The 57671-nt window shown below is 58.4% G+C and carries 43 protein-coding genes (2 of these 43 running past the window's edge); 29 read left to right on the plus strand and 14 right to left on the minus strand.

From position 1 onward, the window contains the following. The 4 genes from QWJ34_RS00990 to QWJ34_RS01005 form a co-directional block, all read right to left on the minus strand. Positions 1-160: the beginning of a hypothetical protein gene (locus QWJ34_RS00990; RefSeq protein ID WP_302725182.1), read on the minus strand. The gene continues 413 nt to the left of window position 1, outside the view; the window shows 160 of its 573 coding nt (coding positions 1-160); it begins with the start codon at positions 158-160; the stop codon falls past the left edge of the window. Positions 161-233: 73 nt separating this feature from the next. Then, positions 234-1100: a WYL domain-containing protein gene (locus QWJ34_RS00995; protein ID WP_302725183.1), complete on the minus strand. Its 867-nt coding sequence runs from the start codon at positions 1098-1100 to the stop codon at positions 234-236. Then, positions 1084-2382 (minus strand): helix-turn-helix transcriptional regulator, encoded by a 1299-nt coding sequence (locus QWJ34_RS01000; RefSeq protein WP_302725184.1) that lies wholly within the window; start codon positions 2380-2382, stop codon positions 1084-1086. The genes QWJ34_RS00995 and QWJ34_RS01000 overlap by 17 nt, the downstream gene beginning before the upstream one ends. Positions 2383-3370: 988 nt before the next feature. After that, positions 3371-3979: a hypothetical protein gene (locus QWJ34_RS01005; RefSeq protein ID WP_302725185.1), complete on the minus strand. Its 609-nt coding sequence runs from the start codon at positions 3977-3979 to the stop codon at positions 3371-3373. A gap of 607 nt (positions 3980-4586) precedes the next feature. Here QWJ34_RS01005 and QWJ34_RS01010 point away from each other — a divergent pair. From QWJ34_RS01010 to QWJ34_RS01025, 4 genes are all read left to right on the plus strand, one after another. Beyond that, a complete protein-coding gene (locus QWJ34_RS01010) occupies positions 4587-6116 on the plus strand; it encodes a TROVE domain-containing protein (RefSeq protein ID WP_302725186.1) in 1530 nt (509 codons plus the stop codon). Between the two features lie 81 nt (positions 6117-6197). Then, positions 6198-7424, plus strand: coding sequence for an RtcB family protein (locus QWJ34_RS01015; protein ID WP_302725187.1), 1227 nt, complete (start codon positions 6198-6200; stop codon positions 7422-7424). Positions 7425-7813: 389 nt separating this feature from the next. Continuing rightward, on the plus strand, positions 7814-7942 hold the full coding sequence (locus QWJ34_RS01020; RefSeq protein WP_302725188.1) for a hypothetical protein: 129 nt from the start codon (positions 7814-7816) through the stop codon (positions 7940-7942). Positions 7943-8052: 110 nt separating this feature from the next. Beyond that, complete coding sequence (locus tag QWJ34_RS01025; protein WP_302725189.1) at positions 8053-8763, plus strand: RNA 2'-phosphotransferase; 711 nt, start codon at positions 8053-8055, stop codon at positions 8761-8763. Between the two features lie 202 nt (positions 8764-8965). Here the strand turns inward: QWJ34_RS01025 and QWJ34_RS01030 are convergent, their stop codons facing one another. After that, positions 8966-9127 (minus strand): hypothetical protein, encoded by a 162-nt coding sequence (locus QWJ34_RS01030; RefSeq protein ID WP_302725190.1) that lies wholly within the window; start codon positions 9125-9127, stop codon positions 8966-8968. On the opposite strand from QWJ34_RS01030, the gene QWJ34_RS01035 reads away from it, so the two are divergent. The 3 genes from QWJ34_RS01035 to QWJ34_RS01045 all read left to right on the plus strand — a co-directional run bounded on the left by QWJ34_RS01035 (position 9126) and on the right by QWJ34_RS01045 (position 13863). Further along, a complete protein-coding gene (locus tag QWJ34_RS01035) occupies positions 9126-9977 on the plus strand; it encodes a TatD family hydrolase (RefSeq protein ID WP_302725191.1) in 852 nt (283 codons plus the stop codon). The two genes, QWJ34_RS01030 and QWJ34_RS01035, sit on opposite strands and share 2 nt — an antisense overlap. A 382-nt stretch (positions 9978-10359) precedes the next feature. Next, a complete protein-coding gene (locus QWJ34_RS01040; protein ID WP_302725816.1) occupies positions 10360-13098 on the plus strand; it encodes an Ig-like domain-containing protein in 2739 nt (912 codons plus the stop codon). A gap of 177 nt (positions 13099-13275) precedes the next feature. Continuing rightward, entirely contained in the window at positions 13276-13863 is a 588-nt protein-coding gene (locus QWJ34_RS01045; protein WP_302725192.1) for a P-loop nucleotide/nucleoside kinase family protein, read from the plus strand. A 545-nt stretch (positions 13864-14408) separates the two neighbouring features. Here the strand turns inward: QWJ34_RS01045 and QWJ34_RS01050 are convergent. From QWJ34_RS01050 to QWJ34_RS01060, 3 genes are all read right to left on the minus strand, one after another. After that, entirely contained in the window at positions 14409-14651 is a 243-nt protein-coding gene (locus QWJ34_RS01050; protein WP_302725193.1) for a hypothetical protein, read from the minus strand. A gap of 6 nt (positions 14652-14657) precedes the next feature. Then, the gene (locus QWJ34_RS01055) at positions 14658-15725 is read right to left on the minus strand and encodes a 3'-5' exonuclease (RefSeq protein WP_302725194.1); all 1068 of its coding nucleotides are present in this window, start codon (positions 15723-15725) and stop codon (positions 14658-14660) included. Between the two features lie 491 nt (positions 15726-16216). Beyond that, the gene (locus QWJ34_RS01060) at positions 16217-16861 is read right to left on the minus strand and encodes an NAD(P)-dependent oxidoreductase (protein WP_302725195.1); all 645 of its coding nucleotides are present in this window, start codon (positions 16859-16861) and stop codon (positions 16217-16219) included. A 313-nt stretch (positions 16862-17174) separates the two neighbouring features. Here QWJ34_RS01060 and QWJ34_RS01065 point away from each other — a divergent pair, with 313 nt between their 5' ends. The 3 genes from QWJ34_RS01065 to QWJ34_RS01075 are packed head-to-tail and all read left to right on the plus strand — an operon-like array spanning position 17175 to position 20267. Continuing rightward, positions 17175-18152, plus strand: a complete 978-nt coding sequence (locus QWJ34_RS01065; RefSeq protein WP_302725196.1) for an ABC transporter ATP-binding protein — start codon at positions 17175-17177, stop codon at positions 18150-18152. Then, a complete protein-coding gene (locus QWJ34_RS01070) occupies positions 18149-19672 on the plus strand; it encodes an ABC transporter permease/substrate-binding protein (protein ID WP_302725197.1) in 1524 nt (507 codons plus the stop codon). Before QWJ34_RS01065 ends, QWJ34_RS01070 begins: the two co-directional genes overlap by 4 nt. 58 nt (positions 19673-19730) lie before the next feature. Continuing rightward, the gene (locus QWJ34_RS01075; protein WP_302725198.1) at positions 19731-20267 is read left to right on the plus strand and encodes an STM3941 family protein; all 537 of its coding nucleotides are present in this window, start codon (positions 19731-19733) and stop codon (positions 20265-20267) included. Positions 20268-20444: 177 nt separating this feature from the next. Here the strand turns inward: QWJ34_RS01075 and QWJ34_RS01080 are convergent, their stop codons facing one another. After that, complete coding sequence (locus QWJ34_RS01080) at positions 20445-21194, minus strand: superoxide dismutase family protein (RefSeq protein WP_302725199.1); 750 nt, start codon at positions 21192-21194, stop codon at positions 20445-20447. A 235-nt stretch (positions 21195-21429) separates the two neighbouring features. On the opposite strand from QWJ34_RS01080, the gene QWJ34_RS01085 reads away from it, so the two are divergent. From QWJ34_RS01085 to QWJ34_RS01125, 9 genes are all read left to right on the plus strand, one after another. Further along, positions 21430-22407, plus strand: a complete 978-nt coding sequence (locus QWJ34_RS01085; RefSeq protein ID WP_302725200.1) for a sugar ABC transporter substrate-binding protein — start codon at positions 21430-21432, stop codon at positions 22405-22407. Beyond that, positions 22404-23852 carry a sensor histidine kinase gene (locus tag QWJ34_RS01090; protein ID WP_302725201.1) on the plus strand — a complete coding sequence of 483 codons (1449 nt, stop codon included), beginning with the start codon at positions 22404-22406 and terminating at the stop codon, positions 23850-23852. Before QWJ34_RS01085 ends, QWJ34_RS01090 begins: the two co-directional genes overlap by 4 nt. Then, positions 23849-25396, plus strand: coding sequence for a response regulator (locus tag QWJ34_RS01095; protein WP_302725202.1), 1548 nt, complete (start codon positions 23849-23851; stop codon positions 25394-25396). Before QWJ34_RS01090 ends, QWJ34_RS01095 begins: the two co-directional genes overlap by 4 nt. A gap of 38 nt (positions 25397-25434) precedes the next feature. After that, positions 25435-26724 carry a D-xylose ABC transporter substrate-binding protein gene (gene xylF, locus QWJ34_RS01100; protein WP_302725203.1) on the plus strand — a complete coding sequence of 430 codons (1290 nt, stop codon included), beginning with the start codon at positions 25435-25437 and terminating at the stop codon, positions 26722-26724. 1248 nt (positions 26725-27972) lie between these two features. Next, positions 27973-29088, plus strand: a complete 1116-nt coding sequence (locus QWJ34_RS01105) for a sugar ABC transporter substrate-binding protein (RefSeq protein ID WP_302725204.1) — start codon at positions 27973-27975, stop codon at positions 29086-29088. Between the two features lie 127 nt (positions 29089-29215). Then, positions 29216-30784 (plus strand): sugar ABC transporter ATP-binding protein, encoded by a 1569-nt coding sequence (locus QWJ34_RS01110; RefSeq protein ID WP_302725205.1) that lies wholly within the window; start codon positions 29216-29218, stop codon positions 30782-30784. 12 nt (positions 30785-30796) lie between these two features. After that, positions 30797-31972, plus strand: a complete 1176-nt coding sequence (locus QWJ34_RS01115; protein WP_302725206.1) for a sugar ABC transporter permease — start codon at positions 30797-30799, stop codon at positions 31970-31972. A 371-nt stretch (positions 31973-32343) separates the two neighbouring features. After that, complete coding sequence (locus tag QWJ34_RS01120; protein WP_302725207.1) at positions 32344-33348, plus strand: Gfo/Idh/MocA family protein; 1005 nt, start codon at positions 32344-32346, stop codon at positions 33346-33348. Positions 33349-33612: 264 nt separating this feature from the next. Then, entirely contained in the window at positions 33613-35679 is a 2067-nt protein-coding gene (locus QWJ34_RS01125) for a methyl-accepting chemotaxis protein (protein WP_302725208.1), read from the plus strand. Positions 35680-35893: 214 nt separating this feature from the next. On the opposite strand, the gene QWJ34_RS01130 is transcribed toward QWJ34_RS01125, so the two are convergent. Both QWJ34_RS01130 and QWJ34_RS01135 read right to left on the minus strand, forming a co-directional pair. Next, on the minus strand, positions 35894-36655 hold the full coding sequence (locus QWJ34_RS01130; protein WP_302725209.1) for a class I SAM-dependent methyltransferase: 762 nt from the start codon (positions 36653-36655) through the stop codon (positions 35894-35896). Between the two features lie 187 nt (positions 36656-36842). After that, positions 36843-37724 carry a 3'-5' exonuclease gene (locus QWJ34_RS01135; RefSeq protein WP_302725210.1) on the minus strand — a complete coding sequence of 294 codons (882 nt, stop codon included), beginning with the start codon at positions 37722-37724 and terminating at the stop codon, positions 36843-36845. Between the two features lie 255 nt (positions 37725-37979). On the opposite strand from QWJ34_RS01135, the gene QWJ34_RS01140 reads away from it, so the two are divergent. The 3 genes from QWJ34_RS01140 (at position 37980) to QWJ34_RS01150 (ending at position 42138) form a co-directional block, all read left to right on the plus strand. Next, a complete protein-coding gene (locus QWJ34_RS01140) occupies positions 37980-40061 on the plus strand; it encodes a methyl-accepting chemotaxis protein (protein ID WP_302725211.1) in 2082 nt (693 codons plus the stop codon). A gap of 139 nt (positions 40062-40200) precedes the next feature. Further along, the gene (locus QWJ34_RS01145) at positions 40201-40602 is read left to right on the plus strand and encodes a hypothetical protein (protein ID WP_302725212.1); all 402 of its coding nucleotides are present in this window, start codon (positions 40201-40203) and stop codon (positions 40600-40602) included. A gap of 318 nt (positions 40603-40920) precedes the next feature. Further along, positions 40921-42138, plus strand: a complete 1218-nt coding sequence (locus QWJ34_RS01150) for a threonine synthase (protein WP_302725213.1) — start codon at positions 40921-40923, stop codon at positions 42136-42138. A gap of 762 nt (positions 42139-42900) precedes the next feature. Here QWJ34_RS01150 and QWJ34_RS01155 read toward each other — a convergent pair. Both QWJ34_RS01155 and QWJ34_RS01160 read right to left on the minus strand, forming a co-directional pair. Further along, positions 42901-43569, minus strand: coding sequence for a DUF559 domain-containing protein (locus QWJ34_RS01155; RefSeq protein WP_302725214.1), 669 nt, complete (start codon positions 43567-43569; stop codon positions 42901-42903). A gap of 269 nt (positions 43570-43838) precedes the next feature. Then, positions 43839-44762, minus strand: coding sequence for an AraC family transcriptional regulator (locus QWJ34_RS01160; RefSeq protein WP_302725215.1), 924 nt, complete (start codon positions 44760-44762; stop codon positions 43839-43841). A gap of 243 nt (positions 44763-45005) precedes the next feature. Here QWJ34_RS01160 and QWJ34_RS01165 point away from each other — a divergent pair, with 243 nt between their 5' ends. The 3 genes from QWJ34_RS01165 (at position 45006) to QWJ34_RS01175 (ending at position 53146) form a co-directional block, all read left to right on the plus strand. Continuing rightward, a complete protein-coding gene (locus tag QWJ34_RS01165) occupies positions 45006-46994 on the plus strand; it encodes a glycoside hydrolase family 31 protein (protein WP_302725216.1) in 1989 nt (662 codons plus the stop codon). Positions 46995-47202: 208 nt separating this feature from the next. Beyond that, positions 47203-48732, plus strand: a complete 1530-nt coding sequence (locus QWJ34_RS01170; protein ID WP_302725217.1) for a methyl-accepting chemotaxis protein — start codon at positions 47203-47205, stop codon at positions 48730-48732. Positions 48733-48931: 199 nt separating this feature from the next. Beyond that, positions 48932-53146, plus strand: a complete 4215-nt coding sequence (locus QWJ34_RS01175) for an invasin domain 3-containing protein (RefSeq protein ID WP_302725218.1) — start codon at positions 48932-48934, stop codon at positions 53144-53146. Between the two features lie 152 nt (positions 53147-53298). Here the strand turns inward: QWJ34_RS01175 and QWJ34_RS01180 are convergent, their stop codons facing one another. Beyond that, entirely contained in the window at positions 53299-53712 is a 414-nt protein-coding gene (locus QWJ34_RS01180) for a hypothetical protein (protein WP_302725219.1), read from the minus strand. 510 nt (positions 53713-54222) lie between these two features. On the opposite strand from QWJ34_RS01180, the gene QWJ34_RS01185 reads away from it, so the two are divergent. The 4 genes from QWJ34_RS01185 to QWJ34_RS01200 form a co-directional block, all read left to right on the plus strand. Further along, positions 54223-54711: a hypothetical protein gene (locus QWJ34_RS01185; protein ID WP_302725220.1), complete on the plus strand. Its 489-nt coding sequence runs from the start codon at positions 54223-54225 to the stop codon at positions 54709-54711. A gap of 24 nt (positions 54712-54735) precedes the next feature. Next, complete coding sequence (locus QWJ34_RS01190; protein WP_302725221.1) at positions 54736-54933, plus strand: hypothetical protein; 198 nt, start codon at positions 54736-54738, stop codon at positions 54931-54933. A 142-nt stretch (positions 54934-55075) separates the two neighbouring features. Then, entirely contained in the window at positions 55076-55534 is a 459-nt protein-coding gene (locus QWJ34_RS01195; protein WP_302725222.1) for a hypothetical protein, read from the plus strand. A gap of 385 nt (positions 55535-55919) precedes the next feature. After that, positions 55920-57671 carry the 5' portion of a 3'-5' exonuclease gene (locus tag QWJ34_RS01200; protein WP_302725223.1) on the plus strand. It continues 168 nt past the right edge of the window, so the window shows 1752 of its 1920 coding nt (coding positions 1-1752); the start codon lies at positions 55920-55922; its stop codon lies off the right edge, out of view.

Consider the following 57671-nt stretch of genomic DNA (forward strand, 5'->3'; position numbering starts at 1 on the left):
CCAGCCGGTGCAGCAGCACTTTCTCCGTTCCCGAGAACTGGGACTTCTCCGCCCGGGTCCGCAGCGAATCGGCGGCCTGCGCGCCCGACGTGTCGAAAGCGGTTAACGCAGGCGTTAGCAGAGCGCCCGCCAGAAGTATTTTACCGATTGAAATTCGCATCGAAACAATCTCCTTTCCAAAGTCCGGTAGTCTTATCTGGATGAACGAAAGTCCGGCCGGAAAAGTTACGGGTTCAGCTGGAAATCTTCGCCGCCGTCTGTTCGCCGGAGCCGTCGTCTGCCGGTTCCTTCGCCTCCGCTTCGACCCCGTACAGCGCCAGCGCTTTCCGCGTCGTTTCCCGCATCCGCCATTTCAAATACTCGCCTTCGACGACGCGGACCCTTTTGCCCAGAAAACGCAGCTTGGTCAGCACAAACTGGCTTTCGCTGCCCGAGAAGTTCAGGTGAATCCGGTAGGTCTGGTCGTTCTCGTCGAACTCGACCCGTTTGTCGAAGCAGGAAAAAGCATGCAGAATCCGCGTCAGCTCGGCGTTGTAGATACGGAGCACTTCGACGGTCGCTTCGTAGCGCGGAGGCTCGGACAGCTTCTGCGCGCGCGCCGACATCTCTTCGTAGCGCGAACGCGACATGCGCGTCTCCTCGACGGACACGATATGCGCAAGGCGCGTATGCATCGGCGAACGGGTGCGCGAATTGTACCAGTGCAGATACCATTCCCGCTTGACCATCGAATACTCCAATTTGCACGGCAGGCCCGGCTGCGGATCGTTCAGTTTGCCTTTCTTGGTCGTGCACCGGATCGTCATGCCCTGCCGATGGCGCAAAATGCGGCGGATCGGGTCGAGCAGCGGATGGACGGTCTGGACTTCGCGGCTGCCCGCTTTTTCGATCAATCCGCCCGTCAGGTCCGGCAGTTCGTCGTCCAGCGTGCATTCCCGCAGCTTCGCGATCGTGCGCGGTTCCAGCGCTTCGAGCGCGGCGGGATGCTCCAGCATCGATTTGAGCCAGGAGCGTTCCTGCGACGTGAGCGTATATACGCCCGTTTCTTCAAGCTGCGAAGACAGCTGGTAGCTGAAAATTTTTTCAAATGGATGCGTCATAATAGTCCCCGATCTCCTTCCATTCGTCGATAAACGATTGTCTCAGCGCCGCCGGCTCCAGTACTTCGCAGCTCGAACCGAAGCCGCGCAGCCACGGCCGGATTTCCGTTACGCCGTTCACCCGGATTTCGTACACGAACGATTCTTCATCCGCCTCGACGATCTCGCCCCACTGGCCCTGGAGCCGCACTCTTTCCTCGATAAAGTCGGCCTGTTCGCGTCCCGGACGGTAGAATCTGGCCCGTACCGTCACCGTTTCGCCGGTATCGATCAGCCAGCTGCAGCGCATGCGTTCGTCGAGTTCGGCTGTTTTTTGCGTAAAATACGGCTCCGGCACTTCCTGTTCCTCCGCGATGTCGATCATGCCTTCCATGCGGAACTTGACGATTCGCCCTTTCGAAGCCGAGCCGATCATATACCATCTGCCGTACTGATGGTCGTAAACGACTTTGAGCGGAAGCGTGCTTTCGCGCCGGATTTCGTTTTCTCGTCCGAACAGCGGATTGGTGTCTTTGGCGGCGTAGCTTTTCCGGTTCTTGGGCGAAAAATATTGAAACGAAATACGCTTGCGCAGCCGGATCATTTGCAGCACGGTATACAGATGCGCTTCGTCCAGAATGCGCGCGTCGTAGTGATATTTATACGAAAAAGGTTCCAGCAGCCCGTCGTTCCAATCGTCCTCGGGTACGGCGGATTTGAGCGCTTTCTTGAGATTGTCGCGCAGCAGATAGCCCTGGACCGACGGAATCTGCGTGTTCGCCATGATGTCCACAAACTCGTACAGATCGATCAGTTCTTTCTGCGACAGGCAGTCGGTCAGGTCGTTGTTCAGCACGTAGCGGAACGGCCGCCCGCCCGGCTGCCGCCGCACGACGCCGATCTCTTCGAGGTAGCGCAGGTCGGAGCGGATCGTTTTCTCGTCCGGCATGGCCGCTTCGGCCGGAAGCTGCTGACAGCAGGCGTCCAGCAGCTCGGCGGCGGTCAGCGGCTGCTGCTTGAGCGAAGCCAGGATCAGCGGCAGGCGGCGGCTTTCGGATTCTTTCATCGATTTGGCCCGGTACAGGAACAGCAGCACCGGTTCGGCCGAATCGGCGTAGCCGTAGCGGAACAGGTCCGCGAAGTCCGCGTCCCCGCTGATCTCGCGCAGGCGGCGCACCGTCTTGTCGAAAGTATGTACCGAGATGCCGAGGCGTCCCGCAAACTGCTGCCGGTCGTAGCCCCCGCCGGTCAGCGCCAGCAGGCGCAGGAACTGGATTTCTTTATCGAAACTTTCTTTGGCCATGGGAGTTGCCTCGCTTTCTCGCGTCTCGTTCTCTGTACGTCCTATTGTAGAGAATATGAGATGATTTGTAAAAATCCGGGTGATGCGTGTACGGACATCTTAGCGGAAAGGAGGCGGGGACGGACAGGGCGAAAGTATGGCGAACGGCGTATCGCCTGATATACTTTGCGCCGTGGCGAAAGTATGGCGAACGGCGGTGAAAAGATCGCCCGGTATGCTTTGCGCCGCGGCGAAAGCGATGGCTCCGGCGGGAGCGCATCGCGGCGCTCGTGCGAAGGCCGGTGAAGGCGCGCCATTCGCTGAATAAACTGCAAGAATCCATCTTATTTTCAGATCCAGGCTCGAATTTAACCGATAACGTGCAAAAATCCACTCCAATTGCGGAAAAGCGAGCCGTGCGGCGGTGAATGGAAAAATAAAGTGGATTTCTGCACTCGATTCGTCCGTTAAAGAGATTTGGGGAGGAATAAAGTGGATTTTTGCATCCCCTAGCGATGCAGCGATTTCGGGATATACCTGGATATGCCGGGATAGATGCCGGAAAGCGTGCTTGGCGATCGGGGGGCGGGGCGAGGCCGTGCTATCAGATAAGGGATAAGCCGCCGGTTCGATCGGCGGCGGCGCGGGTCAGACCCGTATTCCGCGCTTCTCCCAAAAGCGCGCGATTGCCTCCGGATCGCCCTCTGCCTCGGCCAGCGCCACATATCCGTCCGGGCGGACCAGGTAAGTTGTCTTTCCGGCCGTCCTCGCCCTGCACCCACGGCAGCCGGTCGCCGCCGTGCACGCAGCCCGCTCGATCCCCGGCGAGCGGACCGCCGCGACAATTCAGCGCGAGCTGCGAGACGATGCGAAATTAAACGGCACGCGCCCGCGCCGGCGGCCGTTGGCCCGGAAATTGAAACCCGGCGCCGCAGATTAAGACTTCCGTATCGCGAGCGGGTGGGTTCATATCGGAATCTCCTTTGTACCGCCAAAGTTTGCGCAAATGCTATTGCAGACCCATTTCCAGCTCGCCGACCTCTTTCCAGGCGATCGCATCCTCGCTTAACAATCCGTAAACCCCGGCTTTGTCCGTTTGATCGGAAGCATAGACGTTGACCCGGTTTCCCGCCGTATCGATCCCCACCGCTTCGATCTTCAGCTCTCCCGCTTTGGCGGCGAGCTTGTCCTTGAACGACATCAGCTGCCGGGCGGAATACTTGACCCGTTCGATCTTCAACTCGTCGGGGTAGCGGCTTCGTTCCCGGATGCGCTTCTCCATATCGTCCGATACGGAAGTGAATTGAATAATGCTGCTGCCCTCGGGGTCCGTATAAGCGGCAACGTAATGGTCTTTGTAGTTTTTTTGAGCGAACATCGCCAACTGCGCCCGGTCGTCCTTTTTCCGCATCCGCTCCGTTTCTTCGGCTGTCGGTTCTGTTGCCGGTTCTATAGAAGAAGTCTTTGCCGGGGCAGAACCCGGATCGACCGGAATCGCCGTATCCTGCGCCGCGCTTCGATTCTGCCGAGGATCGCCGCTGTCGTCGTTCGAACCGCAGCCGTCAAGAATCAGCACAGCGGCCAGCAGGCCCGGTACAAGCAAACTTTTCTTCATCATATCCCGCACACCTCCCTTTCTATATTATCTACCCGCCCGCATGCCTATGAAAAAAGCCGCGCAAAGGATTTTGCATCGTCTTTCTTGTTTGCCATACTGTTACCCTGTTGGCTTCGTCCGCATCGTGCGAAGATAACTCCAGGCAGACGAGAAGGGCGAGGCCGGCAGGCCGGACCCGCGATCGTAATTGTCCGAGGCGCCGGTGACTTGTCTCAATCCAATGAACGGTTACGCCCGTCTGATTCGCACGAGAACCATGCGCGATTCAGACGGGCGAAATCCAACAGCTGATTGAGACAAGTCACTAAGCTCAGCGGACAGAGCGGCAAATTTTCCTTTCCACCTTTTTCCTCGTAACAAGCCTGCATCAAACGGACACCAGCGCCCGGCGAGGCGCTGAAGAGGGATACTTCGACTCTTTCGGAAAAGAAACGGCAGCAGACGGGTTCGAGCCCCGTCGACACCTTCTTCACCTTTTCCTCGCCGGCATCCGTGCCCGATATTCCATGCCGTTTAGAGACGGAGCGCTTAACGTTCAACGGCTTAAACATTCCGTCTGTGAGCGGCATAAATACGAATTACCATCATATAAAAGGAGGCCGCCAACATGAGCCGAGCCGTACAGCATTTTACCGAACCGTTATATACGCAGGGAAACTACCCCGCCTACAATCGCAGCATCGAAGAAGAGTATCTGCAAATGCTGCTGACGAACACGCTCGGCCGTACTTTTTACGCCGGAGCGAACGAACTGCTGGCGCAGGCGGCCGAAAGTCACGAAACGATGGCCGAACTGAATCCGGAATTCATGGCGAAAGCGCTGGTCTTTGCCCGGCGGCAGGGCTTTATGCGGCTGCAGCCGGTTTACGGCCTCGCGGTCCTGTCGAAAGCCCGCCCGGACCTGTTTGTCAAAGTGTTCAAGCACGTCGTCCTCATTCCGCCCGACCTGACCGATTTCCTGACGATTCTCAAGGGCATGGGCCGCGGCCAGGGAGGCCGGGCGGTCAAGCGCCAGGTCGCAAGCTTCCTGCAAGAAGCTTCCGAATACTGGGCGATCAAGTACGGCGGCCGCGGACGGGGCTACAATCTCGGCGACGCGATCGCCACGGCGCACCCGGTTCCGGCGGACGAACGACAGCAGGCGCTGTTTCGCTATCTGCGCGGACATGAGACGACGCTGGCCGGCCTGCCGCAGATCGCGGCCGTCGAACAGCTCAAGCGGGCCGGCAAAGACAAAGAAAGAATCCGCCTGATCCGTGAAGGCAAGCTGCCGTACGAGACGGTGACGGGCGCGGTAACGGCCAACAAAAAGATCTGGGAAGCGCTGCTGCGCCAGATGCCGATGTTTGCGCTGCTGCGCCACCTGAACACATTCGAACGCGAAGGCCTGCTGGAGCATCCGCAGCATCTGCGCTATGTGACCGAGCGGCTGACGGACGCCGAAGCGCTGCGCAAATCGAAGATTCTGCCGATGCGGTTTGCGACGGCGTACGATCAAGTGAAGCGTTCGGCGTTGAAGGAAGCACTGGCCGAAGCCGTCGACCTGACGTTCGCCAGTCTGCCGGAACTGCCGGGCCGCACCGCGATCCTGCTCGATATTTCCGGTTCGATGGAAGGACAGTATTTGCGGACGGGTTCGGTATTCGCGCTCGCCTTGTACAAGAAAACCGGCGGGAATTCCATATTCCTGACGTTCGATCACGAAGTGCACGATCCCAAACCGTCGCGGACCGCGGGCATCATGAGCCAGGCGGCGCGGATCAAAGCCAAAGGCGGAACCGATACCGGACTGCCGGTACGTTATTTGACCGATCTGCGCGAGAACGTCGATCACATCATTATGATTACGGACGAGCAGCAGAACGCGGGCAGTCCTTTTTACAAGGAGCTTCAGCGCTACCGGGCCAAGATCAATCGTGACGCCAAAGCGTTTATCGTCGATCTGGCTCCGTACCGCAGCGCGATGGTCCCGCAAGAAGACGCGAATACGCATTACATTTACGGCTGGAGCGATCAGGTTCTGTCGTACATCTCGGCGGCCGCGCGCGGATTCGATTCGATGAGCGCGCATGTGGCGAGAATGGATCTGGATCGGCCGGATACCGGAAAAACCGATGGAAAAGACGCTCAAGGGTAATAGAACACAGAGTGAATATTGCGGCGGCCGGCGGGAAGTTTGCGCGCCGGACGCTTTTGATACGGAAAGGATTGAATCCATATGAGTTACGAAACGATCGGAAAAGTGCGGGTATGGGGCAAAGTGGACGAAAGCGCGCTGAAACAGGCCCAGACCTGCGCGCACTACGGCGACGTGGTGCAAACGCTGCTGATGGCCGACCATCACAAAGGCTACAGCCAGCCGATCGGCGGCGTGGTCGCGTACGACGGGCAGATCTCGCCGAGCGGCGTCGGCTACGATATCGGCTGCGGCAACAAAGCGGTGCGCACCAACCTGATAGCCGACGACGTCAAGCCGCGCATCAAGCAGATCATGGACGAGATCGGCCGCAAAGTGGAGTTCGGCATAGGCCGCGTCAATGTGCACAAGGTGGATCACGAGCTGTTCGACGATCCCGACTGGTCCGTGTACCGGCAGATTAGCGGGAACGTGCACGACAAATTGAAAAAACTGGCGCGCGATCAGCTCGGGACGGTCGGCAGCGGCAATCATTACGTGGATATTTTCGAAGAGCCGTCGACGGGACGGATCTGGGTCGGGAACCATTTCGGCAGCCGGGGCTTCGGGCACAAGACGGCGAGCGGGTTCCTGAACCTGGCGGCGGGCCGCGACTTCCTCGGCAAAGCGCCGGGCGAAAGTATGGACCAGCCGCCGGTTCTGCTCGATCTCGACAGCGAAACGGGCGATATGTACTACCGCGCGATGAAGCTGGCCGGACGGTACGCTTACGCGGGCCGCGATTACGTGATCGGCCAGGTACTCGGGATCCTGGGCGCGACAAGCGATTTCGAAGTGCACAACCACCACAACTTCGCCTGGAAAGAGCGGCATGAAGGCAAAGACTGCATCGTGGTGCGCAAAGGCGCGACGCCTTCGGCTCCGGGACAGCTGGGCTTTATCGGGGGCAGCATGGGCGATATCTCGGTCATTGTGCGCGGGAAGAATACGGCGGAGAACGGCGAAGCTTTCTACAGCACGGTGCACGGCGCGGGACGCGTCATGAGCCGGACCCAGGCCGCGGGCAAAATGAACTGGAAAACGCGCGTTCGCCTCGGCGGCGAAATCACCGAAGAACGCATGATGAGCGCGGTGCAAAAGTTCGGCGTGGAACTGCGCGGCGCGGGCACGGACGAAAGTCCTTTTGTGTACCGGCAGCTGCGGGAAGTATTGGATGCCCATTCGGAAACGCTGGACGTGCTGCATACTTTGAAACCGATCGGGGTGGCGATGGCGGGCGCGAACGAGTTCGATCCGTATAAAGATTGAGCGGGGGAAGGCGGGTGGACGGGCGGTTATTGGGAAAAAGAATGCCACGGGATGGAAAAGAAGCCGGTTTCCGCAGCAGATGCGGGAGAACCGGCTTTTTGGCGCGTGCTGCGGATTGCGAAAGCGGGTTCGAACCGTTCGGGGGTAAATCCGGCGACCGGTCTCAATTCAATGAACAGTTACGTCCGAATGAACAGTTACGTCCGTTTGAAATTCGTACTTAAACCCGTGTACGAAGTCTCAGGACGGAATCGCACCTAAAGCGTGCGAGTTTCAGGCGAACGTAAACCTCCGATTAAGAGTTGGCAAGGTACTGGAATGTGCCTTTAACGGAGAAATGGTTTAAAATGGAGGGGAAGAGAGTGAGCGGGAATCAAGGAGGCGGGCCGATGAGGAAAAAAGGAAGCCATGCGGCGGAGACGGACGGGCGCCGCGAGCGGTATGCCGCTATGCCGCCGGCTGTGTGCGAATTGTACGAACGCTGCGATTGGCTGACGGAGCATCTGGACGAAGAATAGGCCGCTGCCGGGCTGATCGCGCTCTATCCGGAGGCGGCAGACGCCCGGGCTCACGATATCGCGGATTTTATTCCGCTCGCGGCTGGAGCGGAGAGTAAAGGAGAAAACAGATGAACAAATCGAAGAAAAAACATAACGGTATCGAGGAAGAGGGTCGTCTGTCCGCTTCTTCAAAAGCCGAGGGTACAGGCAATCCGCACCGCGGACAGGGCGCTCGGCCCAAGCTGTCCGCGGCGGAGCGCGACAAGAAGCTCAGCAAGCTGATGTCGATGATGCTGCGCCACAAGCCCGAAGAGTCCGGGCTGCGGCTCGATCCCGAAGACGGGTCGTGCGGCCTGGACGAGCTGCTGGCGGCGATCCGGCAGCGTACCGGCTTCGAAGCCGTCACCGAAGAAGACGTACGCGGCGTGGTGCGGCGCTCGGACAAACAGCGGTTCGAGATTGTGGAGCCGGGCGAGGCGCGCATCCGCGCGCGCTACGGACACAGCTTCGGCCGGGTGAATTACCCGCAGGGCACGCCGCCGGCCGTGCTGTATCACGGCACCGGCCGGCATGCGCTGCCGTCGATCGAGGAACACGGTCTGCTGCCGATGGGACGCGAGTACGTCCATTTATCGGCGGACACGCACTTCGCCGCGCTGGCCGGGCGGCGCAAAGGCAAACTGATCATGCTGCGCCTGGATACGGCGGCCGCGGCCGAAGCGGGCGTCGCGTTCTACGACGCGGGCAGCGGCGTGTGGCTGGCCGAGCGGGTTCCGTCCGCCGTGCTGGCGGTGGACGGGCAGTACGAGGACGAAGCGGAGCGGAAGCCGCGGAGTTGAACGGCAGCTGAAGCTACCGGGCGTCAGCCTTGATATCGAACAGGCGTCGGCCGCAGCGTCGGACGCGAATTTGCAGATTGAGCGTCGACCGCGATGCCGGAAACGAAATGTATTTTTGTGACGGTATGCTATGGGAATATTGCGTACGCGCATCATTTTCGTAAGAACTGCCCGGAATTTGCCAAACTGTTGCCTACGTGCATCATTTGTTTGCCAATCCGGCAGGTTGGGACGGTTTTTCGGGAAAATGTTGCGCCTGAGCAGCATTGAACGGAGAAAGCCCGTTTTCGAGCAGGATTTGTTGCGGATTTGCAACATTTTGCAGAACGAACATGCCGGCAAACAGAAGGAGAGAATCGAACATGACGAATACACATCCCAATCACCATTCCCATCCAACGGCGGGATCGGACAAAACGAATCGAACGATCGACATCGGCATCAATCTGATGCACCGTTCGTTCGGCGGCGATCGCGATCAGATCGTACAAACAGCGCTCGAAGCGGGCGTTACGCCGCTGATTATTACCGGAACGAGCGTAAGAAGCAGCGAAGCCGCCGCCGATTACGCCCGCAAACACCCGGGCCGTCTGTATACGACGGCCGGCGTGCACCCGCACGACGCCAAGAGCTGCGGCGGGCGCACGCTGCAAAGCCTGCGCGATCTGGCCGCCGGCGGCTCGGTCGTCGCAATCGGCGAATGCGGACTCGACTACAACCGCGATTTCTCGCCGCGCGACATGCAGCTGGAATGGTTCACCAAGCAGGTGGAGCTGGCCGAAGAACTCGAGCTGCCGTTGTTCCTGCACGAGCGCGACGCGCACGAAGACTTTGCCCGCATCCTGCGCCGGGTGAAGCCGCCCGGGGTGCCGGCCGTGGTGCACTGCTTTACCGGCAGCGAGCAGGAACTGCGCGCTTATCTGGAAATGGACCTGTACATCGGCATCACCGGCTGGATCTGCGACGAGCGCCGCGGCAAGCATCTGCGCAGCCTGGTCAAGCTGATCCCGCCCGAACGCCTGATGATCGAGACCGACGCGCCGTTCCTGACGCCGCGCGACCTCGTCCCCAAGCCGAAAGACGGCCGCAACGAACCGCGTTTCCTGCCCCACATCGCCGCCGCGGTCGCCCAATGCGCCGGCCGCAGCGTAGATGAAGTTATGCGGCAGACGACGGAGACGGCAAAGGAGTTTTTCGGAATTGGGTTTGAATAAAACGTGATTTTTCGGAAAAGATAAGGAATCGTTTCGCAACCCAATTAAGCAGATAAAGAGAAACAACCTGACGCAAAGTGTGCAGGTTGTTTTTTTATTGAAATTTTTGGACTAAATGTTTTTAAGAGCGAATTAGTGGGGTTCAAATTTTTTTGTTGTACTTAATTATATATATTACATAAAATAGAATTATGGATTCGGAATGGTTATTTGGTATGCAAGAATGCCAATAGCACTGAAAGATATTCCGATTAAAAAAGTATGCTGGAGAGGAGGTGGTATGTTCGCTCCACATTAGCCAACCAAGTTCGACAAGTTTCGATTTTTGGGTAAAGGAGGTGTGCAGTTGAGAAGTTTAGGCAAGAAATTTGCAGCATCGGCGATGAGCTTTATTCTGGTTGCCGGTTTCGCGCTGCCGCAGCTTGCTTTCGGCGCTACTGCTTATAAAGATATTTCGGAGGCCGATAACTGGGCAAAGCCGGGTATCCAACGAGCGAGTGAAATGGGAATCGTGCAAGGTTACCCGGATCGCGAGTATCGGCCGAAGGACGGCGTATCGCGAGGAGAAGCCGCAGTTGTCGTCGCCAAAATGCTGAAGTTGGATGTATCCGGCGGCGCGACCGGATTCTCCGACGTTTCTTCGAACGCCTGGTATGCGCCGTACGTAAACGCGGTACGGAAAGCAGGCATCATGAACGGCGTAGGCGGAGGACGCTTTAGTCCGAATACCGAGTTGACCCGCGAACAGCTGGCGGTAGTGTGGGTCAAAGCGGCTTCGCTGGATTTGAACGGAGATAATTCCGGATTGTCCTTTGGGACCGACGGTCCCGCAACCGGAGTTCGGGGAACATTCGATGTCGATTCGGCGAGCTCATGGGCAAAACCGTATTTGAGCGAGTTGAATCGTCTCGGTATTTCGTTCAACGCCGTCAACGACATCAACGGCAAGGAAGAGACGCAGCGCCAGGAATTGGCTTTCGTTATTTCGCAGTTCGCGCCGATGTTCGGCCAGATGAAAGTGGATTCCATCGACGGCGATATCGTTACGCTCGACGGAACGAACTACCTGGTTACCGATGAAGTGCGCGGACTGCTGCGAGAGATCAATGAGAAAGCCCTGGCCGGCGGCAAAATTCGTTTTCGCACGGATGGAACCCGTATCACGGGGATCATCTATCTGGCTGTCGGTAATACGCGCGACGGAAGCGGCGCTGTACTGGACGCGGGCGGAACGCAAATCGACAAGCTGAGAATCAACGGAGACGACGTCACGATAAGAAACGCGGTCGTACGGGATCTGGTGATCGATCGGGGACTTGAAAGCACTGTCCCTCTTGGAGGCATTCAGGTTACCGGCACGACCTATACCACGCAATCGGGAACGTTGACGCCTTTGGCGCCGATTACACCGACGCAGCCGTCCACACCGCCGTCGACTCCTGTTGTGAACGATCCTGAGCCTACGACGCCGACGAATCCAAGTCCCGTTCGCGTTGTTTCGATTCAGATTAACGCGCCAAACGGAGCGACCACGGTCAACGAAGGCGGTATGCTTCAACTGACCGCAGCCGTGTCACCGACCGGCGCGACCAACAAGACGGTCGTCTGGTCCGTATACAATGAAACCGGCAGCGCAAGCATCGATGTAAACGGTGTGCTGACCGGAATCAAAGCCGGTACCGTGACGGTAACGGCAACGGCCTCCGACGGTTCGGGAGTGAAAGAAACCCGTACGTTTACCGTCGTTCAGACGCAGTTCCCGGTTACCGGGGTGACTGTATCCGCGTACGGCGGAGCAACTTCGGTTACACAGGGCGAGACCTTGCAGTTTAGCGCTCAGGTGCAGCCGAACAATGCGACCAATCCTTCGGTTAAATGGTCGGTGTACGGCGGAACCGGCAGCGCAACCATCGATCCCGTTACCGGACTGCTTACGGCGGGAACGCCGGGCACTGTAACCGTTGTAGCGACTGCCATGGACGGATCGGGTCAATCGGATTCGTTCAATCTGACCATTACGGCGGCAAATGTGCCGGTGCAAAGCGTAACCGTATCGGCCTACCAGGGAGCGAAATCCGTTAATGTCGGCAGTACTCTGCAGTTTACCGCTTCGGTATCTCCGAACAACGCAACAGACCAAAGCGTAACCTGGTCGGTGTACGACTCGCAGTTTGCGAGTATCGATCAGAACGGGCTGCTGACTGCAATCAAAGCGGGAACCGTAACAGTAACCGCTGTGGCGAAGGACGGCTCCGGTGTAAGCAATACGTACAATCTGACAATCAAGCAGCCGGCAGCAACAATCACCATAACGGCGGCTGGGAATCCGAAGTATTTGAATGTCAGCGATACAGTGCAGCTTACAGCGGAATTCGATCCAAGCGATACGACGGATCAGACCGTAACCTGGTCGGTCGACGATTCGCAGATCGCGAGTGTCGATCAGAACGGCCTGTTGACCGGCAACAAAGCTGGCACAGTTACGGTTACCGCCACGGCGAACGACGGCTCGGGCGTATCGGACACTTACCAGTTGACGATCAGACAGCCGGTAACCAGCGTCACGGTATCGGCATACGATAACGTGACGAATACCGTTAACGTCAGTGAGACCTTACAGTTGGAAGCAGCGGTGAATCCGAACGATGCAACGGACTCAACCGTAACCTGGTCGGTTTACGATCCGCAATTTGCAAGTATCGACCAGAACGGCCTACTGACCGGCATCAAAGCAGGAACTGTAACGGTTACCGCTACGGCGAAAGACGGCTCCGGCAAATCCGGCACGTACACCGTAACGGTTAAGCAGCCGGTAACGAGCGTGACGGTGTCGGCATACGACGGTACGACGAATTCGATCGAAGTGAACACTACACTGCAGTTGAATGCGCAAGTCGCGCCTGGCGATGCAAGTAACAAAACCGTTATCTGGAACGTGGACAATACCGCGGTCGCGACAGTAGATCAGAACGGTCTGCTGTCGGGCAAGAGTCAAGGTACGGTAATCGTCACGGTTACCGCCCAAGATGGTTCGGGGGCCCACGGTACGTATCAGGTAACTATCGTCAATAGCGGAAGTGGAAGTGGAAGCGGCGGAGGCGGAGGAATACCGGGCGGTTGATTTGTTCCATCGCCGCAATCTGCCAATGCGAATTTCAATTCAATACTTGAGGGGCATCCATGGGATGCTCCTTTTTTACATGGCATGGCGAAACACCCTCAATTGCGTATAATAGAAACTAAAGCTCCTATTCGCCTGGCCGCCTATGGCCGGGCAGTCGAAGAAGGGAAGGACGATATGCGTAAACTGGTATTTTTCGTGGGGGGCGCCGGAAGCGGCAAGACCACGCTGGCAAAAGGGATTACGGAGAAGCATCCTGCGGTATTTCTCGATATGGACACGGTGTCGCGGCGGGCGAGCGAGAAGATCATGACGATTGCCGGACACGATCCGAACGACCGGGATTCGCCGGCTTACAAAGAACTGTGCCGCGATCTCGGTTACGAGATGACGATGGACGTGGCGCTGGAGAATCTGGATTTGAATCTGGATGTGTTCGCGGTCGGTCCTTTTACGAGCGAGATCCACAATCCGGACTGGATTCGCGAAGCGCTGGGCAAGATCGGGGCGAGCGTGGAAGACGTGGAGGTCAAAGTCATCTACGTCTACCTCAGCGACATGGAGCAGTACAAGCAGCGGATTATCGACCGGGGGCACAAAGCCGACGAGTGGAAACTGGCGCACTGGGACGAGTTTGTGAAACGCATGGAGCGTACCGACGTCGTGTGGGAACTGCCGGGCGATTCGATCCTGTACTTCGATAATTCGGCGGGCTCGCTGGAAGAGAATATCGAAAGTTTGCGAAAGTTCGTGTACGGAGCGTAAGCGGAAGGGATAAGCGGGAGAGCAGGACGAGAGTCCTGGAGCCGCCGAGCGTCCGAGCCGTAAAATAGCAAAACCGGAGAACGGGCGTGCCGCGGAAACAAAAAGCTGTGGAAACGCCGCTGGGGTGAGATACGCGGGCATCCGGGCATGGAGCGGCGGAACGCTGGCTTCGATGGCACTTCCGCTGCCGGCATTGCTGCAAATCCGCATCAATCTCTGCCCGTTGGGACAGTAGATCGAGCCATTGATGCCAATACGCAGCAATTCAGGCGCCGCAGACGCGTTCCGGCACGGAAAGAAGCTGATCTTCGGAAAAATGATGCTCACATGCAGCAATGCTGGAATTCTGAGCGGAAAAGGCCGAATTTGCTGCCGATATGCACAAATGGGCGGCTGATCCCAATTTGCGCACCAAAAGACCGCGGGCCTCCAGCCGAATTGGAGACCCGCGGTCTTTTTTTTACGTCTAAAAGCGCCTTGAAAGTATAACCAAATTGTAACTGTCAATCTGCCAACTTGCCGTCGCCCGCCGCTTTCGTCCGTCGTCAATCCCGATCGTACAGCCGGCTTTCGCGCTCTTCCTGCTCGATCTCCACCGACAAGCGGCGGAAACGGCGGATATTGACGACGAATGTATAGCCGCGCAGAGCGGCGAGCAGCAGCGGCAGCAGGATGCCGGGCAGGCTGTACAGCCGGAAGTAGAAAATAGAAGCGATCGCCAGGGCGATAAACACGACGTCGAACATCATTTTCTGCTGCAAACGCAGCTGTTTGCGCCGGTTGTCCATACGCGGTTACCCCTCCGAACCGGCCCGGCCGCCGTTTTCCGCTTCGCTCAGCCGGACGGCGAACTCGTCCTCGGACAAAATGCGTACGCGGCTGCCGGCGGCCGCGAGCCGCGCGGCCGACTGCGTCTTGCCGCTGGTGCGGCCGCCCGCGGCGTACTTCGCGTAGTCGCCGCGGCCGACGACCAGGTAATCGGTCTTCCATTCGACCGATTCGGTGCACAGCGCGCCGAGACCGGCGGCGCGCCGCTGGGCGTCTTCACGCTTCAGCCCGCTCAGCCGCCCGGCAAAGACCAGCCGCTTGCCGTACAGCGGATTGCCGCGGTCGGCCGCAAGATTCGGCCTTGGCGGCGCGGACTTGGGCTTCGCGGCCGCCCCCGAATCCGGCCGGCTTTCCGCCGCGGCTGCATTTGAGCCGCCGCTTTTTGCACCCGCTGGGCCGGCCGCTCCGCCCGCCGCGCTTCCGCTTCGCCGACGGCTGCTTTTCGCAGCCGACGACGAAAACGTGATGTGCTTGCCGCTGCGCAGGATCTGGCCGATGCGGTAGCCGTAGCGCTCGGCAAGGCCGCCGCAGTCGCCGGCTTCGCCCGCCAGCGAGCAGCGGAGAAAGATGCGGGCCGCGGCCCGCGCGTCTTCGATCGCGTCGTGGTGCTTGAACGAGCTTAGTCCCAGCTCGCGGGTGACCGTATTCAGCTTGTGGTTCGGCATATCCGGCCAGATCTTCCGCGCCAGCAGGCACGAGCACATATATTGAATATGCGGCAGATCGAGATTGTGCTGCTCCGCGCTGCGCCGCAGCACGCTCATATCGAACGAAGCGTTGTGCGCGACCAGCACGCGGTCTTCGATCCGGCTGCGCAGTTCCGGCCAGATGTCCGCGAACGACGGCGAGTTTTTCACCTGATCCGGCGTGATGCCGTGCACGGCGATGCAGAACGAATCGAAATCGTCGTGCGGATTGACGAGGCTGTAATATTCGTCGACGATTTCCCCGTTTTTTACTTCGACTAGACCGACCGCGCAGACGCTCGCCCGTCTGCTGTTGGCGGTCTCGAAGTCGATGGCGACAAAGTCCATGCGCGTTTCCCCTCCAATCGGATCGTTTGCTGCTTGTTTCTTTTTCCGTTCTTTCATGCCCCGCGAATGGAACGATCGGTTTGCTGGCCGGAAACTTTCCGGCGACTTGCCTTAGTCACCGTGTGCGATTCAGCCGATCGAAAGCCGACTGATCAAGGTGAGGCAAGCTGCTAGCGACTTGCCTCAATCGGATGAACGGTTTCGCTCTTCTGAATCGCACCAAAACCGTGTGCGATTCAGCCGATCGAAAGCCGACTGATCAAGGTGAGGCAAGCTGCTAGCGACTTGCCTCAATCGGATGAACGGTTTCGCTCTTCTGAATCGCACCAAAACCGTGTGCGATTCAGCCGATCGAAAGCCGACTGATCAAGGTGAGGCAAGCTGCTAGCGACTTGCCTCAATCGGATGAACGGTTTCGCTCTTCTGAATCGCACCAAAACCGTGTGCGATTCAGCCGATCGAAAGCCGACTGATCAAGGTGAGGCAAGCTGCTAACTCCCGATAAACGGGCAGCGGCGGATATATTCGGGGTCTTGAAGCTGCCCGACCAGGAAGCGGGCCACGTCTCCGTTGTACACGCGGTTGCCGGTCATGCGGGCGATATCCGCTTTGACCGCGCAGCCTCCCTGGCCTTCCTTGACCATCGGGAGCCGGACGAGCGTCCAGTCGGCGGCGCTGCTTTGCAGCACATGCAGTTCGCGCAGCCGGTCTTCGACGAACTGCGGATGCAGCGAACGCAGCATGCGCGACACAAGGCGCGCGCCGACCGACTTGCGGTCGCCCTGGAGCGTCAGCGAGGTGCCGGTCACGCCGATGTAGCGGCGGATGCCCGCCCGCTCCATTTCTTCCAGGATGCGCCGGGTAACGACGCTGTAGACCGGCTCTTCCTGCGGAGGCCGGCCGAATGTATTGATGACCGCGGCGCAGCCGGTCAGCAGTTCCCGCAGCGAGTCGAAGCGCATGACGTCGCCCTGAACGACGGACAAACGTCCGGCCATGTCGGGCGGGAGCTGCATAGGGCGCGCGTTTCGGACGAGCATGCGGACTCTGTAGCCCTGCTGCAAAGCGCAGCTGACGACGTAGCGCCCGGCGCTGCCCGTTCCTCCGATTACGGCGATGAGGTTGGATTGATTCATGTTGCCCTTGCCCTCCATAACCAATATGCTGCACGCTGCGATTGGTCGCAGCTTACAGGGAGATTCCTACATTTCTATTATGCGAGTCCGGCGCTGAGGTTTCAACTTTGCGGGCGGGAAGCGGGGGAAGAACGGGATTTCGGCTTTGAAAAAGAGGCTGCGGCCCGCCCGCGCGAATACATGGCGATCCGAACGGCGCGGCGTTTTGCGGGCGTTTTTTACCGGGCGTGGTGCCAAGCGGCTTCCACCGGGTATTGATAGAAGAGAACAGCGGCCGGTCGGCCGCTTCTACGACAAATATCGGGAGAATACCATGATCTCATTCGAACGCGTTACCAAGACCTACGGAGACGGGCGTACGGCTGTCGACGGTCTGTCTTTTTCCGTGCAAAAAGGCGAGTTCTTCGTTCTGATCGGTCCGAGCGGATGCGGCAAAACGACGGTGCTCAAAATGATCAACCGGCTGATCGAAAACAGCGGAGGCCAGATCCGTATCGGCGGCAGGCCGATCGGCGAATACAAATTGAGCGAGCTGCGCTGGAATATCGGCTACGTGCTCCAGCAGATCGCGCTGTTTCCGCATATGACGATCGCCGAGAATATCGCCATCGTGCCTGAGCTCAAGCGCGCGCCGCGCGAAGAAACGGCGAAGACCGTCGACCGGCTGCTGCACATGGTCGGGCTCGATCCGAACGTGTACCGCGACAAGCGGCCGTCCGAGCTGTCCGGCGGCCAGCAGCAGCGGGTCGGCGTCGTTCGCGCCCTGGCGGCCGACCCCGACATCCTGCTGATGGACGAGCCGTTCAGCGCGCTCGATCCGGTAACGCGCGAGAAGCTCCAGAACGACCTGCTGGAGCTTCAGCGCAGCATCCACAAGACCATCGTGTTCGTAACGCACGACATGCGCGAAGCGCTGAAGCTGGGCGACCGCATCTGCGTGATGAACGAAGGCAAGATTGTCCAGCTCGGGCGTCCGGCGGACATCCTGAATCATCCGGCGAACGACTTCGTGCGCGAGTTCCTGGGCGGCGAACTGCAGGCCGCGCAGCCGCGCGTGCCGGCGCTGACGGCGGGCGATCTGGCGGAACCGATCACACCGGACAACCGGCTGGCTTCGGAGGGCGCGGTCACGATCGGAGCGGAAACGGAAACGGGCGAACTGCTGTGGCATTTTGCGGCGCAAGAGCGCCTGCTGGTGCGCCGCGGCGACGCGGTCGTCGGCGTGCTGGAACGCGATAAGACGCTCAAACGGATTGCGCGCGAGTTCGAGGAAGGAGGCGTGGCGAAGTGAAGACCTTCTTCGACGTGCTGGGCGAACGCCAGAGCCAGCTCTGGAACGTGCTCGGCGAGCATATCGCCCTGTCGTTTATCGCGCTGCTGCTCGCGGCGCTGATCGCCGTGCCGCTCGGTCTGCTGCTGGCGCGGCATCCCAAAGGCGCGGAAGGCGTCATCGGCGTAACGGCCGTGCTCCAGACGATTCCTTCGCTGGCGCTGCTAGGCCTGCTGATCCCGCTGCTCGGCATCGGGCGCGTGCCGGCGGTCGTGGCGCTTGTGATCTACGCGCTGCTGCCGATTCTGCGCAATACGTATACCGGCGTGCGCGAAGTCGATCCGTCGCTGCTCGAAGCGGCCGACGCGATGGGCATGAACGCGCGCCAGCGGCTGCTCAAAGTGGAACTGCCGCTGGCGATGCCCGTTGTCATGGCCGGTATCCGCACGGCGACCGTGCTGATTATCGGGACGGCGACGCTGGCGGCGCTGATCGGCGGCGGCGGTCTGGGCGAACTGATCCTGCTCGGAATCGACCGCAACGATACCAACCTTATCCTGCTCGGCGCGATTCCCGCGGCGCTGCTGGCGATCGTGTTCGACTTCGCCCTGCGCTTCCTGGAGAAGCTGTCGTTCCGGCGCTCGCTGACCGCGCTCGGCGGCTTTGCGGTGGTGATTCTGCTGTTCCTGCTGATCCCTTTGTTCGGGCAGGGCGGCAAAGCCGATCTTGTGATCGCCGGCAAGCTCGGGGCGGAGCCGGAAATTCTGATCAATATGTACAAAGACCTGATCGAACAGGATACGGATCTGAACGTCGAACTGAAACCGGGCTTCGGCAAAACGTCGTTCGTGTTCAGCGCGCTTCAGAACGGCGATATCGATATCTATCCGGAGTTCACCGGCACGGCGATCAGCGAGTTTATGAAAACGACCGCGGTCAGCACCGACGCGAAAGCCGTGTACGAACAGGCCAGGGACGGCATGAAGCAGCAGTTCAACATAGCGCTGCTTGCGCCGATGGCTTACAACAACACGTATGCGGTCGCTATGTCCAAGAAGCTGGCGGAGCAGTACAAGGTTGAGAAGATTTCCGATCTCAAGCCGCTGGAAAACAATCTGGAAGCGGGCTTCACACTGGAATTCTCCGACCGCGAAGACGGCTATCTGGGCATCCAGAAGCTGTACGGCATCAAGTTCCATACGGTGTTCACGATGGAGCCCAAGCTGCGCTACCAGGCGATCGAGAGCGGCGATATCGATCTGCTCGACGCGTATTCGACGGACAGCGAACTGGCGCAGTACGATCTGACCGTGCTCGAAGACGACAAAGGACTGTTCCCGCCGTACCAGGGCGCGCCGATGATGCTCCAGAGCACGCTCGACAAGCACCCGGAACTGGCGGATACGCTGAACGTTCTGGCCGGACAGATCACGGACGACGAGATGCGGCAGATGAACTATGCGGTCAACGCGGAAGGCCGTCCGGCGGCGGACGTGGCCCGGGACTTTTTGACGGAAAAAGGACTGCTCAAAGCGGAATAAACAGGGGCGGAAGCGGACAAGCGGCGGCGAAGCGCCGAAGAAAGGGAGGAAGCAGGACATGCGGGAGGCAGATCGTTCCGGCACGGAAGTCCGTTTCTACCATGCAAGAGGAAGTATGCTCAAGATCGCGCTGCTTGGCCTGATCTTCGTCGCCGCCGGATTCTATCTGATGCTGCTCGGCTTCGGGCCGGGACCGGATCATTCCTTGTTCGGCGGCATCATGGGCGTGCTGTCGCTGCTGCTGGGATTGACGGGAACCGGGTTCGGCTTGTTTCGCGCTTTGAACGTGATTCCCGCGTTGACCCTGGATGAAAAAGGATTGTACGACCGCGGCTCGGCGGGGAGCGCCGGTTTTGTTGCCTGGACCGATATCAGCGGGATCGAGGCTTACGAGTTTATGGGGCAGCGCTTTATCGGAGTCGGCCTGCACGATTCCAAAGCGTTCCTGAACCGGCAAAACCGCTTCAAAAAAAGTCTGATGAAAGCGAATCGCGGCCTGGTTTCGTTTCCGGTCAATATCGCGATGCAGGGCTTCCGGGACGAGGCCGAAGCGATTCTGAAAGAAATGAAAGCCCGCTGGAAATGGTACGCGTGAGGCGTGAATGGAATAAAGCGGCGGAAAGCGTACCGGTTTTGCCGGAAAATGCCCGATAAAAAACACCGACGGAAACCGCAAGGTTCCGTCGGTGTTTTTGTGCGCGCTATGCGCCGTATTGAGAAATCTCCCGTATTACTTCGGGATATTTTCCGCCAAGGCGCGAAATCTCCCGTATTATTTCGGGATATTTCCGCCCGCGATCCGGTCTCCCGAATCGCCGGACGGATCGGTCTTCTGGTCGTCGAGACCGGCGTGGATGATCACGGAGCGGCCGGCGATGGACATGGAGCTGTCGCGCTTGAGGTTGACGCCTTCCAGGAACATTTCCGCTTTGGCGGAGCCGGTCGAAGAGGCGGTCAGATTCATCGTAAAGTCGCCCAGATGCGCGCCTTTCGGATTGTCGTGGCCGTGCTGGTGGCCGGTCGGGTTGAAGTGGCTTTTCGCCGTTTCGAAGTCGCTGCCCTTGATCGCGGACTGGTGAATATGGATACCGTGCTTGCCCGGCGGCAGGCCCGTCAGGTTGATATTGGCGCGAACGCCTTTGTCTTCGGCGGTGAAGTCGATGCTGCCGAGCACTTTGCCGTCCGCGTTTTTGACGATCGTTTTGGCCTGGCCCGCCGAGACGGCGTTGTTCGTCGCATCCCAGTAAACGGGCACGCCGAGCATATCGCCGATCGCGCGCAGCGGCACATACGTGGTTCCGTTATACACAAGGGACTGCGGAGGCAGGGTTCCGTCGCTGCCTGTCGGCGTTTGCACCGCCTGGCGTTCGCCGAAAGCGAAAAAAGTGAGCTTCGACGAAACGGCGGATACGACGGACGATCCGGTAGGCGTGGCGGCTGCGGCAGACAGTCCGGAGAACAAGACGGCTCCGCACAGGAACGAAGCGGCCAAATGACGTTTACCCAGAGGTTTCTTTGGCATGATTGTATTCCTCCTTGATCGGATTGGGCGCGAACGCCCGCTTTGAGGTCCCTTACCCCTGCGTTCCCGCGCCGAAACTCTGAATGAAAATGGTTACATATGAAGATCTGTAAAAAGTGTCTATCCAATTACCGAAGGATTTGCTACAGTAGAAAAACTGACCGGACCGCTTCGTGGACAGGCGGGATGGATGCTATAATGGTAATATCCTTAAAATGGAAAGAGGGATACGGGTTTGCATAAGACGATCAGCCTGGCGTTGGGCTCGATTTGCGTCGTTTTTTTATTTTTCACGATGATTTCGGCGATCCGCTTCGTCCAGTCCGGCTGGCAGCCGCCGCAGGCGGAGCCCCGGCAGAGCGACCGGTATCGGCTCGTCCTGATTACGCAGGATCTCGGCACGCCGTTCTGGAACGGAGTGGGAGAAGGCGCGGCTCGGCAGGCCCGGGAACTCGGGGCGAATCTGGAAGTATGGGGAAGCTACGGCGAGGACCGGGAAGATTTTCTGAAACAGCTTGAGATCGCGATCGATTCCAAAGTGGACGGCGTGATCGTGCAGGGGATGGACACGGAAGCGTTCGACGACCTGACCAAAGTCAAAGCGGCTTTTTACGGCATTCCCGTGATTACCGTCGCCAGCGACGTGCCGATGTCCGGCAGCATGCGCCGAACGTATGTGGGATCGGACCCGTACGAAGCGGGGAGGCTCATCGCCAAGCGGCTGGTGCGCGATATGGGAAACAAAGGAACGGTGGTGCTGATGGCCGACGAACGCGACGAATACGACCAGCTCCGGCGGCTCGAAGGCGTGCGCAGTGTGCTGGCCGCTTATCCGGCGATCGCTCTCGAAGAAGTGCGGACGCCGGGCGAACAGGAGCGGGTGATTGCGGCGACGCAGGAGAGCATGAACTGTTTTCCCGATGTAAACGCATTCATCTCGGTGGACGCCGGCTTGACCGGCGCCATGGTGCAGGAGATCGGGCGGCGTGCGCAGGTCGATCCGTATCATATTTATTCGTTTGACGACAATCCGGATATCCTGCCGCTGCTGCGCGAAGGCAAACTGGACGCGATCGTTGAGCAGTCGCCGGAGGAGATGGGCGAAATGAGCGTGCGGCTGATGACGGAGTGGCTGAGCGGCGAGACGGTTCCGCTGAACGCGGACGGCTATCTCACCGATATTCGGATGCTGACGGCGGCGGATCTGCAATGATCGGGATTCAGCGGAAAATATGGACCCTGACCGCGCTCGTCATGTTTATCATGGTCGCGATCTGGATGATGCTGACGTACTATAACCAGAAAACGCAGGACCAGTACAACGATATCCTGCAGCGCTATCTGCGCATGAACGAAGTCACCGTATCGAGCCAGCAGGCGGTCACTTCGCTGAACAATTATCTGCTGACGCCCACCGAAGGCAATCTGAGCGGCCTGCACCGCAACCAGGACAAGCTCAGGGAAGCCCGGCAGGCGGTCGGCGCGCTGCGCAACGGGCAGAACGATTTCGCGCTCACCAGCTACATGAATCTGATCGACAGCCTGATCGAAACGACGGACCGCTCGGTCATGTTCCGCTCGGAGCGGGAAACGGAAGATTCGGAGCAGGCTTTTTCGGAAGCGACGCGGATTTCCCGCTATATTTCCGAGATGACGCTGACGCTGCTCGATATGGAATTGAACACGTACCAGCGTTTCTACCGGAGCATTATCGAACAGTCGGAAGAACTCAAGAAGCTGGGCATCTGGATTCTGCTCGCGATTACGTTCGGGCTGCTGCTGTTCACCTACTGGTTCTCGCTCAGCATCACGCGTCCCGTGGAACAGCTGACGAAGGCCGCGCAGGAACTGGCCAAAGGCAGATTCGACCGGCAGATCAAAGTCTCGTCCACGGACGAAATTGCGTTTCTCGCCACGACGTTCGAGCATATGCGCATCAACCTCAACGAGCTGATTCTGGAAATGCGGGAAAAAGCGCGGCTGGAAAGCGAGCTTCAACAAAGCCGTCTGCTGCTTAAGGAAAGCCAGCTGCGCAGTTTGCAGAGCCAGATCAATCCGCATTTTCTGTTCAATATCCTCGATACGCTGTCCAAAAAAGCTTTTCTGGAAGGCGCGGAGGAAACAAGCGATCTGCTGGTAAGCGTGGCCGGGCTGCTGCGTTACAATCTGAAGCGGCTGGACCGGTCGGTTACGCTGCACGACGAAGTCCGGGTCATCCGGCAGTATATGGAGATTCAAACCGCGAGATTTACCGATCGGCTGCGGCTGAATCTGGACATCGACGACAGCTGTTTGTCCGTATCGATCCCGGGCCTGACGCTCCAGCCGATCGTGGAAAACGCGGTGATTCACGGGATCGAGCCGAACGAGGACGGAGGCACGATCGATATCCGCATCGCCGACGGAGGCGACGAAGTCATGATCGAAGTCGCCGACAACGGACCGGGCATGAGCCGGCAGAAGATCCGGCGCATTCTGGAAGAAGGCGACGGCGAGGGCGAAGCGGAAGGGCATTCGACCGGTATCGGCTTCGGCAACGTGGTGCGCAGGCTGAGGCTGTTCTACGGCATCGAAGACGTGATCGAGATCGACAGCGGCGAAGGCCGCGGCGTGCGGGTGCTGCTCAAAATACCGAAGACGAGGAGAAGCGAACCATGACCAAACTGCTGATCGTGGATGACGAACAGGTCGGGCGCGAAGGGCTGCAGGCCATTTTGCAAAAAGGCTTCCCCGATCTGGAGATCGAACAGGCGAAAAACGGAAAAATGGCGATCGGGTTGGCGGAAGAGTTCAGGCCGGACGTGATTCTGATGGATATCAAAATGCCCGGCATGGACGGGCTGGAAGCGGCCGAGCGGATCGGGGAGCGGTTTCCGGAGATCAAGATCGTGATGGTGACCGCTTACGATACGTTCGACTACGCCCGCCGGGCGCTCAAGCTCGGCGTCAAAGACTATCTGCTCAAGCCGAGCAAAGCGTCGGAGATCAAAGCGACGGTCGGCCGCGTGCTGGAGCAGGCGCTGGCGGAACGTCTGGACCGCGAGCGCAGCCTGATGCGCGAGGACGCGCTGCGCCGGGTGATGCCGGTGATCGAGACGGACATCGTCACGCAGCTGCTGTTCGACCATGTGCACGAAGTGCATTCGGACGAGCTGGTGTCCTGGCTCGGCGCGGACGCGCGCGGCGAAGTCTTCGCTTTGTCCGTGCTGGTGCCGGAAGGCGAAGAAGGCGCGTACGCGGCGATCCGCGACCGGGTGCGGCGCGAGGGAGCCGGCTGGGTCGGCGCGCTGTACGGCCGGCAGATCCCGATCATCGCTTTTCGCGATGCGGGGCGGTCGTTTCGCGCCCAGGCGAACGAGCTGGCGCGTCTGCTGCTGGAAGCGGCGGGCGGCCATTCGCAAAGCGGATGGTTCGTCGGCGTCGGCGGCGTGTGCGAATCGCTGGCGCAGGTGCGCCAGTCCTACCGCGAAGCGCTGCTCGCGACTCCCGATCCGGCGCAGCCGGTGCACTACCGCCTGTACGCCGACAAGCCGGAGAACGATGGTTCGAATTCCATCCTGGATTATCCGGACAAACGCTGGGAGCGGCATTTCTTCGAGCAGATCCGGGTAGGCGACTGGGACGGCATCCGGGCGGAAACGCTGGATTTCCTGCGCCGCTGCGAAAGCGAGGGCGCGGACCGGCTGCACGCGCAGCAGCGCGTATCGGAGCGCTTGTGGGTCTCTTCGCGTGTGCTGGCGGAGATGGGCGTGGAGATCGGCACGCCGACGTTCTCGTTCCAGGCGCAGGATTACCGGCAGCTGCGCGCGGAGACCGGTTCGATCCTGGACCGCATCCGCCAGGCTTACGCCGAGCATGTGGAGCGGATCAAGCCCGATACGGTGCGGCGGATCAAACAGTATATCACGGAGCATTCGCACGAGGACATCTCGCTCGAAGCGATCGGCGAGAAGTTCGAGCTGAGCCCTTTCTATATCAGCAAGCTGTTCAAGGAACAGATCGGCGTGAACTATATCGATTTCCTGACCGAGTGCCGCATCGAGCGGGCCAAGAAGCTGATGAGCGATCCGTCGCGCAGTCTGAAAGAAATCACGTTCGAAGTGGGCTACCACGACCCGAATTATTTCAGCAAAGTATTCAAAAAGCTGTGCGACGTCTCGCCGACGGAGTACCGCCGGGCTCTGCTGGGGGGCGGGGAATGACCGGGCGATCGAGCGGGGGCGCAGCGGAAGGCGTTGGCTTGAGAGCAGAAAGCGAACAGCGGCGTTTATCGCTTGGACCCATACGGCTGCGGTTTGTCCTGCCGTTGCTGGCGGCGCTGCTGACGCTGGGTATACTTGCGGCCTGTTCGGGCCGCGGGAACGAACCGGGCGCCGCTCCGCCTCCGGCTGGCGGCTCTTCGGTGTCTTCGACGTCTCCGGCGGCTCCGGCCGGCGGAGAAGAAGGGGCTGCCGAAGCCGGAGCCGCTTCGGCGGGAAACGGCGCGCGGGGCGGCGCCGGGGCTGACGGCACGGCCGCAGGCGGCGCGGGTTCCGGGGCGGCCGCGGGGACGGAGTCCGGGGCGGCGCAGCCCGCCGCGGAAGCGAAGCCGATCAAGATCGGCTTCGCCATGGATACGCTGCTGGAGGAGCGCTGGAAGAAAGACCGGGATCTGTTCCGGGAAGCGGCCGAAGCGCTCGGCGCGGAAGTGGTGATCAAGTCGGCGAGCGGCGACGACGCCCGGCAGATCGCGCAGGCCGAAGCGATGATCAGCGCAGGCGTCGACGTGCTCGTGATCGTGCCGCACAACGCGGAAGCCACGGCGGCGCTTGTGAAGAAAGCGCACGATGCCGGCATCAAGGTGCTGTCGTACGACCGGCTGGTCCGCAACGCCGACGTCGATCTGTACGTCTCGTTCGACAATGTGCAGGTCGGACGCCTCCAAGCCCGGGCGATCGTCAAGCTCGTGCCGAAAGGAAACTACGTCTATATCGGCGGCGCCGATACGGACAACAACGCGCACCAGTTCAAGCAGGGCGTGTTCGAGGTGCTCCAGCCGATGATCGACCGCGGCGAGATCCGGGTCGTATACGACCAGTGGTCCAAAGACTGGAAGCCCGTGCATGCGCTGGACAATATGCGCGAAGCGCTGAACGCGAACGGCAGCGGCGGCATCGATGCCGTGATCGGCGCCAACGACGCGACGGCCGGCGGCGCGGTCCAAGCGCTGGAAGAACACGGCCTGTCGGGCCGTGTGCCGGTGGCGGGGCAGGACGCCGATCTGGCGGCGATCCGCCGCATCGCACGGGGCGAGCAGACGATGACCGTCTACAAGCCCATCGGCCGGCTGGCCGCCGAGACGGCGAAGCTGGCCGTCGAGCTGGCGCGCGGCGAGATTCCCGAGACGAACCGGCGCGTCAACAACGGCAAGATCGAAGTGCCGTCGGTGCTGCTGGCCCCGATCGCGGTCGACGCCTCCAACCTGGAGGAGACCGTGATCGCGGACGGGTACCACTCGCGCGAAGACGTGTACGCGGCGAGCGGCGAATAACCGGCCGGCTCGGTGCGCGGATCGATCGGCCCGAACCGGCCGATTCCGCCGGTTCCGCATCCGTATGAATCGGTCCAATCCGGCCGGCGCGGCATCCGTATGACTCGGCCCGAGCCGGCCGATTCATACGCGCTCCGCCTTCGGCCGATCATATCGTCCGCACAGGCGGTTCCATCCGGAATCGTCAGATTGTCGAGAAACGATTGGATGTAAACCTAATACCTTGTCAACGCTAAAGGTAAGGTTATGTTCAACTGAATCGCACCTAAAGCGTGTGCGTTTCAGTTGAACATAAACCAATGATTAAGAGTTGACAAAGTACTAAGGCAGTGCTTTGTCACCCTTCAAAGGGGAGGTTACGTTTGGCTGAAAGGCGCATGGTTCAAGTGCGATTCCGCCGTAGACTTCGTACACGGGTCGGGTACGAATCTCAGACCGGCGTAACGTTACATTCATCGGGGACAAAGTAGGGGGGGGCGATTGGAAGGAAAGGTCGGGGAAAAGGCTGGAGAAATAAAGCGAGCGGCAGGATCAATCTAAAATAGCTGCGTATAGCCTCTTATTCAAGCTTAATCTTATGTTTTTGAGAAAATAACGACGCTCATACCATTATTTCGAGCTTTTCCGCTTCGATTCGGCCTTTGGCTCCCGAATAATTGCACCAGCGTCGCTATTTGAAAAAATCGAAGCGTTTCGCTCCAAATAAGTGTACCAGCGTCGCTATTTTTCGTTCGAAATCATATCCGGCTTTCTCGATACCCTGGCGGTTCTATCCGGAACCGTCTTTTTTGTGCGGCTCAACCCCAACTCCCAACCTCAATCTCAATTTCCAGCCCCGTTCTCAACCTCCAAACCCGATCCTCGATTGCAATCGCCCGTCCGTTAACGGAAATGAGCGACGCTCTAAACAAGCCCAAATCTCCTGTTCAGATTTCTAACGGAACGCAGCGACGCTAAGCAGGCCAAAAGGACGCCGCGCCTCCCATTGAAGCCTTCTAGCGGAATGACGTTCCGTTAGCCGGAGAAGGATGCGAGAAAGCCGGCGGAACAGCGAAATCACAGCGAGAATGCAAAGGCGCGGCGACGCGAGCCTATCTGCAGTACATTTTTGCAAACGCTTACCCCTTTTCCTTAAAAAATTACAGAAGGTCGCAAAAGAGTGCTAGCGATGAGGCGGTCGGGGAAATGAAAGCGGTGTTATAGTTGGACTTGTCAGAAAACAGACACATGTGAAAGGGGTTAATTCAATTGACCAAACGCTTTAAAGGAATCGCGCTTCTGCTCGTTGTGATGATGTTCGCAACGCTCGCTGCGGCCTGCAGCAACAACGGCACGAGCGGCAGCGGCGGCAGCGTAAGCGTCGGGATCGTCCTGCCGACGAAAGACGAGCCGAGATGGGTGCAGGACGAACAGCGCTTCAAGGACGCGCTCTCCGGCACGAAATATAACACCGAAATCCTGTTCAGCCAGGGTTCTTCCGCCAAAGAAAAAGAAAACGTGGAAACGCTGCTGAACAAAGGCATTAAAGTGCTGATCATCTGCCCGCAGGACGGCGACGCCGCGGCGGCCGCAGTCGAAGAAGCCAAGAAAGACGGCGTTACGGTAATCTCCTACGACCGTCTGATCACCAACACGGACGCGGTCGATTACTACGTAACGTTCGACAGCCTCGCGGTAGGCGCGGCTCAAGGCCAGTACCTGATCGACCACAGCAAAGGCAGCGGACAGCCGCTCTACCTGTACGCAGGCGCCGCAACCGACAACAACGCGTTCCTGTTCTTCCAGGGCGCATGGGAAGTGCTCCAGCCTAAGATCGCGGACGGCACGTTCAAGATTGCCAACTCCAGCGAAGCCGAGAAGCTGAAAGACACCAAAGACCTGACCCGCGACCAAATGAGCAGCATCATCGGCCAGGTTACGACCAACTGGGATCCGAACGAAGCCAAGAACAAAGCTCAAACCCACCTGACGGCGGCAGCCGCGGACATGAAAGGCGACGTTGTCATCCTGGCTCCGAACGACGGAACATCCCGTTCCATCGCCGACGTATTCGGTTCCGACAGCGCAATCACCAGCTACGTGATTACCGGACAGGACGCCGAGCAGGCTTCTATCCAGTACATCATCGACGGCAAGCAGTCCATGACCGTGTTCAAAGACGTGCGCACGCTCGTTAAAGACGCAATGGGCATGGCGGTCGAAGTGCTCGACGGCAAAACGCCGGAAACGACCGGTTCGTACAACAACGGCAGCGCGGACATCAAAGCGAAGCAAACCGACGTTATCGTCGTGGACAAAGAGAACGTGAAAAAAGAACTGATCGATTCGGAATACTACAAAGCGAGCGATTTCACGGGCCTGTAAGCCCGGGAAACGCGAATCCGTAAGCGGTCTTGCAAAAGCCAGTACCAGCAAAAAGCCGGCTGCGAAGTAGGGACGGGAACTTACCGTTCCTATTTCGTAGTGAGCCGGCAAGTAAGGAGTGCAGAAAATGGGCGGAAGCATACTGGATAAAAAGAATGGCGGCTCCGCGAAACGGGCGGACGGCAACATACTGGAAATGCGCGGCATTTCCAAAAATTTTACGGGCGTCAAAGCGCTGTCGGACGTGAACTTCCAGGTCAAAAAAGGGGAGATTCACTTTCTGGTCGGCGAAAACGGCGCGGGCAAATCGACGTTGATGAAGGTGCTCAGCGGAGTCTATCCGTACGGAACGTACGAGGGCGATATCGTGTACGAAGGCACGGTGCAGCAGTTCGGCAAGATCAGCGACAGCGTCAAAACGGGCATCGCGATCATTTACCAGGAGCTCGCGTTATTCCCGGATCTGAGCGTGTACGAGAATATTTTTGCAGGGAACGAAGTGAAGCGCGGCGGCGTGATCGACTGGAACGAAACGATCATCCAGGCGAGAGAAATGCTGCGCAAAGTCAAGCTGAACGTCAATCCCGAGACCTTGATCCGCGACCTGGGCGTCGGCAAGCAGCAGCTTGTCGAAATCGCCAAAGCGCTGAGCAAGGACGTGAAGCTGCTGATCCTGGACGAACCGACGGCCGCGCTCAACGAGAACGACAGCGAGAACCTGCTGGAGCTGCTGCGCGAGCTGAAGAACCAGGGCATCACCTGCATCATGATCTCGCATAAGCTCAAGGAAGTGATCGCGATCGCGGACAAAGCCACCGTTCTGCGCGACGGACGCACGATCTGCACGCTGGACGGCTCCAAAGGAGAGATTACCGAAGCGGCGATCATCAAAAACATGGTCGGACGCGATATCGAGGACATCTATCCGAAGCGTCCGGACAAACGAATCGGCGAAACGATCCTGGAAGTCAAGAACTGGACCGCCTACGATTCGGAGCTCGGCCGGAACATCGTCAAGAACGTCGATCTGCATGTCAACAAAGGCGAAATCGTCGGAATCGCGGGCCTGATGGGCTCGGGACGGACCGAATTCGCGCTCAGCGTGTTCGGCAATCCGAGAAACTACAAGCTGGACGGCGAGCTGTTCGTCGACGGCAGGAAGCGCAATTTCAAGCATACGAGCGACGCCATCAAAGCGGGAATCGCTTACGTAACCGAAGACCGCAAAGGCGACGGGCTGTTCCTGATCCAGGATATCAAAAGCAACGTCAGCGCGGCGAATCTCAAAGGCATCGCCCCGGGCGGCGTCATCAACGACAACGAAGAAGTCAAAGTCGCCAACGATTACAAGTCTTCCATGGCGATCAAAGCGCCTTCGGTCGAACAGATCGTCGGCAACCTGAGCGGCGGCAACCAGCAGAAAGTCTCGCTCGGCAAATGGCTGTTCGTCGGACCCGAGCTGCTGATCCTGGACGAACCGACGCGGGGCATCGACGTCGGCGCCAAATTCGAAATCTATACCATCATGAACAAACTGATCAACCAGGGCATGAGCATTATCATGATCTCGTCCGAGCTCGGCGAAGTGCTCGGCATGAGCGACCGGATCTACGTCATGGCCGAAGGCCGGATCAAAGGCGAAATCGCGGCGGAACACGCCGATCAGGAAAAAATTATGCAGCTTGCCACGCAATAGGAGGGTGAACCCGTGAACTTCTTCACTGAAGCCAAAACCATGCTTAAACAAAATATTCGCGATTACGGCATGTACATCGCTTTGTTCGTGATTATGCTTACCTTTACCATCATGACGAACGGGCTGTTTATTTCCTCGCGGAATATCAGCAACCTGCTCGACGCCACCGGCTATATCGCGGTGCTTGCGGTCGGCATGACGCTCGTTATCGTTATCCGGCATATCGACTTGTCCGTCGGCTTCGCGGCCGGCTTTATGGGCGCGATCGCGGCGATCATGCTGTCGCAGCTCGGCGTTCCGGTCTACCTGACCATCCCGATCATCCTGGTGCTCGGCATCGTGATCGGCATGTTCAATGGCGTGCTGGTCGCGTCGGTCGGCATTCCGGCGTTCGTGTCCTCGCTCGCGGCCATGCTTATCTTCCGGGGCGCGCTGCTTCAAGTAACGGAGAAAACCGGTACGATCATCGTGCGCGACAAAGCGTTCAACGCGCTCGGCAACGGCTATCTGCCTTCGATCGGCGAAGTGGGCGGCCTGAGCCTGCTGTCCCTGATTATCGGCGCGCTGGTGATCCTGTACTTCGTGTACGCGGAAATCTCCAAACGCAGAAACAAGATCAAATACAAATTCGAAGTGCCTTCGAACCAGATCTTCGCGCTGAAGCTGGTGTTCGTTTCGATCATCATCGCTTACGTGACCTGGATTCTGGCCGGCTACAACGGCTTTTCGTGGACGGTCGTCATCACGCTGATCGTCGTGGCGATCTACCACTTTCTGACGACGAAAACGGTGCTGGGCCGTCATATCTACGCGGTCGGCAGCAACCCGGAAGCGGCGCACCTGACCGGGATCAACGTGAAAAAGATTACCTATATCGTATTCGGTTCGATGGGCATGCTGTCCGCCCTGTCCGGCATTCTGTACACGGCCCGTCTGCAATCGGCGACCACGACGGCGGGTACGCTGTTCGAGCTCGACGCGATCGCGGCGGCCTACGTCGGCGGCGTATCCGCGGCCGGCGGCGTCGGCAAAGTGACCGGCTCCATCATCGGCGCGGTCGTAATGGCCTCGCTGTCGAGCGGCATGAACCTGCTCGGCGTCGGCATCTCGTACCAGTACATGATCCGCGGCGCGGTTCTGGCGCTGGCCGTTATCTTCGACGTTATCACCCGTAAAAAAAGAGGCTGACCGATTTACGGGCGCTCCGGTCCGGGTTTGCTCGCCGGTTCGCCCGCCCGGTAAAGAATACGCCGGGCCGCTAAAGAACCGCTTCGTTTTGCTCCGGCGCCGCCGCGAGCGGAACGGGGCGTTTTTTTTCGCTCGTTTTCGCGCGCCGGAAGCTTTTGCCTTTCTTTTGTCACCTTTGTTGGACGAAACCGTGTTTCGGCCGGCTTGGCGTTTGGGTATTGGTTTCAGCATTGGTTGCTTTGTCGGCTGCGCCTGCCGGATGCCGGCTTGTCCGGTTATCTTTTCATGGCGCAATCTGGTAAAGTAACAGGAAAGGACCGTACAAGTCATGGCGGTCCAAAACGCTTCGACGAATAAGGAGGAGACACGAGATGGGCGAGGGAAATAAAGACAAGATCAAGTGGGGGATCATCGGCACGGGATGGATCGCGGATCAGTTCGCGGCCGACCTGAAGCATGCTTCGAATGGCGAATTGTATGCCGTTGGCTCGCGCACCCTCGAAAGCGCACGCGAATTTGCGGGCAAGTTCGATATTCCGCAGGCGTACGGCAGCTACGAAGAACTGGTCGGGGACCCGGAAGTAGACGCGGTCTACGTGGGCACGCCGCATCCTTTCCATAAAGAAAACGTATTGACCGCGCTTAACGCGGGTAAAGCCGTGCTGTGCGAAAAGCCGTTTACGGTCAATGCCAAAGAACTCGACGAGATGATCGAAACGGCGCGCGAGAAAAAGCTGTTCCTGATGGAGGCTATGTGGTCGCGCTTCCTGTCGCCGCTCGTTCAGGTGCGCAAGTGGCTGTCCGAGCAGAAGATCGGCGAGATCCGCATCGTCAAAGCCGAATTCGGCTTCGATGCCGGCTGGAATCCGGAAGGCCGTCTGCTCAATCCCGAACTCGGCGGAGGCGCGCTGCTCGATGCGGGCGTCTACCCGGTCTCGTTCGCTTCGATGGTGTTCGGCCCGAATCCGCAAAGCGTCTGGACAACCGCGCATATCGGCGAAACCGGCGTGGACGAGCATTTCTCGATCCTGCTCGATTACGGCAGCGGCCGCACCGCTTCGCTGAACGGCGGCGTACGCCTGAACATGCCGAACGACGCTTATATTCACGGCACCAACGGCTATATCCACATTCCGCAGTTCCTGTTCGCCAAGGAAGCGACGCTGTACGTTTCGGGCGAAGAACCGGTGACGGTAACGGACGATCGCGAAGATCGCGGAATCAAAGGATACGCCTATGAAGCCGAAGAAGTCGGACGGGCGCTGCTGGAAGGCCGCCGCGAGAGCGGGATCATCTCCCTGGCCGAATCGCTGGGCATCATGCGGCTGCTCGATAACGTACGCGGGCAGTGGGGTTTGAAATATCCGTTCGAATAAGCGCAAATTGTGCGCGCTGCGCCAAGCCGAAAGACCTCGTTCTCACCGCGTGTGGGACGAGGTCTTTTTTTGCGCGCGGTTTTTACATGCCCCAAACAAATATTCAAAAGTATACATAGGTCTAACGGTCTGAGAAAATTTGGGATAAAAGTCCTTTTTATTTTTTGAAAAGACTTAATAATTTGTCGAATAAAGACGATATTAGGTTTAACTTAGACCTGCACAACTGTTTTGTCCCCAATCCACCTTAAAGGAGAATCCCGTATGAAAGCGAAACGAGACGCACTGCAAAAAGGCCGGCTGTCCCGAATTTCCCTGAAGGTCAAACTCCCGCTGTACGTAGGGTTTTTGCTGATTCTGATGCTTGCGGTGTCCAGCTTCTTCACGTATCGCTTCGGCGGGAATCTGCTGCTCGACAAAAGCCGCGACGAAGTCAATGCCAATGCCGACCGGATCGGTGAGAGTTTGTCGACAAATGTCGATCTGGAGAAACAGCTTGCAGGCACGATGGCGGTATCGCCCGATATCAAAGAACTGCTGGAACAGCGCGACGCCGGCACGATGACGGACGATCAATTTTTCTCGCAGCAGAATGCGCCTTATGTCAAAGCGAACGCTTTTGTCAAAGACGCGCTGGACGGATCGAACGGCATCGAATCGACGATCGCGATCGACAAAAACGGAACAGTCGTTGCGGTGAACGATCCCAAATCGCTCAAGCTGGACCTGTCGGAACGCGAATATTTTAAAAAAGTTATGGAAACGGGCCAGCCGTTCGTCAGCGACGCGCTCGTCTCCAAAGTCACCGGCAATCTGATCGTCGTGGTCGCCCAACCCGTCAAAGACGACTCGGGCAAAGTGCTCGGCGTGTACGTCAATGCGATCTCGACCGATTTCTTCGTCAGCAAACTGCAAAATATCCGCATTAACGGAGAAGGTTATATTTTCGTCACCAGCCGCGGCGGCACGATTATCTACGATTCGCGGGACGAATCGCTGGCCGGCAAGCCTTACGAAGCCGACGGTTTTCAAACGATGCTGGACGCGGACTCTTCCGGCGGTATCGTAAAAGGCAATATGGACAGCGACAGCTCGTATATCCGCTACTCGAAGATTCCGGACGCCGACTGGATCGTCGTCGTACAGGATTCGTACAGCGATATCAATAAACCGCTGGGGCAACTGCTGAATAATATCCTGCTGATCGCCATAATCTCGCTCGTGCTGGCGGCTCTGGCCGGAACGCTTCTGTCGCGCAGCATCACAAGCCCGATCGTGCGCCTGACGAATCTGTTCAAACAGCTCGCCGGCGGCGATCTGACCGCACGGGCGGAAGGCAAGTATCATAACGAATTCGCCGATCTGGCGGACAGCTTCAACGTCATGGCCGAACGCAACCGCGAGCTGATCGGGCACATGAACCATTCGATCGAGGTGCTCAATCAGAATACGGCGGACCTGGATACGACTTCGCAGAACACCGCGCGTTCGATCGGGGAAACGTCGGTGACGACGATGGAGATCGCCAAAGCGATGGAATCGCAGTCGCACGACACCGAACGGATCGTCGGGCGCTTCTACGGCATCGGCGAGAAGATCGAATCGCTGGGACGCAAAACGGAAGTCATCCGCGGCAGCGCGGATTCGATCGGCCGGGTGTTCGAAAGCAGCGGCGAAGTGGTCAACAGCCTGATCGACATCAACGCCAAGAACGAAGTGGAAATCCGCAATATCTCGGCGGTAACGGAAATGCTGGCGGACAGCTCGCAGCGGATCGGGCAGATCACGGATGCGATCAACCAGATTTCGGCGCAGACGAACCTGCTGGCGCTGAACGCGTCGATCGAAGCGGCGAGAGCGGGCGAACACGGACGCGGCTTTGCGGTGGTGGCGGACGAAATCCGCAAACTGGCGCAGCAGTCGTCGGACCAGGCGAACGAAATCGGCGGCATCATCCGGCAGACGCTGGAGCAGGTGGAGCGCAGCAACGAAAGCGTGAGCGAAATCCGCGCCATCTCGTCGAGCCAGAACGAGTATGTGGGCCGCACGCAGCAGTCGTTTGAAGAAATCCTGTCGAGCGTAACGGCGATTACGGACCAGATCCGCGATATGGCGTCGGAATTCAAGTCGATGGAACGCGACAAAGACGATGTGCTGGAAGCGTCGCAAAGTCTGTCGGCGTCGGGCGAAGAAGTCTCGGCTTCGGTGGAAGAAGTCACGGCGACCGTACAGGAGCAGTCGGGGATGGTACAGCGGCTGGCCGGCATGGTGCAGAGTATCGACCAGCTGACGCAGCAGCTCGGCGAATCGGCGGCGAAGTTCAAGATTTAAAACGGCAAGAAAAAAACAAAAACCACCGGGAATAGGTTAGGCGCCTACCGGTGGTTTTTTTAGTCGTTCAACAAGACTATTAAGGCTCGCCGCGGTTGCCCGCCGGCTTTTGTCGGAAACCTGCGATGCGCTAATATCGCAGGTTTTTCTTATGATATTATACCGCATTTCATGTTGTATATAATCTTGATAACCAACATAAAATGATTTGAACTCAGCCGTTCGGCTTGCGGCTGCATACCGCAATATAGTTCAAATCCCGGCCGACGGTGTTGAAGAAACGGGACATGCTGCGGAACTGGCGGCGGTTGTCTTTCTTCATTCCGTTGCGCACGATGCGAAGCGTGCCGAGCAGTCCTTCGTCCCGAATCATTCCGCGCGCGTTCATCAGCGTCATCGCGCCCTGCCGGTGATCGACTTCCACGAATCCCGCGCCGCGCATCAGCGATTCCCAGTCTCCGACCGGCATCGGCTCCACATGGACGTGAATCGTCTGCCGCAGCTCGGCGATCGCCGAAGCCATATCCGGTTTGACCAGCGTAATATCGTGGGTCAGCAGCCGGCCGCCCGGCTTGAGCACCCGCCAGTATTCCGCCACGGCTTTTTCTTTGGCACTCCGGTTCAGCATGGTCAGCATCGCTTCGTTGATTACGATATCGAAGCTTTCGTCTTCAAAAGGAAGCTTCATCGCATTGCCGCGCATCACGCGGATATGCGATTCCATTCCGGCCGCCCGGATATGGCTTTCGGCTTTCTGGAGCGCCTGGCTGTCGAGATCGACGCCGGTGATCTGACAGCGATAGCGCTGCGCCAACTCGATCGAAGTGGTGCACATATTGCAGGCGACTTCCAGCACCCGCGATTCCGAAGTGAATTCGCCCTGACCCAGCAGCCAGGAAGTCGCTTCCACGCCTCCGGGACGCAGACGCTTTTTGCCCAGCTTGGCGAGAAAACGGTGACCGACTTCATTGCTCATTGAATGCAGCCCCTTTTATCCGATTATATTGAGAACTATTCTCAATTAATCGCAGCATAACAGAGAGGCGAGCTTTTTGGTGTGGTTCCGGTAACGGCAGTTGAATCCGTTTTGTGAACAATACGTTGAATGATGGAAGAAGCGATGGCAGAAAAATACCCGGCACCAAAGTGCCGGGTATTCCGGTTCAAGCCCGCGGCTCGGAATCCGATGCCAGTGTTTCTTCGGAAGCCTCGGCTGTATCGGACGAAGCGATATCCGCGTCGCCGTGTACCGGCGCAGAGGTTGCGGCCGGGCCTTCTTCGGCTCTCGCCGGCATCGGGAATTCCGGCAGCGCGTCGAAGTAGGCGCGCAGTTCGGCTTCTTTGCGCGGGTCTTCCAGCGCGATCTTGCCGTTCAGGTAATGCTCGACCGCCAGCTCCCAGGTCGGCGCGATCCGGCGCGAGGCGAGCGACTTGGCCGCCGAACGCACGATGCGGCGTTCTTTGGAGTTCGAGAAAGTATCTTTGTATTCCCGCACCAGCGTCAGATCCAGCTTGTCGTAGACGGAGCGGAAAATATCGGCGGTCATCTTCGCGTCGTCCAGCGCGCGGTGCGCCGCCCCGGATGTCTCCAGGTTCAGCATGGCGAGCGCGCCTTCGACGCTGACGTCGTTCTTGAGGCCCTGCGTTTGCAGGAAGCCTTTGAGCAGGTCGAGCGAAGGCGTCTGCGTCCAGTACGTTTCCTCCAGCTTGTGCATGCGCACGTCCTGCACGATTCTCTTGATATCTTCGCCGCCCCAGACGACGAACGTCAGCGGTCCCGGCGCAAGATCGAGCCATTCGCGGAACTGCGCGATCACTTTGGGGAAGCGGGGCGCCGCGTCGATCGATTCCTGCGGAATGCCGGTTTTCTTTTTGATAAACGAATTCAGCTTGGCGAAGTACACCGGTCTGATAAACGCGGCGAACGTGTCCGTATCCTGCAGCGATTCGTCCAGCCGGACCGCTCCGATCTCGATCACTTCCATCGGGTGCGGGCTGGCGAACTTGCGGCCGTTAAACTCAATATCCAGAACAATATAATTCAAAAGGTCTGCCTCCATGCCGTAATAAGTAGTAAAAGACTTCTTTCCTGTTATTTTAACAAAAAAAGCGCCTCATGTTCAGAAAAATCGAAATCAAAAGTTCAATGATGAAAAAAATGGGTTTAAAAAATCTTTTTGGAAATCGCGCCGGTTTCATAAGGAAGAGTGTAATTTTTTTGTCGAAAAAAACCGATAAATCGCTTAGGTATCAGATGGTTGCTTGAAGCACAGAGTGAAGAGAGAGGGGAAGTTCGGAAGATGCGGACAAAAAAGAACGGGGAGAAAACTCCGAAAACCAAACAAGCGCAGGGAGGACGCACATCGCTGCGCGTAATCCTGCCTTTATTGATCGGCGGTTTGATTGTGGTGGTGCTGGCGGCGTCCAGCACGTTTACGTATTGGCTCGGCGGCGATCTGCTGCTGCAAAAAAGCAAGGACGAGATGAACGCCAACGCCGACCGGATCGGCGAAAGCCTGTCGACTACTGTCGATCTGGAGCAGCAGATGGCGTACGGAGCGGCGGTCACGCCGGAAGTCCGCACCCTGCTCGAACTGCGGGCAAGCGGGAAGCTGACGGACGACCAGTTCTTCTCGGCGCAGAACGAATCGCTCACCCGGGTAAACGACCAGTTCAAAGAAGCGCTGGCCGGCACGAGCGGGATCGAGTCGATGATGGTCATGGACAAGAACGGGACGGTCGTGGGCGCGAACAAAGACGACGCGATCAAGGGCGACCGGTCGGACCGGGAATATTTTCAGCAGGTCATGAAGACGGGGGCGCCTTACGTCAGCGACGCGCTCGTTTCGAAAAGCACGGGCAATCTGATGGTGGCGGTGGCCCAGCCCGTACGCAGCACCGGCGGCCAAACGATCGGGGTCTACATCAATACGATTTCAACCAGCTTTTTCGTCAACCGGCTTGAGCAGCTGCGCATCAACCAGGAAGGTTTTATCTTCGTTACGAGCCGCGGCGGAACGGTAATCTACGATTCGCGCGATTCGTCGCTCGTCGGCCAGCCGTACGAAGGAATCGGCGCGCAGGAACTGACGGACGCGGATTCTTCCGCAAGCATCGCCAAAGGCAATCTGGCCAGCGACGATTCCTATATCCGCTACTCGAAGATTCCGGTGGCGGACTGGAGCGTCGTGGTGCAGGATTCGTACAGCGATATCCGCAAGCCGCTGGAACAGCTGATGCACAGCATCCTGATCGTGGGCGGAGTGTCGATCGTGCTGGCGCTGCTGGTCGGTTTCCTGATCTCGCGCCGCATTACGGTTCCGATCGCAAGCCTGACAAACCTGTTCAAGCAGCTTGCCGGCGGCGACCTGACCACACGGGCGGAAGGCAAGTATCACAACGAGTTCGCCGATCTGGCAGACAGCTTCAACGTCATGGCCGAGCGCAACCGCGAGCTGATCGGGCATATGAACCATTCGATCGAGGTGCTCAATCAGAATACGGCGGACCTGGATACGACTTCGCAGAACACCGCGCGTTCGATCGGGGAAACGTCGGTGACGACGATGGAGATCGCCAAAGCGATGGAATCGCAGTCGCACGACACCGAACGGATCGTCGGGCGCTTCTACGGCATCGGCGAGAAGATCGAATCGCTGGGACGCAAAACGGAAGTCATCCGCGGCAGCGCGGATTCGATCGGCCGGGTGTTCGAAAGCAGCGGCGAAGTGGTCAACAGCCTGATCGACATCAACGCCAAGAACGAAGTGGAAATCCGCAATATCTCGGCGGTAACGGAAATGCTGGCGGACAGCTCGCAGCGGATCGGGCAGATCACGGATGCGATCAACCAGATTTCGGCGCAGACGAACCTGCTGGCGCTGAACGCGTCGATCGAAGCGGCGAGAGCGGGCGAACACGGACGCGGCTTTGCGGTGGTGGCGGACGAAATCCGCAAACTGGCGCAGCAGTCGTCGGACCAGGCGAACGAAATCGGCGGCATCATCCGGCAGACGCTGGAGCAGGTGGAGCGCAGCAACGAAAGCGTGAGCGAAATCCGCGCCATCTCGTCGAGCCAGAACGAGTATGTGGGCCGCACGCAGCAGTCGTTTGAAGAAATCCTGTCGAGCGTAACGGCGATTACGGACCAGATCCGCGATATGGCGTCGGAATTCAAGTCGATGGAACGCGACAAAGACGATGTGCTGGAAGCGTCGCAAAGTCTGTCGGCGTCGGGCGAAGAAGTCTCGGCTTCGGTGGAAGAAGTCACGGCGACCGTACAGGAGCAGTCGGGGATGGTACAGCGGCTGGCCGGCATGGTGCAGAGTATCGACCAGCTGACGCAGCAGCTCGGCGAATCGGCGGCGAAGTTCAAGATCTGAATCGCTTGAATCGAACTATTTTAAAATTTAAATGAAACAGCCTTTATCCGTTAAGTTAGCAAGCAAAAATGTCGATAAATAAAGTACCGGAAACACCGGGCCGCAGGCGGTAAACACCACCGGTCAAGGAGGGTACAAGATGAGAATATCAACAATCGACAGCGGCGTTACCGGCATCCATTCCGTTCAACCCGTCCAGCCGGTGCAGCGCGCCCAGCCGGCGGCCGCGTACAAATTCAAACTGCCGGAAGCGCCGCGAACCGCGCGTTCCGCGCCGCGCAAAGCTTCGGCGGCAGGCCGGCGCCTGACGGTGCGCGAGGACGGATGGTTCCGCCAGTACAGCATCCTTCCCGACGGCACGCGCATCCTGCTCGGCGAATGGCCGGCGAACGATCCGGCTTATGCGCCTCTGCCGAAGAATGCGGCTCCCTACAAAGCCGCGGCCGCAGCCCCGGACGCGGAGCATCACGATCCCGAAGACAGCATGAAAGAAAGCGGCCGCAAGCTGAAGAAGCTGCTGGAAGCCGGACGCGAGCCGTAACGGGACCGGGCGGGAAGGACAGCCGAACCGGATAAATCGAACCGAACCGAATAAACCGAACCGAATAAGAAGCAGCGGAAAAACCGAACCGATTCGTGCCTGACGAATCGATTCGGTTTTTTGGTATGGGAACGTGAACGTTCGCCTGCCGATCGTCCGCCGCGCTTACGGAAAGCCGCGGGCAAGACTCAAATTGAAAAATGCAGACTTTCCTGATAACATAACTCAGAATAGAGCTTGAACGAAAAATTGCGCCGCTGCCGGAAAAGAAAAACTCCATGGCGGAGCGGAAGCGAGAATCGGAAGGATGAGATCACGATGACTTACAGCTATCTCTCGCATTTATACTGCCCCAAATGCGGCACGACCTACGATGCCGCGCAGCGGCAGCAGCTGTGTGAATGCGGTTCGCCCCTTCTGGTCGCCTACGATCTGGAGAGGCTGGCGCAGGAGCGCACGCCGGAAGATATCGCCGGCCGCAGGCCGGATCTGTGGCGTTATCACGAACTGCTGCCGGTGCAGAGCGAACGAAATATCGTGTCGCTCGGCGAAGGCATGACGCCGCTGATTCTCGTGCCGGTACTCGGCGCGGATATGGATATCGCCGATCTGCATATGAAGGACGAAGGCATCATCCCGACGGGATCTTTCAAAGCGCGCGGTGCCGCGGTCGGCGTCTCGCGGGCCAAAGAACTGGGCGTAAGCGAACTTGCCATGCCGACCAACGGCAACGCGGGCGCCGCCTGGGCGCTGTACGCCGCGCGGGCGGGCATCCGCTCGACGATCGTCATGCCGGTCGACGCGCCGAAGATCACGCGCAATGAATGCGCGGTGTCCGGCGCCGACCTGTATCTGGTCGACGGCCTTATCAGCGACGCCGGCCGGATCGTCGGCCGGGCCGTACAGGAGTTCGGCCTGTACGACGCCTCCACGCTCAAAGAGCCGTATCGCATCGAAGGCAAGAAAACGATGGGCCTTGAGATCGCCGAGCAGCTCGGCTGGGAACTGCCGGACGTGATCCTGTATCCGACCGGCGGCGGAGTCGGCCTGATCGGCATCCATAAAGCGCTGAAGGAGCTGCGCGAGCTCGGCTGGATCGATGCGGAGCGGAAGCTGCCGCGCCTGGTCGCGGTGCAGGCCGAAGGCTGCGCCCCGATCGTCGAAGCGTGGCGCGAAGGGCGGACGGAATCGGAATTTTTCCCGAATTCCGAGACGGTCGCTTTCGGCATCAACGTGCCGAAAGCCCTGGGCGACTTCCTCGTACTCGAAGCGCTGTACGAGACGAACGGCTGCGCCGTGGCGATCAGCGACGAGACGCTGCTGCGCGAACAGGAGACGGCCGCGCGGCTGGAAGGCGCGTTCGTCTGCCCGGAAGGGGCGGCCGTATTCGCCGCCGCCCGCAAGCTGCGGGCCGCCGGCTGGATTGCCGCCGGCGAGAAAGTCGTCGCCCTGAACACGGGCGCCGGGATCAAATACCCCGACACCGTGTCCGTCGAGGTGCCCGTGCTGCGTCCCGACGACAGCGTGACGCGGTAAAGCGCGCGCTTTGCATCGCGCGCCGACGGTGTCCGGCGCGTGCAGGCCCGGCGCCGCCGCTGCGGACGTCGCGGGCGCTAACTAACCGCCAACCAACCGCCAACCGAAAAAGCGGAACGCCCGAACGGGCCTCCGCTTTTTCCTGCTGCTGTTGTCGCTGCTGTTGTCGCTGTTGCTGCTGCTGTTGCTGTTGCTGCTGTTGGTGCTGGCGCTGTTACTGCTGTTGTTACTGCTGCTGCTCTTGCTGCCGGCTTGATCCAAGCCGAGCCGTACGCGCCGCAGCGGACGGAATATCGATCTCCTGGACTTAATATATGCCTCCGGGAAAAATAACGTCCTCCATACATCTATTTCTGCCCAAAAGCTTTTTTTAAGGCAAATAACGTCATGGGTGCAGCTATTTTTACTTTTTTCGGCTAATTCCTTCTGATTTCGTTGAAATAGTTGTATATGCGCAGCTAATTTGCAAGGAGGGCATCTAAGCGGCGAAATAGTTGTACCTGTGCTCTTATTTCCGCGCCGCTCGGCTGTGAGACAGTGAACGCCGCCGATCTTTACGGGAAATATCACATCTCGCGCCTTGCAACTCATATCTCGCCTCTCGCGCCTCACATCTCGCCTCTCGCGCCTCGCGCCTCGCCCCTCGCGCCTTGCGTCTCGCCCCTCGCGTCTCGCACCTCGCGTCTCACATCTCGAACCTCGCCCCTCTCGTCTCGCCCCTCACATCCCACATCCCACATCTCGTTCCTAACCCCCCGCGTCTCACAAATAACCGAACGCTGCATTTTTCACCGCATACCGCACGATCCGTTTGTTCCGCGCGCCGGCTTCCCCCTCGAAGATTCCGCGTTCGCAAAGCGAATTCAGGCAGCAGATCGCCGTCCGGTGATTGAGCCGAAGATGCTGTCGCACATCGACCGGCCGGATCGGACGTCCCAGCGTGCAGGCGAGCCGAATAATCTCCCGATCCCATATCGAGGAGACGTCTTCGTGCCCGCTCCGGCTCGCATACCGTCCCAGCATCATGCGCAGCAGCGTGATGCAGAGGTCGGGGCGCCGGGCCACATCGTCGTAAGCAAACGAGATCACCTGGAAGCCCATCGCGGTCAGGAACGTTTCCCGGTTCAGCTCGCGGCAGAACTTCCGGCGGTCCATATCCTGCACATGCGGCCCGTACCCTTTAATCTCGATAATCAGTCTGGCGTAAGGCGTGATCCAGGCCAAATCGCAAAAGTAATGCAGACCGCGCCAGTCCGTTACTTCATACTCGGGATGCAGATGATCGAAATTTTGCCGGAGCGGCCACCAGACATTTTGACAAAACAGCTTCTCCGCTTCGCGATGCCCGCGCTCCAGCCGATCCCGGCGCTCGCCGGACCGTTCCCGAAGATGCGTGCCGATAAAAAGGTCGTGCGCCGATTCGAAGTCCATTTGTAATTCCTCCTCGATGTGTGCAGAACGCAAAAAACGTCCCGGCTCGCTTCCCCGATAAAAAAGGAAGGAGCGGGACGTTCTTCGTCGCCGGCCGATTGAATGAAACTCATTGATCCTATTGTAAAGCGAAATCGCATTACCCGCCAGTCCGCCGGCCAAGAAACTTTGCAGGCGGCGGTTTGTAACCCCGAAGCTTCAAGTTCCAGGCACAGAGCGGAACAGAGCAGAATGAAGCGAAATGGAAAATCGGAAATCGCAATCCCCGCTCAACTCCCCCTCCGCCCGTACCTTCCCGGAGACACGCCTTTGAACTTCCGGAACACCCGCGCAAAATACCCCGCGTCCGCATATCCGACCGCCTGCGCGATCTCCTGCACCGGACGGCCGCCTCCGCGCAGCAGGACTTCGGCTTCCTGGATGCGCAGCATATTGACGTATTCCGTCAGCGTGCGGCCGGTGGAGCGTTTGAACACATGGCAGAAATACGTCGGCGTCACGCAGCACAGCCGGGCCGCTTCCCGTACGCCGATCGGCTCGCGAAAATGTTCGCTCAAGTGCAGCAGCAGCGGATACACGACGCTGTCCGTCCCGGTCTCGGCGCTCCGGCGGCCCGAAGGCTTCTCCGCCGGCGATCGGTCCGATATCCGCAGCGCCAGGCCGAGCGCGGACAGCAGCGAAGCCTTTACCAGCAGCTCGAAGCCCGGCTCGCCCGCCCGGTATTCCGACACAGCCGCCAGCAGATGCCGTCGGATCGCTTCCGCTTCACCCGGCTCGTAAAAAGCGCGCAGTCTCAGCCGGCCTTCCAGCAGCGGGCGGATATAGCGCGTTTCGGTATGGTCGAGCGCATGATTGCGCAGCAGCGCTTCGCCGAATACGAGCGCCTGCAGCTCGCTGCCGTGCTCCAGCGGAAACGCCGCGTGCAGCTGCGCCGCGTTGACCAGCGCGCAGCCGCCCGCCGGCAGTTCGCGCAGCGAAGCGCCGACCTGGACGCTGAAGCGCCCGCGGGTCACGACGATCCATTCCAGGTGCTCGTGCCAGTGCGGCGGGATGCAGAACATATTCGGGTCCGATTCGCGGATGCGGAACACGTTCAGCGGGAACGTCCGGTCCGGGATCTCCGTATGCTCGCGGCGCCGCGCTTCCGGCTTGCAATCGGCGGCGGGCGGGTCGTGCAAAGGCGCTGTCTTCATTCGAGTCCTCCTTTGTAGGTATCCGGATAAATCCGGTTTATCTGCTGCGCGAACATCGTAATCCTGTCCTCTATCTTCGTATTCTGCGCCCTGCCGCGCAAACCTGCTTCGCTTTATAATGGAGGTTGAAAAAGATAACGTTTCCAAAAAAGTCGGACCCGAAAGCAATCCTATCCCGCTTCGCCGGCTTGTTGGCTGCGCTGCCGTCCCCGGCAGCCGCCGGAAAAAGGAGGAATTATCGTCATGCTGTATACAGAAGAACATGCTTTAATCCGGGAGTACGACCACGAAACGCTGCGGATCGAACCGTGGGGAGCGAACGCTTTGCGCGTCCGGTCGTCCAAAGATATGCTGCGCGACGACGATTGGGCGCTGCTGCCGGCCGGGCGGCCTTCCGCCGGAGCGCGCGTTGCGATCGCCGAAGACGGCCGGAGCGCGTACATCGTCAACGGCCGCATCCGCGCCGACGTCGACAAGAACGGCCGGGTGACTTTTACCGACGATAAAGGAAAAGTGCTGCTGAGGGAAACCGAGAAAACGTACCAGCTCAAATCCGGCGGGCGCGATATCGTGCCGATTCCGGGCGGAAGCGACTATTCGGTCACGCTGCGCTTCGAATCCGATCCGGCCGAGAAGCTGTACGGAATGGGGCAGTACCAGCACTCCTTCCTCAATCTCAAAGGCTGCCGGCTCGAACTCACGCACCGCAACAGCCAGACCAGCGTGCCGTTTCTGCTGTCCAGCCTCGGCTACGGCATGCTGTGGCACAATCCGGCGATCGGGCAGGCGAGCTTCAATCTCAACGTAACCGAATGGTCCGCGCCGTCGACGAAGCAGCTCGATTACTGGATTACGGCGGGCGATACCCCGGCGCAGATCGAAGAAGCGTACGCGGACGCCGCGGGCAAAGTCCCGATGATGCCGGATTACGCAGCGGGTTTCTGGCAGTGCAAGCTGCGCTACCGCGATCGGGAAGAACTGCTGAACGTGGCGCGCGAGCACAAACGGCGTGGACTGCCTCTTTCCGTTATTGTGATCGACTTTTTCCACTGGACGAATCAGGGCGACTGGAAGTTCGACGAACGCTACTGGCCGGACCCGGAAGGCATGGTGCGGGAGCTGCGGGAGATGGGCGTCGAGCTGATGGTCTCGGTCTGGCCGACCGTGCAGACGGAGAGCGAGAATTACGGCGAGATGGTCGAAAAAGGCTACCTGGTCCGCTCCGACCGCGGCGTGCGCACGCAGTTCCAGTTTCTCGGCCAGAACGAAATCTTCGACGCCACCCATCCCGGGGCGCGGGCTTTTCTGTGGGAGAAGATCAAGCGCAATTATTACGACAAAGGCATCCGTTTATTCTGGCTGGACGAAGCGGAGCCGGAGTTCGCCGTGTACGATCACGATATCTACCGCTACGACGCCGGCCCCGCGCTGCACGTCGGCAACTGGTATCCGAGCCAGTACAGCCGCGCTTTCTATGAAGGAATGACCGGCGAAGGCCAGCAAAACGTGCTGAATCTGGTCCGCTGCGCGTGGGCGGGCAGCCAGCGCTACGGCGCGCTCGCCTGGTCCGGCGATATCGCGTCGAGCTTCGAGGTGCTGGGGCACCAGGTGCGGGCGGGGCTGAATATGGCGATTGCGGGCATTCCGTGGTGGACGACGGATATCGGCGGTTTTCACGGCGGGAACCCGGACGATCCGGCGTTTCGCGAGTGCATCGTCCGCTGGTTCCAGTACGGGACGTTCTGTCCGGTGATGCGGCTGCACGGGGACCGCGCGCCTTACCGCGAGCCGGATACGGGCCTGCCGGGCGGCGGGCTGTGGGGCAGCGGCGCGGACAACGAAGTGTGGAGCTACGGGGAAGAAGCGTACGGGATTTTTGAAAAGTACCTGCGTCTGCGCGAACGCCTGCGTCCGTATATCATGCAGCAGATGCGGGCCGCGCACGACAAAGGCACCCCGCCGATGCGCCCGCTGTTCTACGATTACCCGGACGATCCGGCGGCGTGGGACGTGGACGACCAGTTCCTGCTCGGCCCGGACCTGCTGGTCGCGCCGGTGCTGCACGCGGGCGCGGCCGGCCGCGGCGTCTACCTGCCGGCCGGCGCGAACTGGACCGACGCCCAGACCGGCGAGACGTTCGCGGGCGGACAAGCGGTCGAGGCGGACGCGCCGCTGGAACGGATTCCGCTGTATGTCCGAAACGGGGCGAAGCTGCCGATCCGGGAGTCGTAGACGAAGCTTGCGTCAGGCAAACGGCCGCGTGTTCGGCAGGTACTTTTTTTGAGAAAAAACCGCCTCACTTCATAAACGTGCCCGGGCTGTGAAAGTTGGCTGCCGGCGGGGGATTTTATGTGTTCATTCACTAACCTTTCGAATCGATTTTGTCGATGAATACTTTAGCGTATAAAACGACTAAACTTTTCCAGAGGATGGGTGAAGCATGGAACAATGGAATCAACTGCGCCACGACGATCTGCGGGTCAAGAATCGTCTGGTCTTCTATTCGATCGCAATTACAATCGGCCTCGCCATCGTCATGTATCTGTTGGTGACGCTCGAAGCCAAAGACAAATACCTGCTGATCGGCAACAACGCGGCCTGCCTGCTGATTCTCGGCGCGCTGTACTACACACGGTTCAAAGAGCACGCGTTTCCGTACGTATCGGTCGCTTTCGTCACGTTAACGTCGACGCTGTCCACGTTTATCGTGCCGAGTCCGACCAACGTGATCCAGGTGTATCTGGTGCTTGCGCTGTCGCTGGTGTATATGGAGCGCAAAGTGCTGTACACCGGGTTCGCCGGCGCCGCGGTCCTGATGGCTTCTTATCTGTACGAAGGCAAAAGCACAGCGCTGAATACGGACCAGATGATCGTGCACGTATTTTTCTTCGTCGTGATCTGCATGGTGCTGGTGAATTTCCAGCGGATCGTGGATCGCATGATGAAGCGCCTCGGCGATACCCAGCGGCAGACGCAGGGACTGCTGAGCGACCTGGAGCGCCAGAGCGCTTCGATGCACAGCAATGTGCGAATCGTCTCCGGCAATATGGAAAGCATCTCGTCGGGCAGCGAAGAAAACGCGATCTCGTTCGAAGAAATGAATCTCGCCGTGCAGGAAGTGACGCAGGGCGCCGTTTCGCAAAACGAACTGCTGGTCGAAGTGGCCGAGTCGGTCCGCGTCAGCGGCGAGCAGCTCGACCGGATGTTCCAATCGCTCAAAGGCCTGCAGGATAAAAGCGGCCTGGCGGCCGGATCCTCCGAGCGCGGCGACGAGATCGTCAGCGGTCTGTACCGGCTGATCGGCGAGTTCGAAGGCCAGGTGCAGACGGCGGCGGCCGAAGTCAACCAGCTGGCCGAGCAGGTGTCCGCTTCGTCCGAGCTGATCGGCACCATCCAGGAAATCTCGTCGCAGACCAACCTGCTGTCGCTCAACGCCAGCATCGAAGCGGCGAGAGCGGGCGAATCCGGACGCGGCTTTGCCGTCGTGGCCGACGAGATCCGCAAACTGGCCGACCTGTCGGCGCGGGCGGCGGAGCAGATCTCCGGCAACCTGACGCTCGTCGGCGGCTACTCGGACAGCACCCGGACGAATATGCAGTCGATCTCGGTGCGCATGAACGAGTGCATGGGCATGGTCGAAGAAACCAGAGACGTGTTCACCAGCATCAGCTCGTCCGTGGCCGACGTCAGCCAATCCGTCGACGGCTACAGCGGCATGATCGGCAGCGTGCGCACGTCGTCGGAAACGATCGAACGCTCCTCGGAGAACCTGGCCGCGATCAGCGAACAGTCCACCGCGGCCATGCAGGAGATTTCCACTTCGCTGACCGAACTGGTACGCAAGAACGCTTCGATCCTCGGCAGCATTCGCAGCAACAAGACGGCTCTGCTGAGCCTGACCGAAGAAGCGTCGGGCGCGCCCGCGGAAGCGGACGGCGGGGAAGAACTGGCGGAGGTTCGGGAGGCTTAAACGGCGGTTCGATTATAGAGAATGCGCGGGGAAAGTCCGCTGCCCGGAAGACCGGGAAACGGGCTTTTTTGCCTTGTAAACGGCGGCGCGAAAAATATTTTGCGATTTGCTCCGGACGTAGTATTCAAGCGGTCGGCGTGCTGTTATAGTTGCGTAAAGACAGCTGTCAAGGAACAAGATCATACGGGGAGAGTGCGGAATGCAGGGGAAGAACGGCGGAGAGCGGGAAAGCGGTAAAAAGATTCGGGGGAAGCGTGCGAGAGCGGCGGGGATGGCTGCGAAAGTGATGCTGTGCGGGGTGCTGATCGCGCCGATGGCATGGGCGGGAACGGCACAGGCGGCGGAAACAGAGCTTAAAGACCAGGAGAATCTTGACTTTCAGACCGTTCTGCACAGCAGTGCTTCGACCTATGTACAAAGTTTTAAGCCGGGCTATTCCGGTAAATTGACCCGATCAACGTTCTATATTGCCAATTATCCGGGATCGGGCAGCGAGAATTATGAGCTTCAGGTGCTGAATAAAAGCGGTGAAGTTCTGGCCGCACAGCGTTTGAATGCAGAACCCAATCCGTTGTGGTCGTCTTATTACGAATTGGATTTTAAGTGGGATTCGCCTGCGGTTCTCCAACGCGGAGAAACTTATTTTTTTATGCTAAAACTGGATCGCTCGGCCGGCGTAATGATAAGCAAAGCCGATCGTTATCCCGACGGACAGTTCATGAGTTATTTGACAAGCAATCCTGAAAGCAGCGAATACGATGTCCGGTTTACGACTTATATGAAACCGGACATTGCCGAATTTCCGTTCGGTACGTTAACATTCAGCAAAAATTACATCAGTGCCGGAGAAAAAAGTATAACCGTTACTTTTAAACTTATCGATGAAGAAGGGAACTTTGTTCAAGGCTTTGAAGAGCCGGTATTTAGCGTGGATAGCGATTTGGCGAGTATAGGACAGGTTACGGCCGGGGCGGATGGATATACGGCGCAAATCATTCCCTCCACACGGCCGGGAACGGTGACCTTTACCGCTCGCGTACCGTTCGATGGACGCACTATTACGCAAACGGCCGCTGTCCCGATCGTTGCCGGAGCGATGGATGTTTCGCGATCGTCGATTTCTTCTTCCGTATCTAAAGTGCAGGCCAATAATATAGATTCGACGAAGATACGGGTTCGTTTAAAAGATTCTTACGACAATCCTATCGTTAACCGCGACGTATATCTCGATCAGGACGGTGCGACCGGAGTCAGAGGCATGCTCGGGGCTACAACAAATTCCGACGGCGAAGCTGTTTTTGTTATGCAAAGCTCGGAAGTCGGAACTGTAAATTATTTTGCCATCGAAGCTTCGAGCAATAAAAGAGCATCTGCCAATATCCCGATCGAATTTGTTGCGGCTTCGCCGCCCGAAATGACGCTGACCGAACAGCCTTCGGCGGATAAGGCGTCGAGCCGTATTCAAGTACAAGTCTCTGCCGCGGCTGAAGGCCATTCGATCAAGAGTGTGAAATGGGCGGCGGGCGAACAAAAGGCATCCTACCTGAAAAGCAAGGGAACGGACGTCGCCGACGCTCGATTTACGGTTAATCGAAACGGCGTTTACTCCGTCTACGCGCTTGATTCGGCGGGTAACGAAACGGTCAAGACGATTGATATATCGGGAATCGAAATTCCTTTGTCCGCTTCGCTCAGCACGGTTGAGTTCGAACGCTCGCAGATGGCTGTCGACGAATCGGTTAAAGTCACGATTACATTGAAAAATGAAGACGGTACAGCGTACACCGGGTCTCCGAGCGTGTTTCCGCAAACTTCTCTCGGCGAATTTCGAGATTTGAAATCGTTGGGGAACGGAATTTACGAAGCGATCTTATACAGCGGGGAAGCAGCGGGCCGCGCAAAAGTCTCCGTAACGGTGAACGGTCAAAAGCTGGACCGGGAGCCGCAGATCGAAGTGAAACCGGGGGCGGCGGATCCGCAAGCTTCTGTCGTACAGGCCGCTCCGGAGCGTGTGAGCGCAGACGGTAAAAGCCGCGCGCATCTGTTCGTTTACGTTTATGACAAATACCAGAATCCGCTACCGGGCCAGGAAGTGCGTCTGGATACCGGCTCCGATAAAATCACGGCTTATCCGGGGAATTCGGTAACGACGAACAGCCTGGGCAAAGCGGAGTTTGAAGTCGCAAGCGATATCGCGCAAACGGTCGGTTTGACTCCTTATATCATTCAAGACGGTCGCGGAGTCAATCTGGGCAATCCGGCTTCAGTGGAGTTTGTTTACGACATCAAGCCGGAACTGGCTTTTGAAACCGAACTGCTGCGAAGTTTGCCGATTACGATGAACATCACAGCTTCTGCTGAAGCAAAAGGTAAATTTAATGCGTTAACTGCTTTGAAATGGGCGGCGGGGCAGCAAAACGCCGAATACTTTGCGGCTGAAGGAATCGACATGGAGAGCGGCGGTTCGTTCAGCGTAACGGAAAGCGGCATGTATACCGTGTATGCGCGCGACGCCGCGGGCAACGAAACTATAGAATACCTGGATCTCCAAATACCGCTGTCGGCCGAAACGGCGCTGGCGAGCTTGAAGCTGATTGCAAGCGGCGCGGAAAGCGGCAAAGCGCTGCTGTACAACGCGGATACGCAGGCGTACGAAGCGACGGTAGCTTCGGATGTATCGGCGATCCGGCTGCTGCCGTCGGCGCTCGATCCAAGCGCGACGGTGGAACTCGGCGGAGAGCCGATCGCCTACGGCGAAGCTTCGAAAGAGCTGACGCTGGAAACGGGTGCTAATTCGTTCGATCTGGTCGTCCGGGCGCAGGACGGGTTGGCTTCGCAAGCCTATGCGATCCGGATTACGCGGCAGGAGCCCGATCCGGAACCGCAGCAGCCGGAACCGAACGAACCGACTCAGCCAAACGAGCCTGTACAGCCGCCGGTTAACAACAGCGGCGGATCCGGCAGCGGCAATTCCGGCGCGCAGCAGCCGGTCGAATCCGTGACAGTGCCGGTTCAACCCGTACAGCCGGCAGCTTCCTGGAACCTGGGCGGCGGAAGTTCGGCATTCACCGTAACCCGCGAAGCTGTGATGAACGGCCGAATCTCGCTGACGAGCGAGGGCAGTCAAGCGGCCGCTTCGCTCGGAGCGGAGACGCTCAAGACCTGGTACGACCTGAACCCGAAAGCTCAGGTCGCGCTGAAAGTCGCCGGAGGCGAGCTGTCGCTGCCGCTTGCGCAGCTGTACGAAGCCGCCGGCGGCGCGTCGCCGGGTTCGACGCCTCGCACGGTCGAACTGTCCGCCGCGCCGCCCGCGCAAGGCAGCCTGCAAAGCATACAGGCCGAAGCCGGACGCCTGGGCGCGTCCGTGCTGGCGCAGCCGGTGAGCTGGAGCATCTCGCTCACCGGAGGCGATGCCGCCGCCGAGTCCGCGGCGGCGAAGCTGCGGCAGGCGGCTGTCGCCCGCCTGCTGTGGACGCCGGCTGCCGCCGCGCCGGCGTCTTCCGCGGCCGCGGGCCGCGCAGCGGCGCGCTTCGGCAGCGCCGCGGGCGTTTCCGCCGGCTTCGCGCCGGCGGAAAGCCCTTCGGCCTCGGCCGCTCAAGCCGCGGCCTCGCCCGCAGGGGCGAACGGCGGCGCAGGCACAGCCGCCGCTCCGGGCACGCTCGTCCGCTGGGATGCGGACGCCGGCGCTTTCCGCTTCGTCACGGCCAATCTCGGCCTCGGCGAAGCCAACGTGCCCGTGGACGGCGGTATCTACGCCGTCGTGAACCGGCCGGCGAGCTTCGCCGACCTGGCCGGCCACTGGGCGCGGACGGACGCCGAGAAACTGGCGTCCAGCCTGATCGTCGAAGGCCGCACGGCTTCGACGTTCGAACCGGGCGGCACGCTGACGCGCGGCGAACTGTCCGCGCTGCTCGTCCGCGCGCTGGGCCTGGGAGCGTCGGCGCAGCCCGCGCCGTTTGCCGATACGGCGGGCGGCTGGTACGCCGCCGACGTGAACGCGGCTTACGCCGCGGGATTGGTCCGCGGCAGCGGAAACGCCTTCCGCCCGAACGCGGCGGTCACCCGCGAAGAAATGGCGGTCATGCTGGAGCGGGCGCTGTCGCTTCAAGCGGCCGAAGCTGCGGCGTCGGCGCAGTCCGGCGCGGCCGTATCCGGCTCCTCGGGCGCATCGTTCGAAGACGTCCGGGCCGGCGTCTGGATTCCCGCGGCTGCCGGCATCCAGCCTTCGGCAAACGCCGCCGCATCGGGCGAGCGGGTATCATCCTGGGCGTCGGAAGCGGTCCAAACGCTGCAAAACGCCGGCATCCTGCAGGGCGACGTCGGCGGCAAACTGCGTCCGCAGGCCAATGTGACCCGCGCGGAAGCGGCGGCGCTGCTGGTGCGGCTGCTGGAACGCGGCGGCAGGATGTCATAATCGTTCTGCCGCAAAGCCCAAAGCCGTTCCGCTTGCACGGAAGCGTGAGCCGGTCTATATATCTTCAATCATAAAAAAAGCCCGGAACGAAGCGGCATCCGCCGCCGGTTTCCGGGCTTTTTTTCCATACCTGCCGCACTCGGGGCTTCCATTCAGCCTACCCCGGTCATCAACCGCGATACGGCTGCTTCAAGCTCGGGATCGGGCTGCGCATGCAGCGAAGCGAAGTACAGCCCGACAGCGACCGCCGCGTACAGAATCGCCAGAATTCCGGACACCACATGTTCTCTGGTCGGCCGCACGAATTTCAGATCGATAAAGAAGTGCAGCAGGTAGATCGCAGACACAAGGCCGATCGCGGGCGGCAGCGCGGTTCTTTCCGGCAGATAGTAAAGCAGCAGCAGGGCCGGAATAAGCAGCAGCGCGGCAAGAAGCGTATGCGTCCAGACATAGCGCCTTTTGAGCCGCTTGTCCGGGAACTCCGCTTTGCCCTGCACGATAAAAAGCCGCAGCAGCGATTGAATCAGGAACATCGCGCTGACCACGACAAAAAAGTTATTGGGCATATCCTCGCACGCTCCTTATACGGTTAGGGGATTTGTGGGCAGGCTTGCGCTTTATAAACGCGGCGGAATAGCGGAACGTTACGCCCGGAGGCCCGCTGTCTCTTTATCGGAACGACCGGCTTTTTGCCCGATCCGTCCCCGCGCACAAAAGCCGCCGTCTTAACGACGGCGGCGCTTACATTTGTCGATCGATTACGATCGGGGAATGCCGCTTCTGTTGAAGCTCGGAACTGCGGTGGGGTGGGGCAGAAACAGCGTTCTCCCTAAATACAGACGTATGGAAAACGAAAAAAGTTCACTTTTATTTAAAATTTTAAGAAAAAATAATGATAACAAAGGTTTTTTACTGTTTTTCGTTTTATATGGATTGAAATAAAAACAAAGCGACCCGTTTCCATAATATTACTTTGGCAGGTACAATAGTTATAGAGCGACTAAATTCAAAGAATTATAATATTTAAACGTAGGGAAAAGTAGTTGGAATTTATAAGTTGGGAAGGAGATTGTATTATGCCGAGTTGGCATCTTAAAAACAGTAACGGAATCTTTTATCCGGCAGCGATTCATTCATTGAGTCTACCATATGCACGCTCTTTGAAGCAGATGGATTGGGAGCAAGGATTTGATTGGAGTATTTATACAAGCTCCAAGAGTGCGTCTAATCCTTATAAGTTACTTGCTGTAGGTAACGCTTATATTCAAGGCGCTATAGCTTATAGGGATGCTGAATATTATGTGTTTGTAGATTTGCTTGAGAGCGCCCCTGCCAATCGATATACGAATCGACAGCGTGCTTATGTAAACGTAGTGGATGTTTTATTGGGGGCGGCCTGTGAGCGCAGCAGGCAGATTGGAGGCGAGGGATTGATTTCTTTTCAAGCCAAAACGAATTTGATTCCTTATTACATAGAGAGATTCAATGCAAAGGTGTTAGGTGGTAATCACATGATTATCGATGAAAATGGTGCAGATCGCCTGTTTAAGTTATACTATCATTAATGAGTGTCCAGAGGAGGAATAGGGATGCGTAAGATGAAAAAGAATACTTTAAATCCGTTTAGTCCATCGGTTCGTTTTGGTATTCGTCCTCCTGCCGGTCAGAATTTTATTCGGCAGCCGAGTGGAGTTGTGATTCTGCCTCCAACAGAAGAAGAACGTCTAAAAATAGAGGATGAAATGAGAAGATACATTCAAAACAAGAAAGAGCATTCTATAAAATAAATGTTCTCTTATATAAGGTTTGAACGAAGTTGCCCTCATAGAGGGCGGCTTTTTTTGTTCCGATTAAACTCTTATAAAAATCATTGTAGCTGTGAGCGAACATTTGTAAAATGAATACTTAGAAGGGCTGCAATAATGGATTATGAATAGTAAACATCCACCTTCCTGGAAAATGGATTTGTTCGTCTCTTTTTGCCTCTCCTTATTGGTTTTCGCTCCGATGGCAGCGTTTATCCTGGCCTTTTACTCGTTCTTCGATTTGTCTTCACTGCTGCGTTTTATTGAATTCCCGAACAACCGGAATATTATTCTGTATATCGTGCTGCTGATGATCATGCTGTACTTTATCGAGACGCTGGTGGTTCCGATTGTAAAAGGCATGCTCAGGATCGCTTTTCCGGCAGCGGCCTCCTTCGCCGCCTGGCTGCATCCCTTGATTGAAATTGCCATCAACGCCTCCGTGTTCTACATATTGTCGCTGATCGTACCGGATGTTTTGATCAACGGAATGCCGGGCGCTCTGGGCATCGCGATTCTGTATCAGCTGGCGTCCATGCTCGTTTCGCGATTTATGAGCAGGGAAAAGAAGCAAACTACATAGAGTAAATAAAGCTTTCTTTGCAAACTCGGCTGTGCCCGTCACCGGGTATGAGCCGCTTGCGGCATCGACCGATATCGTTGTTTGAAACGTCGGCTTTTTCCTCATGGCTGAATCCTCAACTTATCACTTCTTCGTACATTACAGGAAAATACCGCAAAAATTCCGGCAATCTGGTTCCCAAGCGCTGTTAAAGGAAGTACAATAGAAATAAAGCAAGCAAGTCTCGTGACCCAAGCCGCCGGACCTACGTTCGAGCGACTAACCGACCTTTTATCCCGATTCCCGTTCTTGCCGCCTCGTAGCCTAAACCTTGCTCAAAATCCGCAGATTCCGGAAGCACCGGACCTCTTCACGGAATCTGTCCGCCATCAGGGAGTGAACACATATGGCCTACATGATTCCGGAAACGATCCCCAAGACCGCAACCGCGGGCGAACGCCTGCTGTTTCATACCCTCCGAGAACACCTGCCCGACGATTACATCGTTTACTATGAACCCGAGATCGGCGGCCGCCGCCCGGATTACGTCGTGATCGGCCCGGATCTCGGGATGCTGGTGCTGGAAGTGAAAGACTACACCGAAAGCACGCTGTACGAACTGTTCCCGAACGAATGGCGCGTGTACAACGTGCAGGGCGAGCTGAATACCGTGCAGAATCCGCTGCTTCAAGCGCGCGGGTATGCTTTTCGGATTGCGGACAAGCTCAAGAAAGACAAGAACCTGATCCGGACCGGCGGCGCTTACCACGGTAAACTCAAGTTCCGCTTCGGCCTCGGCGTCGTGCTGACACGGATGCGGGAAACGCACATCGTGAAGCACCAGCTGCACCGCGTGATCGATCCGCAGTTCCTGCTTACCCGGGACGATATCGACATGGACGCCGACGGTTTCGACGGCACGGCGCTGCTGGAGCGGATGCTGGGCATGTTCAGTATTCCTTTTCACGACAACCAGCTGCTCAGCCACGAAGACATCAAAGCGATCCGCTACCACCTGTTCCCCGAAGTGCGCATCAGCGCGGAATTCAAAGACCCGGCGTACTACAACGACCAGCTGCTGCTGTCGCTGCACAACGTCCAGGCGATGGACCTGCACCAGGAATCGCTCGCGCGCCAGCTCGGCGACAAGAACCGTCTGATCCGCGGCGTCGCCGGCAGCGGCAAGACGTTGATCCTGTCCGCCCGCGCGCGTTTGCTGGCGAAGGAGCACCCGGAGTGGAAGATTCTCGTGCTCTGCTACGGCATTCCGCTGTCCCGCGTGCTGCGTGGGATGATCGACAAGATGATGGTCGAGCCGGAAGATTTGTTCGACTTTGCTGCGATGAGCGTGGACGGGGACGGCAAACCTTCCGCGAAAAAGCACTCCATCGAAACGGCGACGTTTCACGAATGGCTGTGGAGCAAGCTGCGGATGAAAGACGACGGGATCGAAACGCTGCTGGAAAAAATCGACCGCGGCGAAGCCATTCTGCCCAAATACGACGCGATCCTGATCGACGAAGGCCAGGATTTCGAACCGTCTTGGCTGGAGCTGCTGAGCAAAGTGCTGAACCCGGAAACCCAGTCGCTGCTGCTCGTGGAGGACAAGGCGCAGAATATTTTTAAAAGGAAAACCAGCCTCTCCTCCAGCACCGGCCTCGACTTCCGCGGGCGCTCCAAGATCCTGAGCATCAACTACCGGAATACGGCGCAGATCGTGAATTTCGCCTGGGACTTCTACCGCACGCACTCGTCCCTGAAGGACCGCGTCAAGGAAGGCAGCAGCGTCGAAGGCGTCGAGATCATCCCGCCCCAGAGCACCAAACGCAAAGGCCCCGAGCCGATCGTCAAGCAGTGCGGAAATTTCAACGAAGAAGCCGCCTGGGTCGCCGCCGCGATCCGTAAGCTGCACGAAGAGAAGAAAGTGCCGTACGCGGAGATCGCGATCCTGTACCGGGTGCGCAGCACCTTTTCGTACTCGTATGTGGACCGGCTGCGCAAAGAACTCGACCGGCTGGAGATTCCGCACGACTGGATCGCCGAGAACGTCACGTCCAAGCGGGCCTACGACCGGGGAGCCGATAAAGTGAAACTGTCGACGATCGACAGCTCGAAAGGTCTGGACTTTAAAGCGGTGTTTATCGTGAACGTGGAGAGC

This window comes from Saccharibacillus sp. CPCC 101409 (genome assembly GCF_030518235.1).
GTDB lineage: Bacteria > Bacillota > Bacilli > Paenibacillales > Paenibacillaceae > Saccharibacillus.

Bases quoted from the DNA above. Each gene is read 5' to 3' on its own strand.
- QWJ34_RS00995 (WP_302725183.1), bottom strand. From the start codon at position 1,100: ATGACGCATCCATTTGAAAAAATTTTCAGCTACCAGCTGTCTTCGCAG.
- QWJ34_RS01000 (WP_302725184.1), bottom strand. From the start codon at position 2,382: ATGGCCAAAGAAAGTTTCGATAAAGAAATCCAGTTCCTGCGCCTGCTG.
- QWJ34_RS01005 (WP_302725185.1), bottom strand. From the start codon at position 3,979: ATGATGAAGAAAAGTTTGCTTGTACCGGGCCTGCTGGCCGCTGTGCTG.
- QWJ34_RS01010 (WP_302725186.1), top strand. From the start codon at position 4,587: ATGAGCCGAGCCGTACAGCATTTTACCGAACCGTTATATACGCAGGGA.
- QWJ34_RS01015 (WP_302725187.1), top strand. From the start codon at position 6,198: ATGAGTTACGAAACGATCGGAAAAGTGCGGGTATGGGGCAAAGTGGAC.
- QWJ34_RS01020 (WP_302725188.1), top strand. From the start codon at position 7,814: ATGAGGAAAAAAGGAAGCCATGCGGCGGAGACGGACGGGCGCCGCGAG.
- QWJ34_RS01025 (WP_302725189.1), top strand. From the start codon at position 8,053: ATGAACAAATCGAAGAAAAAACATAACGGTATCGAGGAAGAGGGTCGT.
- QWJ34_RS01035 (WP_302725191.1), top strand. From the start codon at position 9,126: ATGACGAATACACATCCCAATCACCATTCCCATCCAACGGCGGGATCG.
- QWJ34_RS01030 (WP_302725190.1), bottom strand. From the start codon at position 9,127: ATGTTCGATTCTCTCCTTCTGTTTGCCGGCATGTTCGTTCTGCAAAAT.
- QWJ34_RS01040 (WP_302725816.1), top strand. From the start codon at position 10,360: ATGAGCTTTATTCTGGTTGCCGGTTTCGCGCTGCCGCAGCTTGCTTTC.
- QWJ34_RS01045 (WP_302725192.1), top strand. From the start codon at position 13,276: ATGCGTAAACTGGTATTTTTCGTGGGGGGCGCCGGAAGCGGCAAGACC.
- QWJ34_RS01050 (WP_302725193.1), bottom strand. From the start codon at position 14,651: ATGGACAACCGGCGCAAACAGCTGCGTTTGCAGCAGAAAATGATGTTC.
- QWJ34_RS01055 (WP_302725194.1), bottom strand. From the start codon at position 15,725: ATGGACTTTGTCGCCATCGACTTCGAGACCGCCAACAGCAGACGGGCG.
- QWJ34_RS01060 (WP_302725195.1), bottom strand. From the start codon at position 16,861: ATGAATCAATCCAACCTCATCGCCGTAATCGGAGGAACGGGCAGCGCC.
- QWJ34_RS01065 (WP_302725196.1), top strand. From the start codon at position 17,175: ATGATCTCATTCGAACGCGTTACCAAGACCTACGGAGACGGGCGTACG.
- QWJ34_RS01075 (WP_302725198.1), top strand. From the start codon at position 19,731: ATGCGGGAGGCAGATCGTTCCGGCACGGAAGTCCGTTTCTACCATGCA.
- QWJ34_RS01080 (WP_302725199.1), bottom strand. From the start codon at position 21,194: ATGCCAAAGAAACCTCTGGGTAAACGTCATTTGGCCGCTTCGTTCCTG.
- QWJ34_RS01090 (WP_302725201.1), top strand. From the start codon at position 22,404: ATGATCGGGATTCAGCGGAAAATATGGACCCTGACCGCGCTCGTCATG.
- QWJ34_RS01095 (WP_302725202.1), top strand. From the start codon at position 23,849: ATGACCAAACTGCTGATCGTGGATGACGAACAGGTCGGGCGCGAAGGG.
- QWJ34_RS01110 (WP_302725205.1), top strand. From the start codon at position 29,216: ATGGGCGGAAGCATACTGGATAAAAAGAATGGCGGCTCCGCGAAACGG.
- QWJ34_RS01120 (WP_302725207.1), top strand. From the start codon at position 32,344: ATGGGCGAGGGAAATAAAGACAAGATCAAGTGGGGGATCATCGGCACG.
- QWJ34_RS01125 (WP_302725208.1), top strand. From the start codon at position 33,613: ATGAAAGCGAAACGAGACGCACTGCAAAAAGGCCGGCTGTCCCGAATT.
- QWJ34_RS01130 (WP_302725209.1), bottom strand. From the start codon at position 36,655: ATGAGCAATGAAGTCGGTCACCGTTTTCTCGCCAAGCTGGGCAAAAAG.
- QWJ34_RS01140 (WP_302725211.1), top strand. From the start codon at position 37,980: ATGCGGACAAAAAAGAACGGGGAGAAAACTCCGAAAACCAAACAAGCG.
- QWJ34_RS01145 (WP_302725212.1), top strand. From the start codon at position 40,201: ATGAGAATATCAACAATCGACAGCGGCGTTACCGGCATCCATTCCGTT.
- QWJ34_RS01150 (WP_302725213.1), top strand. From the start codon at position 40,921: ATGACTTACAGCTATCTCTCGCATTTATACTGCCCCAAATGCGGCACG.
- QWJ34_RS01155 (WP_302725214.1), bottom strand. From the start codon at position 43,569: ATGGACTTCGAATCGGCGCACGACCTTTTTATCGGCACGCATCTTCGG.
- QWJ34_RS01160 (WP_302725215.1), bottom strand. From the start codon at position 44,762: ATGAAGACAGCGCCTTTGCACGACCCGCCCGCCGCCGATTGCAAGCCG.
- QWJ34_RS01165 (WP_302725216.1), top strand. From the start codon at position 45,006: ATGCTGTATACAGAAGAACATGCTTTAATCCGGGAGTACGACCACGAA.
- QWJ34_RS01170 (WP_302725217.1), top strand. From the start codon at position 47,203: ATGGAACAATGGAATCAACTGCGCCACGACGATCTGCGGGTCAAGAAT.
- QWJ34_RS01175 (WP_302725218.1), top strand. From the start codon at position 48,932: ATGCAGGGGAAGAACGGCGGAGAGCGGGAAAGCGGTAAAAAGATTCGG.
- QWJ34_RS01180 (WP_302725219.1), bottom strand. From the start codon at position 53,712: ATGCCCAATAACTTTTTTGTCGTGGTCAGCGCGATGTTCCTGATTCAA.
- QWJ34_RS01185 (WP_302725220.1), top strand. From the start codon at position 54,223: ATGCCGAGTTGGCATCTTAAAAACAGTAACGGAATCTTTTATCCGGCA.
- QWJ34_RS01190 (WP_302725221.1), top strand. From the start codon at position 54,736: ATGCGTAAGATGAAAAAGAATACTTTAAATCCGTTTAGTCCATCGGTT.
- QWJ34_RS01195 (WP_302725222.1), top strand. From the start codon at position 55,076: ATGAATAGTAAACATCCACCTTCCTGGAAAATGGATTTGTTCGTCTCT.